Source organism: Rhizobium sp. NLR16a, from assembly GCF_017948245.1.
Taxonomy (GTDB): Bacteria; Pseudomonadota; Alphaproteobacteria; order Rhizobiales; family Rhizobiaceae; genus Rhizobium.
Window position 1 is genome coordinate 2875736 of record NZ_CP072865.1, and the last position, 56225, is coordinate 2931960.

At 60.8% G+C, this 56225-nt stretch carries 53 protein-coding genes and 3 pseudogenes (2 of these 56 running past the window's edge); 15 read left to right on the forward strand and 41 right to left on the reverse strand.

Features of this window, described 5'->3' with window-relative positions; all coding sequences use genetic code 11:
• The 13 genes from J7U39_RS14090 to J7U39_RS14150 all read right to left on the reverse strand — a co-directional run.
• Positions 1–693 carry the 5' portion of a tail fiber domain-containing protein gene (locus J7U39_RS14090; RefSeq protein ID WP_210628742.1) on the reverse strand. Its footprint begins 312 nt before the window's first position, so 693 of the gene's 1005 nt are visible here — the first part of the coding sequence; the start codon lies at positions 691–693; its stop codon lies off the left edge, out of view.
• A complete protein-coding gene (locus J7U39_RS14095; RefSeq protein WP_210628743.1) occupies positions 659–1075 on the reverse strand; it encodes a GNAT family protein in 417 nt (138 codons plus the stop codon). Before J7U39_RS14095 ends, J7U39_RS14090 begins: the two co-directional genes overlap by 35 nt.
• On the reverse strand, positions 1072–2895 hold the full coding sequence (locus J7U39_RS14100; RefSeq protein WP_210628744.1) for a hypothetical protein: 1824 nt from the start codon (positions 2893–2895) through the stop codon (positions 1072–1074). Before J7U39_RS14100 ends, J7U39_RS14095 begins: the two co-directional genes overlap by 4 nt.
• Entirely contained in the window at positions 2892–3596 is a 705-nt protein-coding gene (locus J7U39_RS14105) for a hypothetical protein (RefSeq protein WP_210628745.1), read from the reverse strand. The genes J7U39_RS14100 and J7U39_RS14105 overlap by 4 nt, the downstream gene beginning before the upstream one ends.
• A 35-nt stretch (positions 3597–3631) precedes the next feature.
• On the reverse strand, positions 3632–4195 hold the full coding sequence (locus J7U39_RS14110) for a hypothetical protein (protein WP_210628746.1): 564 nt from the start codon (positions 4193–4195) through the stop codon (positions 3632–3634).
• Positions 4196–4376: 181 nt separating this feature from the next.
• The gene (locus tag J7U39_RS14115; protein WP_210628747.1) at positions 4377–5162 is read right to left on the reverse strand and encodes a hypothetical protein; all 786 of its coding nucleotides are present in this window, start codon (positions 5160–5162) and stop codon (positions 4377–4379) included.
• Positions 5163–5184: 22 nt separating this feature from the next.
• Positions 5185–6159, reverse strand: a complete 975-nt coding sequence (locus J7U39_RS14120) for a phage major capsid protein (RefSeq protein ID WP_210628748.1) — start codon at positions 6157–6159, stop codon at positions 5185–5187.
• A gap of 15 nt (positions 6160–6174) precedes the next feature.
• Positions 6175–7203, reverse strand: a complete 1029-nt coding sequence (locus J7U39_RS14125; protein ID WP_210628749.1) for a hypothetical protein — start codon at positions 7201–7203, stop codon at positions 6175–6177.
• A gap of 40 nt (positions 7204–7243) precedes the next feature.
• Entirely contained in the window at positions 7244–7555 is a 312-nt protein-coding gene (locus tag J7U39_RS14130) for a hypothetical protein (RefSeq protein WP_210628750.1), read from the reverse strand.
• A 16-nt stretch (positions 7556–7571) separates the two neighbouring features.
• Positions 7572–9668, reverse strand: a complete 2097-nt coding sequence (locus tag J7U39_RS14135) for a hypothetical protein (RefSeq protein ID WP_210628751.1) — start codon at positions 9666–9668, stop codon at positions 7572–7574.
• Positions 9668–11239: a terminase gene (locus J7U39_RS14140; RefSeq protein ID WP_210628752.1), complete on the reverse strand. Its 1572-nt coding sequence runs from the start codon at positions 11237–11239 to the stop codon at positions 9668–9670. Before J7U39_RS14140 ends, J7U39_RS14135 begins: the two co-directional genes overlap by 1 nt.
• Positions 11205–11675 (reverse strand): terminase small subunit protein, encoded by a 471-nt coding sequence (locus J7U39_RS14145; protein ID WP_210628753.1) that lies wholly within the window; start codon positions 11673–11675, stop codon positions 11205–11207. The genes J7U39_RS14140 and J7U39_RS14145 overlap by 35 nt, the downstream gene beginning before the upstream one ends.
• A 17-nt stretch (positions 11676–11692) precedes the next feature.
• Positions 11693–11929, reverse strand: coding sequence for a hypothetical protein (locus J7U39_RS14150; RefSeq protein ID WP_210628754.1), 237 nt, complete (start codon positions 11927–11929; stop codon positions 11693–11695).
• Between the two features lie 939 nt (positions 11930–12868).
• Here J7U39_RS14150 and J7U39_RS14155 point away from each other — a divergent pair.
• Complete coding sequence (locus tag J7U39_RS14155) at positions 12869–13726, forward strand: dienelactone hydrolase family protein (RefSeq protein WP_210628755.1); 858 nt, start codon at positions 12869–12871, stop codon at positions 13724–13726.
• 282 nt (positions 13727–14008) lie between these two features.
• Here the strand turns inward: J7U39_RS14155 and J7U39_RS14160 are convergent, their stop codons facing one another.
• The 8 genes from J7U39_RS14160 to J7U39_RS14195 form a co-directional block, all read right to left on the reverse strand.
• Positions 14009–14539, reverse strand: coding sequence for a YidB family protein (locus J7U39_RS14160; RefSeq protein WP_210628756.1), 531 nt, complete (start codon positions 14537–14539; stop codon positions 14009–14011).
• A gap of 140 nt (positions 14540–14679) precedes the next feature.
• Positions 14680–15012: a hypothetical protein gene (locus J7U39_RS14165; RefSeq protein WP_210628757.1), complete on the reverse strand. Its 333-nt coding sequence runs from the start codon at positions 15010–15012 to the stop codon at positions 14680–14682.
• Positions 15013–15145: 133 nt separating this feature from the next.
• Positions 15146–15949, reverse strand: coding sequence for an aminoglycoside 3-N-acetyltransferase (gene aac(3) / locus J7U39_RS14170; RefSeq protein WP_210628758.1), 804 nt, complete (start codon positions 15947–15949; stop codon positions 15146–15148).
• 330 nt (positions 15950–16279) lie between these two features.
• On the reverse strand, positions 16280–17290 hold the full coding sequence (locus J7U39_RS14175) for a YtxH domain-containing protein (protein ID WP_210628759.1): 1011 nt from the start codon (positions 17288–17290) through the stop codon (positions 16280–16282).
• A complete protein-coding gene (locus J7U39_RS14180) occupies positions 17290–17706 on the reverse strand; it encodes a phage holin family protein (protein WP_210628760.1) in 417 nt (138 codons plus the stop codon). Before J7U39_RS14180 ends, J7U39_RS14175 begins: the two co-directional genes overlap by 1 nt.
• Positions 17699–18265 (reverse strand): nutrient deprivation-induced protein, encoded by a 567-nt coding sequence (locus tag J7U39_RS14185; RefSeq protein ID WP_210628761.1) that lies wholly within the window; start codon positions 18263–18265, stop codon positions 17699–17701. Before J7U39_RS14185 ends, J7U39_RS14180 begins: the two co-directional genes overlap by 8 nt.
• Before the next feature lie 97 nt (positions 18266–18362).
• The gene (locus J7U39_RS14190; protein WP_210628762.1) at positions 18363–19502 is read right to left on the reverse strand and encodes a sialidase family protein; all 1140 of its coding nucleotides are present in this window, start codon (positions 19500–19502) and stop codon (positions 18363–18365) included.
• 14 nt (positions 19503–19516) lie between these two features.
• Entirely contained in the window at positions 19517–19819 is a 303-nt protein-coding gene (locus tag J7U39_RS14195) for a hypothetical protein (RefSeq protein WP_210628763.1), read from the reverse strand.
• A 290-nt stretch (positions 19820–20109) separates the two neighbouring features.
• On the opposite strand from J7U39_RS14195, the gene J7U39_RS14200 reads away from it, so the two are divergent.
• From J7U39_RS14200 to J7U39_RS14230, 7 genes are all read left to right on the forward strand, one after another.
• Positions 20110–20439 carry a metalloregulator ArsR/SmtB family transcription factor gene (locus J7U39_RS14200; protein ID WP_210628764.1) on the forward strand — a complete coding sequence of 110 codons (330 nt, stop codon included), beginning with the start codon at positions 20110–20112 and terminating at the stop codon, positions 20437–20439.
• Entirely contained in the window at positions 20436–20900 is a 465-nt protein-coding gene (locus tag J7U39_RS14205; protein WP_085777333.1) for an SRPBCC domain-containing protein, read from the forward strand. The genes J7U39_RS14200 and J7U39_RS14205 overlap by 4 nt, the downstream gene beginning before the upstream one ends.
• A gap of 41 nt (positions 20901–20941) precedes the next feature.
• Positions 20942–21358 (forward strand): GFA family protein, encoded by a 417-nt coding sequence (locus J7U39_RS14210; RefSeq protein ID WP_210628765.1) that lies wholly within the window; start codon positions 20942–20944, stop codon positions 21356–21358.
• Positions 21359–21548: 190 nt separating this feature from the next.
• Positions 21549–21878 carry a metalloregulator ArsR/SmtB family transcription factor gene (locus tag J7U39_RS14215; protein WP_210628766.1) on the forward strand — a complete coding sequence of 110 codons (330 nt, stop codon included), beginning with the start codon at positions 21549–21551 and terminating at the stop codon, positions 21876–21878.
• On the forward strand, positions 21875–22357 hold the full coding sequence (locus J7U39_RS14220; protein ID WP_210628767.1) for an SRPBCC domain-containing protein: 483 nt from the start codon (positions 21875–21877) through the stop codon (positions 22355–22357). Before J7U39_RS14215 ends, J7U39_RS14220 begins: the two co-directional genes overlap by 4 nt.
• Positions 22350–22970, forward strand: coding sequence for a glutathione S-transferase family protein (locus J7U39_RS14225; RefSeq protein WP_210628768.1), 621 nt, complete (start codon positions 22350–22352; stop codon positions 22968–22970). Before J7U39_RS14220 ends, J7U39_RS14225 begins: the two co-directional genes overlap by 8 nt.
• A 201-nt stretch (positions 22971–23171) precedes the next feature.
• Positions 23172–24068 (forward strand): alpha/beta hydrolase, encoded by an 897-nt coding sequence (locus tag J7U39_RS14230; RefSeq protein WP_210628769.1) that lies wholly within the window; start codon positions 23172–23174, stop codon positions 24066–24068.
• On the opposite strand, the pseudogene J7U39_RS14235 reads toward J7U39_RS14230, so the two are convergent.
• The 3 genes and pseudogenes from J7U39_RS14235 to J7U39_RS14245 form a co-directional block, all read right to left on the reverse strand.
• Positions 24038–24376 (reverse strand): annotated as a pseudogene (locus tag J7U39_RS14235) (antibiotic biosynthesis monooxygenase). The gene J7U39_RS14230 and the pseudogene J7U39_RS14235 sit on opposite strands and share 31 nt — an antisense overlap.
• Positions 24377–24546: 170 nt before the next feature.
• Complete coding sequence (locus tag J7U39_RS14240) at positions 24547–24897, reverse strand: ethanolamine utilization protein (RefSeq protein WP_210628770.1); 351 nt, start codon at positions 24895–24897, stop codon at positions 24547–24549.
• Positions 24898–25112: 215 nt separating this feature from the next.
• Positions 25113–25304: a hypothetical protein gene (locus J7U39_RS14245; protein WP_210628771.1), complete on the reverse strand. Its 192-nt coding sequence runs from the start codon at positions 25302–25304 to the stop codon at positions 25113–25115.
• A gap of 217 nt (positions 25305–25521) precedes the next feature.
• Here J7U39_RS14245 and J7U39_RS14250 point away from each other — a divergent pair, with 217 nt between their 5' ends.
• The 3 genes from J7U39_RS14250 to J7U39_RS14260 all read left to right on the forward strand — a co-directional run bounded on the left by J7U39_RS14250 (position 25522) and on the right by J7U39_RS14260 (position 32901).
• On the forward strand, positions 25522–30852 hold the full coding sequence (locus J7U39_RS14250; protein WP_210628772.1) for a DUF4082 domain-containing protein: 5331 nt from the start codon (positions 25522–25524) through the stop codon (positions 30850–30852).
• 129 nt (positions 30853–30981) lie between these two features.
• Entirely contained in the window at positions 30982–31785 is an 804-nt protein-coding gene (locus J7U39_RS14255; RefSeq protein ID WP_210628773.1) for a heparin lyase I family protein, read from the forward strand.
• Positions 31786–32652: 867 nt separating this feature from the next.
• Positions 32653–32901: a hypothetical protein gene (locus J7U39_RS14260; RefSeq protein ID WP_210628774.1), complete on the forward strand. Its 249-nt coding sequence runs from the start codon at positions 32653–32655 to the stop codon at positions 32899–32901.
• Positions 32902–32993: 92 nt separating this feature from the next.
• On the opposite strand, the pseudogene J7U39_RS31805 reads toward J7U39_RS14260, so the two are convergent.
• The 3 genes and pseudogenes from J7U39_RS31805 to J7U39_RS14270 all read right to left on the reverse strand — a co-directional run bounded on the left by J7U39_RS31805 (position 32994) and on the right by J7U39_RS14270 (position 34515).
• Positions 32994–33247, reverse strand: a pseudogene (locus J7U39_RS31805) (succinoglycan biosynthesis protein exoi).
• Positions 33248–33430: 183 nt separating this feature from the next.
• Positions 33431–33802 (reverse strand): hypothetical protein, encoded by a 372-nt coding sequence (locus J7U39_RS14265; protein WP_210628775.1) that lies wholly within the window; start codon positions 33800–33802, stop codon positions 33431–33433.
• Between the two features lie 340 nt (positions 33803–34142).
• Positions 34143–34515, reverse strand: a pseudogene (locus tag J7U39_RS14270) (thermonuclease family protein).
• 489 nt (positions 34516–35004) lie between these two features.
• Between J7U39_RS14270 and J7U39_RS14275 the strand changes: the two are divergent.
• On the forward strand, positions 35005–35967 hold the full coding sequence (locus tag J7U39_RS14275; RefSeq protein ID WP_210628776.1) for a sterol desaturase family protein: 963 nt from the start codon (positions 35005–35007) through the stop codon (positions 35965–35967).
• A gap of 573 nt (positions 35968–36540) precedes the next feature.
• Here the strand turns inward: J7U39_RS14275 and J7U39_RS14280 are convergent.
• From J7U39_RS14280 to J7U39_RS14290, 3 genes are all read right to left on the reverse strand, one after another.
• The gene (locus J7U39_RS14280) at positions 36541–37311 is read right to left on the reverse strand and encodes an SOS response-associated peptidase (RefSeq protein ID WP_210628777.1); all 771 of its coding nucleotides are present in this window, start codon (positions 37309–37311) and stop codon (positions 36541–36543) included.
• Positions 37312–37567: 256 nt separating this feature from the next.
• On the reverse strand, positions 37568–37888 hold the full coding sequence (locus tag J7U39_RS14285) for a hypothetical protein (protein ID WP_210628778.1): 321 nt from the start codon (positions 37886–37888) through the stop codon (positions 37568–37570).
• A gap of 2 nt (positions 37889–37890) precedes the next feature.
• On the reverse strand, positions 37891–38091 hold the full coding sequence (locus tag J7U39_RS14290; protein ID WP_210631676.1) for a hypothetical protein: 201 nt from the start codon (positions 38089–38091) through the stop codon (positions 37891–37893).
• A gap of 343 nt (positions 38092–38434) precedes the next feature.
• Here J7U39_RS14290 and J7U39_RS14295 point away from each other — a divergent pair, with 343 nt between their 5' ends.
• The gene (locus tag J7U39_RS14295) at positions 38435–40783 is read left to right on the forward strand and encodes a PAS domain S-box protein (RefSeq protein WP_210628779.1); all 2349 of its coding nucleotides are present in this window, start codon (positions 38435–38437) and stop codon (positions 40781–40783) included.
• Positions 40784–41051: 268 nt separating this feature from the next.
• On the opposite strand, the gene J7U39_RS14300 is transcribed toward J7U39_RS14295, so the two are convergent.
• The 5 genes from J7U39_RS14300 to J7U39_RS14320 all read right to left on the reverse strand — a co-directional run bounded on the left by J7U39_RS14300 (position 41052) and on the right by J7U39_RS14320 (position 44959).
• The gene (locus J7U39_RS14300; protein ID WP_210628780.1) at positions 41052–41828 is read right to left on the reverse strand and encodes a molybdopterin-binding protein; all 777 of its coding nucleotides are present in this window, start codon (positions 41826–41828) and stop codon (positions 41052–41054) included.
• Positions 41825–42679 carry a cytochrome b/b6 domain-containing protein gene (locus tag J7U39_RS14305; protein ID WP_210628781.1) on the reverse strand — a complete coding sequence of 285 codons (855 nt, stop codon included), beginning with the start codon at positions 42677–42679 and terminating at the stop codon, positions 41825–41827. Before J7U39_RS14305 ends, J7U39_RS14300 begins: the two co-directional genes overlap by 4 nt.
• Before the next feature lie 109 nt (positions 42680–42788).
• On the reverse strand, positions 42789–43415 hold the full coding sequence (locus tag J7U39_RS14310) for a hypothetical protein (RefSeq protein WP_210628782.1): 627 nt from the start codon (positions 43413–43415) through the stop codon (positions 42789–42791).
• A 66-nt stretch (positions 43416–43481) separates the two neighbouring features.
• Positions 43482–44072, reverse strand: coding sequence for a TetR/AcrR family transcriptional regulator (locus tag J7U39_RS14315; RefSeq protein ID WP_210628783.1), 591 nt, complete (start codon positions 44070–44072; stop codon positions 43482–43484).
• 59 nt (positions 44073–44131) lie between these two features.
• Complete coding sequence (locus J7U39_RS14320) at positions 44132–44959, reverse strand: oxidoreductase (RefSeq protein WP_210628784.1); 828 nt, start codon at positions 44957–44959, stop codon at positions 44132–44134.
• Positions 44960–45051: 92 nt separating this feature from the next.
• On the opposite strand from J7U39_RS14320, the gene J7U39_RS14325 reads away from it, so the two are divergent.
• On the forward strand, positions 45052–45963 hold the full coding sequence (locus tag J7U39_RS14325; protein WP_247241671.1) for an AraC family transcriptional regulator: 912 nt from the start codon (positions 45052–45054) through the stop codon (positions 45961–45963).
• Between the two features lie 54 nt (positions 45964–46017).
• Here J7U39_RS14325 and J7U39_RS14330 read toward each other — a convergent pair whose 3' ends face one another.
• From J7U39_RS14330 to J7U39_RS14350, 4 genes are all read right to left on the reverse strand, one after another.
• The gene (locus J7U39_RS14330) at positions 46018–46707 is read right to left on the reverse strand and encodes an aspartate/glutamate racemase family protein (protein ID WP_210628786.1); all 690 of its coding nucleotides are present in this window, start codon (positions 46705–46707) and stop codon (positions 46018–46020) included.
• Positions 46708–47033: 326 nt separating this feature from the next.
• A complete protein-coding gene (locus tag J7U39_RS14335; protein WP_210628787.1) occupies positions 47034–48452 on the reverse strand; it encodes an MFS transporter in 1419 nt (472 codons plus the stop codon).
• Positions 48453–48536: 84 nt separating this feature from the next.
• Positions 48537–49070, reverse strand: a complete 534-nt coding sequence (locus tag J7U39_RS14340) for a TetR/AcrR family transcriptional regulator (RefSeq protein ID WP_210631677.1) — start codon at positions 49068–49070, stop codon at positions 48537–48539.
• 454 nt (positions 49071–49524) lie between these two features.
• Positions 49525–51486 carry an elongation factor G gene (locus J7U39_RS14350; protein WP_210628788.1) on the reverse strand — a complete coding sequence of 654 codons (1962 nt, stop codon included), beginning with the start codon at positions 51484–51486 and terminating at the stop codon, positions 49525–49527.
• Positions 51487–51981: 495 nt separating this feature from the next.
• Here J7U39_RS14350 and zwf point away from each other — a divergent pair, with 495 nt between their 5' ends.
• Positions 51982–53451, forward strand: coding sequence for a glucose-6-phosphate dehydrogenase (gene zwf / locus J7U39_RS14355; RefSeq protein ID WP_210628789.1), 1470 nt, complete (start codon positions 51982–51984; stop codon positions 53449–53451).
• A gap of 161 nt (positions 53452–53612) precedes the next feature.
• Here the strand turns inward: zwf and J7U39_RS14360 are convergent, their stop codons facing one another.
• Together J7U39_RS14360 and J7U39_RS14365 are read right to left on the reverse strand one after the other, a co-directional pair.
• The gene (locus tag J7U39_RS14360; RefSeq protein ID WP_210628790.1) at positions 53613–54503 is read right to left on the reverse strand and encodes an intradiol ring-cleavage dioxygenase; all 891 of its coding nucleotides are present in this window, start codon (positions 54501–54503) and stop codon (positions 53613–53615) included.
• A gap of 7 nt (positions 54504–54510) precedes the next feature.
• A protein-coding gene (locus J7U39_RS14365; protein ID WP_210628791.1) for an FAD-dependent monooxygenase crosses the window boundary here: on the reverse strand, positions 54511–56225 show its 3' portion. The gene runs 40 nt beyond the window's last position; the window shows 1715 of its 1755 coding nt (coding positions 41–1755); the start codon falls outside the window, past its right edge; its stop codon occupies positions 54511–54513.

A 56225-nucleotide genomic window follows, 5' to 3' on the forward strand; every position in this document is an offset into this window, starting at 1 on the left:
GTTGATCAGGCCGGCCTGGTCGACCGTCGGCAGCTGGGTGGCCGGCGTGTTGACGTAGCTCGGCTGGTGCACCTGCGAGCCGGACATCAGCGCCGAGATCTCGTTCAGCGGCTGGTTGCGCTCGGTCAGGATCGAATTCTGCGCATTGGAATACATGTCGCCGAGATATTGGTCGGAGGCGGCCTGCTTGCGGGTGGAGAAATCGCGCATGGCGTTGTCGTAAGCCGCCGAGCCCATCGCGATGCCCTTGTCGGCGAGGCTCTGCTCGAGGCTCGCCTGGTCGCGGTTCCATTGGTCGTCGAAGCCGGAGCGCCAGTGATCGTTGACATATTTGTCGACATTGCCGGCGCTGAGGTCGACATTGGTGCCGAGGATGCCGGAGACCTTGGCGGTCTGGTCGTTGGCGAGCCTGGCAAGGCCGAGCTGCGTCTGCTGAGTCTGGTCGTAGATCGCCTGGTTCTCGGGCGAATAGGTCTGATAGGCGGAATAGGTCGGCAGCCTGTAGGTCTTGCCGTTCTGGTCGGTCATCGTCTGATAGCCGCTGACCCTGTATTCCAGCGAGCCGTCGGGCGTGTACTGGTTGGTGTGGCTGAGGCCCGCATTGGCGATGGCGGTGTCGACGTTGGTGGCCGTCTGCGCCGCGGCGGTCTGGGTCGGATCAGGCGCCTTGGGGGCCTTTGGCGTGGAGACCATGGGGAAAATCCTCCTTCATGATGGCGTAAAGCAGGCCGTCGCAATCGCCGAAATAGCCGCGCTGGCGGCCTTCCGGCTCAGCGCCCACTCTGGCGAGCAGCCTCTGGGCGCTGATGTTGTCGGCGCGGGTGCGGCAGGTGGCGCGGCGGCAGCCGAGCTGATTGAAGACATAGTCGAAGACGGCGCGCATCAGCGTCAGCGACAGCCGGTCGGCGGCGAGCGAGATCTCGATATCGTGCTCGGTCCAGACGTTGAAGACGAAGCCGGCGATGATCCGGCCGCGTTCGACATGGGCAAGCGTGGTGTAGGGCGGGTGGAAGGTGACACCGATCCTGGCGCCGACCCAGGCGGCGATCTCGGCACTGGGTTCGCAGACGATCAAATCGGCGCGCCCCTCTCGTAAAGCAGCGAGCCGCCGACGACAGCGGCTTCCGAGACCGAGCCTGACGAGCCCGAGATCAGCGCCCGGATGGTGGGCGCAAGCGCCGAACCGGCGCCGCCGGCGGAGGCGAATTTGCGCACCAGCGAAAGGCCAGGGAATTTCGAAACACCCCAGATTGCCGTTCCCCATTTCGCCGCTGCATTGTTCTCGACCGACGACAGAAGCGCTGTCGGCACTTTCGTCTGATAGTCGACCGAGATGCCGCCATACATCAGCGTGGACACGCCGATCTCGGCCGTCACCCCGATCAGCTTCGAAAGCTTGGTCGAGAGCCCGTCGCCGAAGCGGCTCCAGGCGCCGACCATCAGCGCGTCGATCGCCGCGCCATTGTCGTTTGCCCCGACTTCGGCCTCGTAAAGCGTGCCGTCGGCGGCGCCGAAGAACAGCCGGTCCTGCCAGCTCGCCCAGCAGGAAGCGGGCATGCCGACGAAGCGGCACCAGGCACCGGTCTCGGTGTTCATCACATATTGATAGGGGCCGAAGGAAGACGGCAGGTTGACGATCGCCATTTGCCGCGCCGGAAAGCTCGAAAGCTGCCATTCCTGCGAGGTCGTACCGGTCGCCGCGACGGTCGCGCGCCATGTCGGGCCGATCCTGGCGGTAATGGCGCCGAGGCTGGCGGCGCCGCGATCGAGCTGCACCGCCTTGGTGATCGGCACGATGCCATCGGTGGTCATGATCGCGAGATCGGCGCCGACCGACAGCAGGCACCGATCGGTGCCGAGTGGCCGGCCGAGCTTGAAGGTGCCGATCAGGCCCCAATTGGCAGCACTGGAAGGATCGGAGCCCTGGAAGACGATCACCTCGCCTTCTGAGGAGATCAGCACCAGGCATTGCTGCAGGCCCGTCGACACCGGGATCGTCCAGACGTTGATCGCAACAAGCGTGCCGCCATATTTCATGTTGCCGCCGACCGGCAGCGCCGTCGCCGCGCCGCTGACGGCGTCGGTGGCGAGATACCAGACATTGGTCGAGTTCTTTTCGATGAACCACAGGCGCGAGCGATAGGCGGTGACGGCGCAAAGCAGCGAGGCGTCCGATATGCCCGTGATCATCGTCGAGGCGACATAGGCCGTGGCGGCCACGCCCTTTTCCAGCTGAGCATTGGTCACCGTTCCGGTGACGGTGACGGTGAGCGTGCCGGCCGCCGGCGTAAAGGTGAGCGACACCCGGTTGCCGGCGCCGGTTCCGTTCAGCGTGCCGGCGAAAGCGCCGGAGAGGGTCACCGAGCCGGTGCCGAAGAAGCTCAGCGTATAGGCGGTGTTGCGCACGGCGACATTCTGGGTGGCGAGTGCCGCCGTGCCGACCAGGAAATTGTTGGTCCAGGAGGTGCCGTTGAAGATCAGCGGCGTGTCGAGGCCGTTGACGAGACGCAGGAATTCCTGGCCGGCCGGGTTGGTATATTGCTGCACCGACCAATGGGCGCTTGCGAGGCCGGAGACGACAGGCGCGCCGGCCGCACCGCCTGCCGTGACGTCGAAGATCTTGTCGCCGGCGGCGGCAAAGAGCCTGTTGCTCACGCCGGAATAGGGAATGACCGTCTGCACGTCGGCGCCAAGGCCGGTGGCGAAGGCGAGGAAGCCGTAGCGGGCGCGGACGCGGTTGGCCTCGGGAAAGAAATTGTCGAGCTGGAAGGCGGCGTCTTCGGGCATATCGGCCATCTCGACATCGGTTCGCCAGCCGCCGATCGGCGCGATCCAGTCTTTGCCTGGCGAAACGCGGCGGGTGCGGCCGTTCGGAGGGACAGGTCTGCGGGTCATGGCGTCACCGTGATCGTGCCGGGCCAATAATTCTCGAATGCCTGTCCCCTCGCCGGCAGCGAAAGGTCGACAGGGCCTGCGGCACGATCGGCGCCGATGGCGGCTTCCTTGGCTCGTTCGAAAGAGGCAAGCTCCTCGCCGTAATCGAGGCCCTTCGCCCGCTTCCAGCGCCAGATCAGCGAGAGTTCGAGCAGCTCTTCGGGAAAGAGCGCCGTGTCGGTGTCGTTAGCCCAGTTGGCGGCAGTGGCCGCGCCGCCGTTCACCGCCACCCAGAAGCCGGAGACATAGGCATATTCGATCGTCTCACCCGCAACATTCGGGTAGACGTCGAGCCTGCCCGCCGCCATGCGCCAGATCTGCGGCACCGGGTTGGCATTGAGGATGGTCTGGCGCTGCCAGGTCTGCGGCTCCACCGGGCCGTTCAGCGCTGAGAGGCGAGAGACGTTCCAGATCCGCGCATTGGCGGCGAAGCGATCCCAGTCGGAAGGGGGCTCGGCCGGCTCGGGGACGGTACCGGTCGCTTGGAATTGCCGCCGCACCATCAGCGCCGACCAGTCATGGGCCCGCATCAGGTCGCGGCCGGCGCGGGTGGAGAGGATGCGCAGCTGCATGATCTGCGGATCCGCCGACGACATGACGGCCGTCGGCGGATCGAGGTCGATCTCCGCGCAGACGTTCTGAATGATGGTCAGCAGCGACATGCGGGCGATCTCCGGTTGAGGTTTCGAATGCTGGTTCAGGCGGCGCGGCTGCGGCCCTTGCCCTCGCCTTCCCTGTCGAGCGCCTCGAAGCGCAAGGCCATTTCCTTCATCTGCTCCTGCAGCCGGCCGACCTCGCCCTTCAACCTTTCGTTTTCGGCGGCAAACGCGGAAGCGGCGCTGGAGTTCTCGGCCGTTGCAAGATAGGCGCGAGCAGCCGCGGTCAGCTCGTTGGCGCCCATGCCGACCTTCTGTTTGGCCGTGTCGGAGAGGGCGGCGAGCTGCTCGACGGTGTAGATGTTGATCGCCTCCAGCTCCTTGATCTGGCTCGGCTTCAGATAGGGCCATTGCGCAAGCGGTGTGCCGGTCAGCTGCTCGCGAGCGGCGGCGCCGTCCTTGAAGCGCTTATAGGCGTCGGCAAAACGCTGTTTGTCATTGTCGGTGACCTCGCGATAGACCTCGGTGTGCTTGTCGCCTGCGATGAAGATGCGGACGAATTCCTTGTCGGCAAAGATCGGCCGGCCCTCCTTCTCGGTCAGAAAGGTCTGCTCGACCGGCTCGAGGCTGAAGGAGGCATAAATTCCGGTGTTGCTGTCGGGCATGGTGCTTGCTCGCTGTTGATGGCGGGGAGATTTGGATGGACGGTGGGAGCGCCCCTCCTCGTCATCCACGGCCTTGTGCCGAGGATCTGCTGCAGATGCTCGGGACAAGCCCGAGCATGACGAAAGAGAGGTCGGAGCAGCAGTCTCAACAGGCGCCGAAGCGCCGATTGACTGACGTGGTTTAGTTCACCTTCGACAGGAACGGCCGCATCAGCGTCGCCTCCAGCACGCCGGTCGCCGTGATGGTGATGCCGGTGCCGTTGGCGGTGGCGTTGGCCGAGAGCGTGATGCTCTGGACGACGCCGTTCGGGCTGTAGGTGATGCCCGCAATCGTCGTGCCACCCGGAATTCCGGTGCCGGCAACGGCCGCGCCGATGAACGGACCGGACCCGGCATTGAGGCCGGAGAGATTCGTCAGCACGGGAGAACCGTTGACCGTCGTTGCCGCAAACGCCTGGTTGGCGGCAGCAAAGTTGACGTTGGCAATCGCTTTGGTGCCGACGGTCGCCGAGGCAGGCGCGCTTGCCTGGCCCGCCGTGGTGGTCGTTTCGGCAACGACGAGGGCCGCCGTTGCACTCGCCACCTGGGCCGGCGCCTGGCCGTTGCGCTGCAGCCAGACATAATAGGTGCCGGGCTGAAGCGTCACGGCGCCAACCGGCCCGCCCGTCAGCGTCGGCGGCTGGGCCGCACCGGAGAAAACGCCGCAGCGCTGGCCGACGACGGCGGCGGCCGTGGTCAGCAGCGCGGCGACATAGTCCCGGCTCCACTGAAACCATTGGCCGGGCTGCAGGGTCGTCTGAGAGGCCAGCACCAGCTGGCAATAGACCCATTCGGATTCACGGTCGCCGCCGGCGATCGCGCCGAGGGCGAAGTTCGGTCCCGGAATGCCGGAGCCGGCGACGATCGGGCCTTCGACGACGAACGGGTTCGCGCCAAGACGATCGGTCTGAGAAGTTGCGATGGTCATGGATGTTGATCCTTTCGTTCGATCAGGCGAACAGCACGCCCTGCAGGAAGGCGTTGTTCATGGTGAGGTTGCCGGCAAAGCCCATCAGCTGCACGAAGGCATCCTGGTTGGTGTTCATGCGTTCATCACCGATCAGCGCCATGTCGCGGTCGCGGTGCGGCCGGTAGAACAGGTATTTGGTGTTGAGGAAGAACATCTGGTTGAGAGGCGCACCGCCGCCGAAGCCGCCGTCGAAGATCACGTCGGCGCCCATATATTGCAGCGACTGGAAGCCGGCCATGCCCTTGTCGGCCGAGGTGATGCGCTGGATCGCCTGCAGCGATTCCCAGTAGAGGCGGAAGAAGTTGTTGTCGGCAACGACGAGATCGGGCGCGTCGGAGCCGCGCACGCAGGACATGTAGAGCCGGTTCATGTAGCTCTGGATGTTGGCATTGGTGGCGGCCGCACCACCATCGGCGGAGGCGGAGAATTTCTGGTTGCGCCAGAAACCCCAGGTGGCGCGCGAGATGCCGCCGACCGTGCCGGAGGTCGGCGAGGTCGAGATCAGGAGCTGCAGGCCGCCGATCTGCCGACCGCCATCGGCCGTGCCGTCGGAATAGCAGTCGAGCGCGATATTGTTCTTCAGCGTCGTCTCGGCATTCTCGATGCGCTGCTCGAGCAGATCGAGGATCGCATCCTCGCCGGAGTTCTGCAGCTGTTCGAGGCCGGACATGGAGACGGCAACCGCGGCCTGCTTCAGGTCGTATTCGGCGGCGGTGATGACGTCGGAGGGCTGGACGTTGAGGATGTCGTAGCCGGAATAGCGCTTGAAGGTGCTGTTTTCCTGATACTGCAGCTCCTGGACGATGGTGCGACCGCCGGAGACGGGCTTCTTGCGGCCGCGGCTGTTGAGACGGGTGAGAAGACCGTTGTTCTTGGTCACGTCGTCGGCGACCGTGCCGCTGCGGTTGCGCAGCGTCGTGGTGACGATTTCAGAGAGGTTGGGCGAAATGGGCATTGATCATTCCTTTGATCAGACTTGACCGCGCGCGGAACGCATGGCGTCGCGAAGCGAGTCTCGGATTGACGTGGGCTGGCCTCTTGCCGCATCGCGGGTCGGGCCCGGAGCGGAAGATCCAGAGATGGATCGCGAGGCCCGGCGGGCTTGATCTGCCGCTGCGGCCCTCTGGGCTTGCTGCTGGTGGACGAAAGCCGGCGCAGTCTGGCTGATCAACTGCTGGCGGATGTCCGGACGCATCCAGCATGCGGCGTCGTAGGCGTCCTGAAGTGTCGATGCTCGCCCCGATTTGATGAGGGCGACCATGTCGTCGAGAACGTCTTCGGCATGGGCATTTGCCGGATCGGAAAGAAAGGCATCGACCTGAGTTTCGGTATCCCTCTTCCTCAAAACATGTTCGACCGTGGCCTCGACATTGATCGGCCCGGTCTGGCCCTGCTCATGGCGTTGCATCGCCTCCCCTGCCCGGCCGTTGACCAGGGCGTGAAGATTGACGCCGGCCACCTTGGCGACGTGAAGCACGGTGTTGACGGGATCGCGGATCAGCGCGTTTTCCCACTCGATCGCCCGGCGCATAACATCGGCATGGGTCATGCCGGCCTGGCGCACGATCGGGGTGAACTCCTCGAGCCCCTTGTAATCCTGGAGGACGCGGAAGCCGCGATCGACCTCCTGCTCGCGTTTGGCGATCGCCGCCTGCACTTCGCCGGGCAGGCTTGAAAACTGCGCTTTGGCCTCCGCCGACCAGCCGGGCGGCACCCGGTTACCGGGGACGGCGGACTGCTGGCGACTGTCAATCTCGCCTGTCTGCTGTGGGCCACGAGCCCCCGGGGCCGCCTGCCCTGTCCGGGCAGCAGCGGCCTGCTCCTGCCCCTTGGGCAGGAAGCGGCCATTTTCGCCGTCGCGCGGCTGGCCCGGCAGATCGCCCGGCCCGCCTTCGACAGTGTCGATCGCCGCCTTCAGGCTGTCGCGGACGCTGACCGGCTTTTCCGAGCCAAAATCTTCGCTGCCGTTGCCGGCCTCGTTCAGGTCTTCCATATCCATCTTGGGATTTCCTATTTCGGGGATTGATGCCCGTTCAGGTTCAGGCGTTGTATTCGGCGTAGACCCGCCGCAATTCGTTGCGGATCGCCTTTCGGTCCGTCTTCGGCTTTTCGATCGGCTGCGGCTTCTCATTGCCGATCTCGACGACGCCGGCCGCCTGATAGGCGGAGCGCAGCTTGGCTTTCGAAGTGTAATGCCGGCCGTCATGCATCGACTGGATCTCGATGTTGTCGCTGACGAAATGCGGCGCGGGCAGGTCCGACCGCGCGAGGTTTTTCACCGGCATGCAATTGTGCGGCCAGGCGTCGAGCGCGTGCCAGCCGCCGCAGACGCGGCAATAACGTTCTCTCATGCTGTTGCTCCCGGGCTTATTGATAGCTCGCGCGCATCTGGTCGATCGCCTGCGCCGCCGCCTCGCCGCGCGCCTGTTCCAGCATGGCGCGATGCTCGATCTCGGCTTGCGCCACGCCAAGGTCGGCTTTCCGCTGTTCGGCACCGGCCTTCACCTCAGCCGTCTTCAGCTTGAGCATCTCGGCGGGCGAAGGCTGCGGCTGCGGTTCCGGTTTCGGCGCGGTCGCAGCCTGGGAAAGCTGGGCGCCCACCTGCTCCAGCGTGCTTTCCAGCTGACGGCCGGCCCGGAAGCCGCGGGCGGCAAAGAGCAGCGTCTCGACCATGACGGGGACGAGCATCGGGTTCTGCTGCGCCATCGCGCCCGCCTGCTGGATGAAGCCGCCGACCATCTGGACGAATTCCATGCGCCGCTGCTTTTCGGCGTCCTCGTCGGGCTCGATCGTCGAATCCGTCTCGATGTCGATCTGGAAGCCGCGAATGCTGTCGTTGCGCAAGAGCTGCACCACCTCGTCGATCGTCGGCTGGCCCATCATCCGTTGCAGCTGCGGCGACAGTTCCGGCGGCGTCATTGCGGGGGGCGCCTGCGCCGGCTGGCCCATCTGCTGCGCCCGCATGGCCGCCTGCCCGGCCGCCATCTGCATCTGCTGCAGCTGCCTCTGCACCTGCTGTTTCTCCGCCATGCTCGGCAGCTTGATGCCGCTGACCAGCATCAGCGTTTCCGGCTGGAACTGGTCGCAGATGATTTCGCCGGCAAGGCGGATAATGTCGCGGGCAAAGCGGGCGAGCTCGGCCTGGCGGTCGCGAATGCGGATCGAGCCCCACTGGCTCTTGATGCGCTGCGCCGTCGCCGTCTCCGAGGCTTGGGTGTCGCCGCGCACGATGTCCGATATGCCGGTGATCTGGTAGACGTCCTCGATCAGCTGCTTGCGCGCCGCCATGCAGGCGACGATCACCTTCTGCACCTCGTCGATCGGCAGCGTCACGACAGCTTTCGAGCCGCCCTTGTCGGTGAAGGCAGCCCATTCCGGGATCGGCACCATCACCATGTCGTTGTCGGGCCGCATCGCCTTCTCGATCGCCGGCGAGATGGCGCCGTCGCCGGAGGGATAGAAGACTTTCAGCCGCAGCTGATCGGTCAGCTTGTTGATGCGCCGGGTCAGAAGATCGATTTCATCGCATTGCTGCTGATAATAAACATAGTCGGGAACCGGGATCAGCGAGCTCGTCGACATCGTGCCATAGGCCGGGCGCGGGCAAGGCCAGAAATGCGTCAGCTCCAGCGGCGGCTCGGAAACTTCGAGCGCGACGGGCGAACCGTCAGCGATCCAGATGGTATAGTTCTCGCTCTTGCACCAGATCTCCCAGACATGGGTCCTGCCTTCGTTTTCGGCGCGCTCGGCCTGGCTTTCGCCCTTGCGGGCACCGGCAGCCTGGGCCGCGCCTGACGCCATCGCCTCACGGCCGAAGCGCTTTTCCATCTCCTCGCCGCTCATCGGCACGCGCCGCGCCACCCAGGTGACATCCTTCCAGCGGCGGGCCGGCGAATGCAGGAAATCCGACCAGTGGACATAGTCGATGCAGACGCGCTCGTCGGCAATCGTTTCGAGGGCTGCGCCCAATCCGCCGGGCAAGCCGTTTTCCGCCGCCGGGTCCGAGGGCGCCACACCCATGTCCAGCGGCTCGAAATCGGCCTCATAGCGCAGCCACACCGTGCCGCGGGCGCAGAGCAGGAAATCGTCGCGCACCGCCCGCATGATCGAATCGAGATCGGCCTCGTCGCCTGTATAGGCGAGATTGCGTTCGACGATTTCCGAAGCGATGCGGGCGACGGGTTCGGCATCCTTGAAGCGGCGCTCGACGACCGGCTGCGGCACGCGGGCATAGACGGCCGGCTGCAGCACCGCGGTATTGGCCCAGAGCATCGGGAAGCGGCGCTTGGCGGCGCTCGTCTGGTCCGCCTGCTGGTCGAGATAGATCTTCTCGATCTTGACGCAGCGGTCGTGCCAGGACTTGAAATAGCGCTGGGCGCGTTCGAGCTCCTGCTGCCAATGGGCGCCGACCTTTGCCGGATCCCAGTGCTGCCCGCCTTCCAAAACCGTCGTCTCGTCTTCCATCAAACACGCTCGCTCTGTCCCGGAGTGGAATCGGCAAATTCGTTGAATGTCATGGTCTGGAATGTCGGCAGCGGCTTACGCTCGGGCTTCAGCGGTTCGGGCGCCAGGCCAGTGAAGATGATCGCCAGGCCGCCGAAAGCGTCGGCGCCGTGCGAAGCCCAGTTGTGCAGTGGCACGTCGCGGAAGACGCCGAGATCTTCGTCCCAGTCCTTGCGGTAGTTGCGCAGGCATTTGATGCCTTGGGCGCAGCCGGCCTGGTCGAATTCGACTTTTGCCAGGATGCGCCGGGTGCCGTTGATGCGGTCGTGGACATAGGCGCGCTCGACCTTGCGCACCGTGCCGAGGCCGCGCGCCCTGACCTCTTTCAGCATGATCTCGATGCGGGTCATGCCGCCGCGCGTCCATTCCCTGACCTTGATGTCATGCGGCATGTTGTGGACGCCGTAAACATAGTCCTGTTCGGCGGCGCGCCGCTCCAGCTCGTCGAGCATGCCGTCCATGCCGGTGCCGGTATGCTCGAAATAGCCGATCATCCTGACGCGGCCGGGCAGTACCTGGAACAGCCAAACGCTGTTGGTGTCGTCCATGCCGATGTCGGAGATGGTGTGGACGGGATAACCTTCCACATGCGGGAAGACACCGATACGCTCCTCGGCGTCGGCGATCGCCATCTGGTCGGCATAATAGGCGCCTTCGACGCTCGCCTCGAAAGCTTCATCAGGCGTCGAGGGATATTCGCGCTTCATATCGCCGAGCTGGATCTCGGCCTTCTTGACGTACCAGGCCTTCTGCCCCGCCGTCAGCGTGATCCCCTGCTCGGCAAGCTGACGAAAATATTTGACGAAAACGTCGCTGATGATGACACCCTCAGGGGCGATCGAATATTGCGGTTCCTTCCACCATGGAAAGAAGTGGAACTTGAAGTCGAGCTCGGTCAGCTCAAGCGCCTGGCGCTGCTTGACCTGGGCATCCTCGCAGAGTGAATAGAAATGCCCCTCCTGACCTTCCGCCGTGCTTTCGACGAAGACCATCTGGCCGGCCTGCACCGTGTTCAGGGCGCCGGTCCTGACTTCCCGCGCCTTGTCGGGATATTTGGCGCAGAGCTTTCCATATTCGGAAATATGCAGATATTGCAGCGTGCCCGAGCGCAGCGACGTGCCGACGCGGATGCTCGAATTATTGGAGAGCAGCAGTTCGCTCTGGTTGGTCCTGACGACAGGTACGGCGTTGCGGATGCCTTCGGGCAGATTGTCATAGGGATATTTGATCTTGTCCCGAAAGATCGTCTGCACGTCGCCGAGCGTATGGGCGATGGTGCCGGCCCTGATATCCCGGTTGAAGACGCAGGCGTCGAGCATGAAGATCTGGATGAAGGTGGTCAGCCCCAGCTGGCGGGCCTTCAGGAGCACGTTGAGATAATGCATCTCCTCGAAAAGGCTCGTCTGCATCATGTTCATTTCGAACCTGACGCGGCGGCCCGCCTTGTCGGTGATCCAGTAGAGATTGTTCAGCCGCCAGCGCCAGTCGGAAAACTGGTCAACCGCCGCCTGGAAGTCCGCGCGTCCTGCCATTGACCGCCTCCAGCAATTGCGAGACCTCGCTCGTTGCGCCCTGTTCAGGCTCCATCTTGGCGCCGTATTTCTTCGGTCTGAGCTTCTCGGCCACCCACTGACGGGTGGCGATGCGCAGCTGCGAACGCCGGATCGCCTCGCCGTTCTCCTGCCAGCCGGTGATCTCGCCGGCCGCATTCTTCTTTTCGATCCAGTCGTCGCTGCTGTTGTCGGCGATTTCGACCATCTCGTCGACAAAGCTGTCGGCCATGATCTCGCGGGCCAGCGCATAGCGCGCCCGGAACGCCGCCTTGTCCTCGTCCGCCAGCCAGGAGAGCACCGTCGATTTCGCCGGCATGTCCTCGTCCCGGCAGATGGAGCGCAGGCTTTCCCGGTCGGCGATGCGCGCGCAGATTTTCTCCGCCAGCGCCTGGCTGAACTTGCTCGGTCTGCCCATCGATCCGTGTCTGACGCTCAGAACAAGGCGATAATGTTGGAGGCCGTGGTCCCGGTCAGCGCCACGATCGCCGCATGAACCGGCAGGATCGTCCCGGCCGGCACGCTCTTGAAGACGACCGGATCCACATCCCGCCGCGGCGCAATCGCCACATCACCGGCCGTGCCGATATAAAGCGCCCGGGCGCCGACAATCGCGGTATCGTTCGGCGTCACCACCGCGGCCCGCGAGGCCGGAGCAATCGAGGGATCCATTGTAAGTCTCCTTATGAGAGGTGGATGTCCTGCCAACACGGCCGCGTCGGGCGCTGCTACGCTCGATATGGCCAAGCGCGCTCCCCCACCCTCCGTCTCCCAGGACTTGACCTGAGATCCATGCCCGCCGCTGGTGGAGCCCAGCCGTGGATACCAGGGTCAAGCCCGATCCTCCGGTCAAGCCCGAGGAGGACGGAGCAAGGAGTGAGCGCTGTGCCAAGCTGCGTGGTCGATGACGCCGGCCGGAAAGCCCTGCCGAATGACGCACGCCATCGAAGCGTCGCCGGCCTTCACCGCCGGCATCACCTCTGAATTCAAATCTCGCAGCTTGGATTTACGGTAGGATTAAATGATCCGCTGGGGGGTGATCAAGGACTTTGTAGCGCAGAAATTGCCTTCGACGCCGGCTCGGAATTGGCGGAGAAAAATTGGTCAAACGTTGGGCCGAACGTCCCTCCACCCTCCGTCATCCCAGGGCTTGACCAGGCCTGACCCTGGGATCCATGGCCGCGACTGGTGGAGACCAGCGTGGATCCTCGGGTCAAGCCCGAGGAGGACGGAGCAAGAGGTGAGCGCTGTGCAAAACCCACGGTGATATTCGATGCCGCTGGCCGGAAAGCCCTGGCGAATGACACATGCAATCGAAGCGTCGCCGGCCTTCACCGTCGGATCACCTTTGCATTCAAATCCCGCAGCTTGGATTTGCGGTAGGACTAAACGATCCGCCGGGGGGTGATCAAGGACTTTCAAGCGTAGAAATTCACTTCGACGCCGGTTCCGAATTCGTCAAGCGTTTGGCGAAAACGTCCCTCCACCCTCCGTAGGTGGTGCAGGCCACTTTCGAAAATCACGCCTCCCCCACCAATTGATAGCAGCAGACCGCCCCCGCTTTGCCAAGCGTCAGCTTCGGCGTACAAATAGCAGCCTGTCGATCACCCGATGGAGGCGTCGGTGAAAACTGCAGGACTTCTTCTTTGCCTCGTCACTTTTCTCGGCGTTCCCTTCTGTGCGGCCCCGGCCGATGCCGAGGAAGTGGTGTGGTTCGAAAGCGCGCCGGTGAAGCTCAGCCCGTTTCGCATCCGCAAGGCCCTCGAACAGGGAGAAATTCTCTCCCAATCGCCGGGCACGCCGCTGCTCGGCTATTTGTCCCGCCCTGACGGCGACGGCCCCTTCCCGGCGGTGGTCCTTCTGCATGGTTGCGATCACCTGCGTTTGAGCGTCAAGGAGCTTTGGCCGAAACGGCTGGTCAAATGGGGCTATGTCGTGCTTGTCGTCGACAGCTTCACCACCCGCAAGCTCGACGATGACTGTCGAATCGCTCTTCCCGAGCAGGTCTTCGATGCCTATGGCGCTCTGGATTTCTTGTCGAAATCGAGCTCCGTCGATATCAGCCGCGTCGCCTTGATGGGCTTTTCGACGGGCGCCACCGCGACGCTCGACGCAACAAAAACCGAGGGAAACGAGCAGCTTATGGAGCACAAGTTCAAGACGGCAGTCGCCTATTATCCCGCCTGCGACGCAAATCGGGGCGCTCCGTCAGCACCGACCTTGATCCTGATTGGCGAACGGGACAATTGGAGCCGGGCCGACCGATGCCAGAAGAGCCTTGCCCGCCTTGGCGACGATGGCCCATCCGTTGAGCTCAACGTCTACAAAGGCGCTTATCACGATTTCGACGCCCCGGAGTTCACAATGGGCAAGAGGGTGCTGGGTCATATCGAAAAATACGACCCCGACGCCGCGGCGAAGTCCATGCGCAGCGTCTACGCCTTTCTTCGCAAGTACCTCTCCGAGTAGAGGTTGACTGGCGATCTGCCTCTGCTCATCCGCTAGCCCGAGTTTGGCGCCAACGCACACCCCCAATCTCTGTCATTCCAGGCCTTGAGCCTGGAATCCACGGCCGCCGCCGGTCGATGTCCGCGTGGTGGATTCTCGGGTCAAGCCCGAGGAGGACGGAGCGTGGGTTGAGTTCCATGGGAAATCCGGCGACGTCTCCGGAATGAGGACAGGGCGCCTCCCGATCGTTCCAGCAAACATGCGCCAGCTGTCTGCCGGCCGGGCGCCCCTCCACATCGCTGCCTAAATGTCGCTCGGCCGCCCTGACGTCGCCTGGCTCGCCGAGGACATGAACGCCTCCTCGGCGCTCGGCACTTTCCCCTCCGGCGTCAGATCGTCGACGGCCTTGGGAAGATCGCGGCTCAACCGGCCGAGGATCTCCTGATGCGAGAGGCCGGTATTCCTGGCGATCTCGTCCAGGACATCCGGGCCGAGGGCTGTGGCAAGTTCGCCGTCATTGATGTCGGCATTCTGCCCGCGGCGCACCCAGGATTCCATCTTGTCGCCCTGGCCGTTCTGCTGAAAGGTTTTCAGGAGGTCGCCGAGGCCGCCGCTGACGATGCTGCCGGAGGTCAAGCCGCCGAGAAGACCACCGAGACCCGCGGAGCCGGCCAGTCCGCCGAGGATGCCGCCGAGGCCGCCTGATGGCTGGCCTCCGGCGCCGGCCTGCTGCGGGTTCTGGAAGCCCCGCAGGAGCTCCCGGATCTTGTCCCTGTTCTGGTAACCGGCAACGGCAAGAACGGCGAGAAGCGCCTTCATTTGACCGCTCATCATGATGAAATCCTCCTGTGGTGCTCCGTGGGTTCACGCCAGCCGGAGCGCTGAATGGGCGCAATGTTCACTATCGTGGAAAGCTCCCGCCGGCGGGCGCAAGGCCCCGTGCCGGCGGCATTCACGACTGTCTCAAGGCCGGCTCAGAGTTCCGGGCAGCCGCGCTGGTTGGCGAAGATCATCCGGTCCGGCCCGCGGCGCGTCATCCCCTCGACGACGATGCTGCGAGACGAGATGCGGACGATGTGGGCCCGGCGCAGGCCTTCGCTGCGGGCGATGTCAAGCGCATCGTCGGGATCGCAGCGGCGCGGGCCCCGACGGTCGTAGCGGTCGTAATCGCGATTCCGGTCATAGACGCCGACGCCGCCGGGACCGATGCGCAGTTCCATATCCTGGGCGGCGGCAATCGTCGGTGCGATCGTCAGGCCGGTCATCGAGGCCAAGCCAATCAACACGAACTGAAGAGACTTATGCATGGATTCCTCCCATGGCCTTTATTGCTTATCGCCATACCAACATCGCCGTCGGGATTTTGTTCCGTAAGGTTGGAGGAGCGGGCCCAGGGGAGAAGCAAGAGCCTGCACGGCAGCGCGGAGCCGCTCATCGTGATCAGGCTTGATGCTCCAGCCAGGCGACAGCGAAGCTGCAGATTGAAGCCGCATCGACCAGCACCGATGGCGCGTCTCCAACCAGGCCCTGCGCGCCCTGCCCGCCGGCAAGAAAGGCACTGACGATCCCGGCGAAGTAATCGCTTTCGAAGCCGGCCACGACGGGATCGCCGGTGTCGAATTCCTCGAGCATGCGCCACACCACGCCGGCCGGCGTGGCAAAGGGCACCTCATAGCGGCGCAGGCGCTTGTTCGGGATCTCAGCCAGGTGCTCGGCATGGTGGAGAAGTGTCATCGTGTCGAGCGGGGCTCCGGCCATGAGGACCTTGCCGCCGGCCGCCACGAGTTTGGCGAGCGGCGAGCCCTCGCCATAGCCGTAATCGAGCGGATGATCGGCAGTGAGCCAGTCGGCCCTGGCGCCGATCGCCGCGACCGAGGCGCCGGGATTGCCGCTGCGCCGCGCCCCTGGCGTCGTTCGAAGGAATTCCGGGAATATGCCGTTATCGCGGATCGCCCGGGAGGTCGTGGGGTCGAAAGGCGCGATATGGTCGCGCCATTCGAAAGGAACGCGGCCGTTCTCGTCGAGCAGTTCGTCATAGGCGCCGTTCCAGTCCGTATAGGCGGCGATGGTGCCCGACGGGCCGACGACATCGCTCAGCGCATCGATGAACATGTCGGTGCCGTTCAGCAATCGCCCCAGCCTGCTCATGGCGGCATGAACCATCACCATGTCGCCGGCGTGAAGTCCGAGCTTCTCCAGATCCTGGCTGAGCGAGAGACGGGTGTGAAAGTGCGGAGCGGTCATCGGCCAACGATCATCAGGACGTGGCCCGGTGTCAATGCTCCCGGGCGGACTTCAGGACACCCTTGCTCGCGACGCCCTGCTGCCGCTCACGCGCCTCCTGCCTCCGCGCCGCGGTGAAAGCGCGGAACTCCAACCGTAGCCGGGACGATCGCAATCGGTCGCTGCTGGCTATTTTCGAGAGGAAGCAGCATCTCTTCCGCCAGACTGTCGCAGCCATGCAGATCCACAACGAGGACTCCATTTCGTGAACCACCGCTTTCAACGACATGAAGCTGATGGTCATCGATGACGGTCCGTGGAGCCTTCCTGGGGCCGACCGGTATGGATCCTCTACCGCCGATCGGTTCCGCCGAGGCCATCCTTGCGATCTATGAAAGCTTCGGCTTCATCCACCACGCGTTCCTTGATGGCATCATGAGCATCGGACGCAACGTCCACGGCCTTGTGATAGACTTCCGACGCTACCTCTTTGCCTTGCGCGACGACGTCCTGGGCCTGATGGCTGAGGCTATCTCTCGTGCTATCTGCGGCTTCGCCGACCAACTCATCCTCGGTATCGGTATGGGGCAGCGCCGCGCCGATCGCTGCACCGACCGCGAAAGCCAGGGCACCGCCGACGAGCGGCTGGTCGCGGAAATGGGTGAGGATCGCCTCGTTGAGTTTGCTCGTTTGCTCTTGAAGACTGGTCGCCGCCGAAGAGGACCGGCTCGACAGCGAGCTCGCCGCGTCAGACGCACGGGCGCTGAGGTCGCTCGCGGCGCTTTTCGCCTGCTCCCATTTCTCCGCCGCCCAGCCGGTTGCCGCGTCGAGCATTGCACCAGTCTCGTCGGTTATCTGATTGATCTGTTTTCCGCTAGCGTCGGCGAAGCCGCGATAGGTCTTGCCCGCCTCGTCCATGAAATGGCCGGCACGACCTCCTGTTTCGTCTGTCAACGCTTTCAACCTCTTGCCGGATTCATCGGCAAAATGGCTGTAACGGGCTCCGTTTTCCATTGCCGGCGGACCAATCCGGCGAACCCGTCCAGTCGCCGGGTAAAGCGGGTATTCAGGATCCTTGCTCCAGGTCGCCGTGTCGCCTGATGAAGGACTGCCTTTTGCCATGAGCCAGGCGAGGCTCACGCCCATCAGCGCGACCGGCAAAGGGTTCGCCTTGAGGGCGTGGCCAAGATTGCTGACATACTCTGCGCCGCCGCTTCCCTTGGCATATGCGATGACCTCATCGATGAGCTGGCCCGGCGACATCCGTTCCTGAATCGCGTCAATCCGATCTCCTATGCGGCGGCGGTCTTGGTCGATCTCCCACTGAAGCTCGGCCGATGATTTTTCCGTTGAATTTTCCATCAGATTTTGTCCTTCACAACATCAACGTCGCGGCGAAGCGAAGTCGCAGTACGATCCAGTTTCATGTTGTTGGCGCGAAGCGCGGCGAGGCCCCGGGAGACCAAGCCCCAAGCGATCCCGGCAATGATGATGCCGACGATTAGAGAGGCGAGCGCACCTGCAGTGGTTTGGGTAAAACCCTGTGTCACGAGGAAGGCCGCGAGACCGCCGACAAGCGCACTCAGCAGGACGCCGACTGCCCCGATCGCCAGGACCAATCCGAATAGGAGAATTTCCACGCCGCTGAGCGCCCGCGAAAGTTTTTCCGAAGCTTCCGTCTTGGCAAGATCGATTTCCTTGCGGAGCAGGCCGGTGACATCACCCACGAGGCCACTGACGAGCTCGGAAAGGGGTGTGTTCTCTGAAGATTTAGCCATTGTTCCCGCCTCCGGTCGTTGCGGTGCCGGGGCGCAGGCCAATCGATGGCTCACGCGGCGCGGCAACTGTTTGCCTTTTCGCGGAGGCTGTCAGGAAGCGGCTTGCCGCCAGGCCTGCAAGTGCGGCGATCCCGAGAAAGGCGAGCGGTTGCTTGCGCCCGAAATCCTCGGTCATGGTGGCGATTTCGCCGATGTCCTTGCCTTCCATCCGCCGAGCGACAGTCTGCACGCTCCGCCCGATTTGCCTGGCGTATCGCCCGACCTCGGCCTGACCGGAGCTTTCCATTTCGGCGCCGGCTTTCTCAAGTGCCGTTGCAACGCCGCGGACCTGGCGAGCAGCGAAGCTGGTGCGTTCGGAAATGACGTCCTTGGCTTTCTCGACGGCCGTGTCGGCGCCTTCCTTGATCGCTTCCTTGGCGGTGGAAATGTCTTCGCTCACCTTCGCTTCCAGATCGGAAACGGACGTGCGCATTCCCGGCGAAGAACCAAAAGCTGGGGATGAGGACGGTGTCTGCGCCGTTGCGCTTCTTCCTGCCGGATCTGTGAAATCGTTTTGCATGTCTAACCTCCCATGTCGTGGCGGCGACTGCCGCAGCCCCGAACCACGGGTGCCCCGCTTTGTTCCGCGAATGCCAAACGTTCCGCTTCGGCATGGCTCAGATCTGCGACTGCAATGAAGCCGCGCCGTCCTCGGCTCCTTCTTGATCTTTGGCAGGCGTGACAATGGACGCTGCGACGTAACGCTCCTCCCTGTCGCCATCGTTGAAGTAGTAGACGGCGAGCAGGGATCCCTCCCCGCGTTTTACCATTCTGGGATAACCGAGATCAGCCGTGCCGCCGTCGCTGCGGATGACCTTCTCGGCGCCCCATGTCTCGCCGTCATCGAAACTCATGCGCATCCGGATACCAAATGGCGGATCACGATAGCCGTAGACGAGCAGCAGCATGCCTTCGATGCGTCCGAGCGCTGGCGGGTTGCCATTGCTGCCGGTGTCGCCGACAATGCAGCCTTTCCGTGTCCAGGTCTTCCCTTCGTCGTCGGAGGTGAAGGCTTCTATCCAACCCTTGCCACCGCCCCTCCCCATGCAGCGCGTCAAGGTCAGTATGGCGCCACCGGAAAGTGCCGCGGATGCCGGCATGATCGAATAGCCCTCAGGTTCCGGGCCGACAAATCCTTGCAGGACGAAGCTGCGCCCGCCGTCCGCAGTGCGCGCGCAGAACACCCTGCCTTCCGAACCGTCCTCTTTGGAGGTGCTGAGCATGAAGAGCGCATGTTCCCTGCCAAGAGGCACGATATCGGTGCGCGCCGAGATCGGAAGGTGCAAACCGGTGAAACGATACGGACCCTGCCATGTCAGGCATCGATCCCGGCTGACATAGAACCAGCTGACCGCGTCGCCCTCTACATCGGTTCTGGCGCACATGACGATCGTCTCGGGATCGAGAAAGTCTATGGGTTCATCCAGACGGCCGAGGTCATCACCAACCGACAGATGCGGACGGATCTTGAGATCGGCGTTCAGGTGCTCATCGGCCGAAAGCGAGAGCCCACCGGGCACCCGGCCGCAGAACGGCTCGTCCATCCATGTCAGTCCGCCGTCCAGGCTGCGTGCCTGCCAGGGGACGAATGGATAATCACGGTCCAGTTCGTGCAATTCCCCCTTCGCTCCGAGTTTGCCGCGCGCGAAGACGACAACGATTTCCTCACCCCAGGACCAGAAACCATAATTTGCCGGCCAGGCTGCGAACTCGCCCTGTCTCCTGTAGATTTCAATATGGCGGAATTGCATGTCCATGGAGGCTTCCGCTGTCATAGGGTCTCGACTGGAAGTGCGCGCACGAGCAGTTCATCCTGGCCGAGCAGCCGTTCGAGTTCGCGACGGTATTGGCGCCACCACGCCCGATCGAGACTGCCCACCATGACTTCGATCACGATGACGGTATCTTCTTCAGTGCCCTCGTCATTGGACCAAAGCCCTTTTGCGGGGGAATTGAGATAGGCCGTCACACCGCCATGGCGCTCCGTCATCTCGCGCTGAATTGTCGCGATAATGTCTCCGATGTCGACCGTCGCTTGCGGCGCTGCCGGAATAAACAACTGAATCAAATGCATGTGGAATTCTCCTCGTCTCGCAAACTTCGCAGGTCTGACGAGGTTCCAGCCCGGCTCTAAATCTGGTGCGATGTCATGGTGTCGGCTCCGCGCCGAAATCGCCGATATCCGTCGGACAACAAGGAAAGCGGCAGCAGGCGGTGGTCGCCGTCGTGCAAGGTGCTCCGGCCGCGGTGGCGAGCCCAGACGCAATGTGCAGTCACAGGGCTGATCAAGCATCCCTTTTCAGATCCCGAAGACAGATACCAATTAGTCTTGACTCATCAATTAGTCACGGCTATTGTGTTTGCATGATCGAGACCACCCCAATTACGAGCGTCATGCGCGCCCTTGCCGATCCCACTCGGCGGGCCGTGTTCGAGCAGATCGTCCTCTCCAAGGAGATCACCGTCGTCGAACTGACACGGGCGAGCACCGTCACTCAGGGCGCCGTCTCGCAGCACCTCAAGGCGCTGAAGCAGGCGGGCCTCGTCGCCGAGCGCCCCGAGGGCCGCAATGTCTATTACCGCGCCGAGCCCGAAGGCCTTGCGCCGCTTGTGGACTGGATGAGCCATTACGGCACCTTCTGGCGCGAGCGTTTTGCCGATCTCAGAACCTTGCTGAAGGAAATCGATCCATGACCGACACCGCATTGAAGCCCGACACGCAGGAGATTGTCGTCGACGAAGTGTTCCCGCACGCGCCGGAAACAATCTGGAAAACGCTGACGTCAGCCGAGTTGATGGGCCGCTGGCTGATGATGCCGGCGGGCTTCGAGCCGGTCGAAGGCAAGCGCTTCACCTACCAGACGACGCCGGCCGGCGCCTGGGACGGCACCATTCACTGTGAGGTGCTGGAGGTGAAGCCGAATGAGCGTCTCTCCTATGCCTGGAAAGGCGGACATGCCGAGAATGCCGGCTACGGCTCGCCGCTCGATACCGTCGTCACCTTCCTTCTCTCCAGGACGGAAAACGGCACACGGCTGCGTCTCGTTCATTCCGGCTTCCTGCTTCCGAGGAATGAAACCGCCTTCCAGAAGATGGGCGAAGGCTGGAAGAAGGTCGTGAAGAATATCGGCGCCCTCGCCGGCAGCGAGGACTGATCCGGCACCAGCCACATCACAAATTTGTTCAGGAGAAAGCAATGAGCAAGCCTTATACCGGCGGCTGCGCCTGCGGCGCCATCCATTACGAGATCTCGGCCGAGCCGATTGCGATGAACGACTGCCAGTGCCGCGACTGCCAGCGGACGAGCGGCACCGGCCACGGATCCTATCTGACCTTCCCAAGCCGGCAGGCTGTGAAGCTTGAAGGAGAGGCCAGCCACTGGCAGATGGTCGCCGACAACGGCAATGTCAAAACCCGCGGCTTCTGCCCGGCCTGCGGCGCGCCTGTTTATCTGACCTTCTCCTACATGCCCGATTTCTTCACCATCCACGCCGCCAGCCTCGACGAGCCGGAGCGATATCAGCCGCAAATGGCAACCTACACCGTGCGCGGCCTCGCCTGGGATCGGGTCGACCCTGATGTGGCGAAATTCGAAAAGATGCCGCCGATGTGAGGCTGGCGTAGCGCCTCAAAATGGTGCTCTCGGGTGCTTGGTCGCGAGCGGGGAAGGGGCCGCTCACGACATCGTCGCTTGCCCAACAGGGGTCGAGTTTCTTCCTGTCATTGCCGATCCAGCATAAATTGCCTTTGACATTCCGTCGCACAGAATATAACCATTTGGCTATATAGCTAATTGGTGATGCATGGACGACAGGCTTGATGCGATTTTTTCCGCCCTCTCCGACCCCACACGGAGAGCAATTCTGGCGCGGCTTGCCAACGGCAAGGCGACGGTGGCCGAGCTTGCCGATCCGTTCGAACTGTCTCAGCCCGCCATCTCGAAGCACCTCAAGGTCCTGGAACAGGCCGGGTTGATCCGCTCCGGCCGGGAAGCGAATTCGCGTCCCCGCATTCTCGAGCCGGCAGCCTTGAAGACAATTGCAGATTGGATCGCCGATTACAGGCGCTTCTGGGATGAAAGCTTTGATCGTCTCGATGACTATCTGTCCAAGGTACAAGGAAACGAAAAATGACCAATCCAGAGACCGCAACAGACAACAGCCATGACCTGGTTCTCGTGCGAAAGTTCGATGCGCCCTGCGATCTCGTTTTCAGGGCATGGACCGACCCGAAAGCCTTGGCGCAATGGTGTGGGCCTCACGGTTTCAAGGCAGTGGGCGACAGGCTGGAAGCCTGGCCCGGCGGCAAACACCGCGCCTGTCTGATTGCCCCGGATGGAGAGGAGCATTGGGTCGGCGGAAAATATCTGGAGGTCGAGCCGCCGCACAGGCTTGTGTTCACACATGCCTGGGAGACCGGAACCGGCGAAACCAGCCCCGAAACCATCGTCACCATCACCTTCAGGGAAAGCGATGGAGGCACGGAAATGACTTTTCGGCAGAGCGGATTTGCAAGCGCATCCTCACTTGAGGGTCATGAATCCGGTTGGTCGCAAAGTTTCGAGCGATTGAACTCTTTTCTGGGAACCGCCGAAGGGCAAAATCATGGGTAAGGCGACGATGAAGCTCTACTATTGCGAGACGCTCAATCCGCGGAAGGCCTGCGCCGCCGCGCGTTTTCTTCAAGCCGACGTCGAGTTCGTCAGGGTTGACCTGGCCAGCGGAGAGCAGCGCACCGCGGAATTCCTGGCGCTGAACCCGAACGGAAAGGTCCCGGTGCTGCAGGATGATGCCGGAACCTTATGGGAAGCGAACGCCATCATGTGCCGGTTGTCTGACGCAGTCGCGTCGGATTTCTGGCCGCATGACCATCGGCAGACCGACGTGCTGCGCTGGTTGAGCTGGGATGCCAGCCATTTCACCCGGCACGGGGCAACGCTGTGGTTTGAAAGCTTGATCAAGCCGTTGTTCGGCGGGAAGCCTGACCTCGCCCTGATCGAGGATGCGAAGACGAACTTTCGGCTCCATGGCCGGGTGCTCGACGATCATCTGGCCGCCAACAGCGTCGCCGTCGGGAAGACACTGACCGTGGCGGATTTCGCACTGGCAGCTGCACTTCCTTATGCAACCGCTGCCGACATCCCGCTCGCCGAATTCCGGCATATGCAAAAATGGTACGGACGGCTTGAAGAACTGGATGCGTGGCAAAACCCTTTTCCAGCCTGAGAAGCGCGAGCGAAGGGTTATTGCGAGCCTGAGAGGCGTTACCGCAGAGGTAATATTGAAGATTATCTTCGTATTTCGACATCTTCTCTTCAACAACGCTTTGTGCATATATTGACCCTTCGCCGAGAACGTCACGCCGCAACCGGCCGCGGTCGCCGCAAGGCGTCCTGGGAATTGCCAAACCGGCGGGTGGATTCTGTCGTGAGCACCACAAGATACTTGCTGATCTTGCCGCTGATGGCGGTCGTGGCCTACATGGCGATCGTGGCTCTGGTCTATTTTTCGCAGCGAAGCCTGCTTTATCCCGGAGCCGGCGCCGCATCTGGTGCCGAGGATGCGCGTTGGGGCGAGTCGGTCAACATTAGAACGCCCGACGGGGAGAAGCTTCAGGGACTGTACAGCCAGGGCGACAGCGACAAGCCCTGCGTGCTCCTCTTTTTCGGCAACGGCGACCGCGTCGACAATTACGCGTTTCTCGCACAGGCGCTGGCTGCACGCAGGATTGGATTGCTGGCGATTTCCTATCGCGGCTATCCCGGCTCGACCGGCTCACCCAGCGAGCAGGGCCTGCTGACGGACGGCATCGCCGCGTTCGACTGGCTTTCAGCACATGCCGGAAGCGAGATTGTTGTGCTCGGCCGGTCACTTGGCACCGGCGTTGCTGTGAACACGGCCGCGAACAGGCCGGCCGGGGGCGTCATCCTCGTGTCTCCGTACCTGTCGGTTCTGTCGGTTGCGCAGGCGCGCTATCCGTACCTCCCGGCTGAAATTCTTCTCAAGGATCCGTTTCGATCGGACCTCAACATAGGCAAGGTCAGACAACCGAAGTTGTTCCTCCACGGCCGGCTTGATGACAGCATCCCGCTGTCTTCAGGGCAGGCGCTGTACGAGATCGCACCCGAGCCCAAGCGGATGCTGATCTATGACCGCGCGGGTCACAACGATATCTTCAGCGATGGCCTGGTCGGTGACGTCATCCGTTTCGTGGAAGCGCTGAAAGGAAACGGTCCTGGATCCCGTCACGAACGGGAGCCGGTTCTCGGCGAGACCCGGTCTGAGGGCGAAGATCATCGCGGTGGTTCGGCTTCGAATCCATAAGCTCTTTCAACGAGCGCCACACGGATTTCATAACGCGTATACCAGTCTGCCCGGCCCCGGCGTTGCGCTTCGACGTGATCGACGACCGCTTTCCAGGCCCGGATGCTTTCTTCGTCCCTCCAATAAGAGTTGATGATGCCGAACCCATCAGCACGGCGGGCGCTTTCGAAACCCAGAAATCCGGGCTGCTGCTTTGCCAGTTCCACCATCGCAGCGCCGACGTCACCGTAGCCGTCCTCGACCTCCGTTCGTTACGACGAGAAGCAGACGACGTAATAGGGCGGTGCAGGTAAGGTCGCGATAGACATGCCAAAACCTCGTTGCGACGAGTGGACATCTTTGCAACCATCCGTCGTGCGGTCAATTCGCAACCCAATACCGGCACAGGCTACGTCAGCCCCCTTCGCCGTCCCCGACCCCAAGCTGCCGTGGAAATCAATCGAGGCGGCCGCGGAAAAGCATCTCGTTGCCGTGGGACTTACGCATGCGCCGGACGCCAGTGGGGATAGGTGACATAGGCGGTGACGGCGCCCTCCTCATGCGAGCGGATCGTCACGGTCTCGCCCTTCGGCATGTAGACGATCTCGCCCGGCCCGGCGCTGACCGTTCCCGCCTCTGCCGAAATCGAAAGCCGCCCTTCCAGAACGATCATCACGTCGTCGACCGCCATGGTTTCGGTCAGGCTCTGGCCAGGGGCGTAGCGTCCGTAACCGATGGTGATCGGCCCGCCATGCCGCTCATCGACGAGATTGCCGACGAGAATGTCTGCCTCCTGCCCCGGGGAACGCTCCAGCGAAGCGTCGGCGATCGCGAATTTCTGCATCTTCATTGTCTACCTCCATGCCGCCGGCTTAGGTAACGCGGAAATCTCCCGCGCCAAGTCCTCAGCGTGGCGCGATATCCCGCCATTGGAATGATCTGCGACACTCGGAAGGCCTCGCCAGCAAACGAAGGCGCGCTGAAACGAAGTGCTCTGACGCCGGTCCAGCGGCGCGATACGCTGCGCCGGCGGCGAGTTGAGTGGGAATGCACCCCCGCTCTCCGTCATTCCAGGCCTTGAGCCTGGAATCCATGGCCTTGGCCCATCACGCGCCGCGGATCCTGGGCGAACGACAACGAAAGGCGCCGCCCTGCCCTGCGTATCGGATCGACATGGCGCTTGCCGGCCACGCCGCAGAGCCACGAAAGCCTCGACTTCATCGGCGCATGGAGCGGCAGAAGCCGCGTCGTCAGCATCCATTTGCCAGCCTGCAACTGAGCTCCAGCGCATCCAAGGCGTGTGATGATTGACAGAGTTCTACCAAGAAAGAGCTAATTGGAAAGTCCAAAGGATCGGAGCATAGTCCGCCCAGTGGGGTTCAGCGCGCGTGGGAAAAGCGGGACACAGGACTCCTGCGGCCACGCCTCGACGACTTAGCAGGCAACATTGACAGGTTGATGCGGAGGTAGCGTGATGGCGCAGGGCGTCGTTTCTCTCAGCGGGACTCTGACTCAGAATCAGACTTTGGCGGCAAATGTCACCGATGTTGACGGGTTACCGTCAGGGACGGTCATTACCTATCAGTGGCAGCAGAGCAGCGATAACGGTGCCACCTGGAGCAACATAACAGGTGCAGCCACAGCCGCCCTGACCTTGCAGCAGGCTCAGGTCGGAAAGCGGGTGCGGGCAACCGCTGCTTACACCGATGCTTTGGGCAACCAGGAACTGGTTGCCAGCACCACCAATACCGCTGTCGCCAACGTGAGCGACATAGGCGTAGTCGCGATCACCGGTACACCCGTACAAGGCCAGGCCCTGGCCGCCGCGATCTCGGATCTGGATGGGCTCGCCAACGTGGCGATCACCTATCGTTGGCAGCAACTGATCGGAACCACCTGGAGCAACATCGCGAACGCCAACGGTTCAACGTGGACGCTTCAGGCAGCGCAGGTCGGCAGGCAGGTCCGCGTCCAGGTAACCTATACCGATCAGTCGGGAGGAACCGAAAACAATCGAACCAGCCTGGCCACATCCCCGATCGTCGCGAGCAATCCTGCCGGCAACGACATTGGCATCGTCTCCATCATCGGGGCCGCAACTCAAAATCGGACGATCGCGGCTGGTGTTACCGATGTTGACGGGCTCCCGGCCGGGACCATCGTCGCCTACCAATGGCAGCAAAGCAGCAATGGCGGCGGCACGTGGAGCAACATTGCCGGCGCCACTGCGAAAACACTCAGCCTGCAGCAAGCACTGGTTGGGGAGCAGGTTCGAGCGACCGCCACGTACACCGATGCCCTTGGCAACAACGAGACGGTCGCCAGCGGTCCGACGACGGCAGTCGCCAACTTGAACGACGCAGGCGTGGCGACGATCACCGGTACGCCCGTTCAAGGACAAGCCCTGACTGCGGCCGTTACCGACCTCGATGGGCTCGCCAACGTGTCGATCACCTATCGCTGGCAGCAGTTGATCGGGACGACCTGGACCGACATCGCCGGAGCCACCGGTCCGAACTGGACACTCCAGGCGGCGCAGGTGGGCAGGCAAGTTCGTGTCAGGACCACTTACACCGATCAGCTGGGTGGTGTCGAAGCCAACCGGGCGAGCACGCCGACCGCAGCCATTGTCAGTGCCAACAACCACCCGGGTGTGCTTGGCATCAGCGGCACCGCGACGCAAGGTCAGGTGTTGACGGCCGCTGTCACCGACGCGGACGGTGTGCCGGGATCCGTGACCTATCAGTGGCAGCAGAGCAGCAACGGCACCACCTGGAGCAATATCGGTGGAGCGACTGCCAAGACGCTGACCCTGCAGCAGGCCCAGGTCGGCAATTTCGTGCGGGCAACGGCCAGTTACATCGACAACCTGGGCAACAGCGAGAATGTCACCAGCCCAGCGACGCCCTCGGCAGTCGCCAATGTCAATGATCCCGGCGTGATCTCGATCACTGGCATAGCGAGCCAGGGCCAGACCTTGACCGCCAGCCTCAGTGACATCGATGGCCTGCCGGCAAGCGTCAGCTATCTGTGGCAGAGCAGCGACAACGGCACGACGTGGAGTGACGTCGCGGGCGGGCAAAGCCTGACACTGGGCAGCAGTCTCGTCGGCAAGCGCGTGCGGGTCAATGCCACTTATACCGACCTGCTTGGCACTGGCGAGACCGTCGTGAGCGCGGCGACTGCCCCGATTACCTCCGTAAGTTCCAGCCCCGTCAGCCTCTTCACCACCCAGACACCGGCCCAACCCAACTTCACCGACGGGCCTGGAGTGGACTGGGAAGTCGGGATGCGCTTCGTCAGCAGCAATACCGGTTCGATCCAGGCGGTCCGCTATTACAAGGCCCCCAGCGAGACCGGCACGCATGTCGGCCGCATCTGGTCGGCTACCGGGCAGCAACTGGCAAGCGTCACCTTCACCAACGAGACCGCCTCAGGCTGGCAGCAGCAGACTTTGGCAAGCCCGCTGGTCATCAATGCGGGCACCACCTATGTCGTCTCGGTCAATGCCAACAGCTACTATTCGCTGACCTCGAACGGCTTTGCCAACCCGATCAGCAATGGCGGATTGACCGCCCCGGTCGGCGCCGGCGTCTACAACGATACCATCGGCACGTTTCCGACCCTGGTCTACCAGAATGAAAACTACTTCCGCGATGTCGTGTTTTCTGCCGCGGCGGCGAATCCCGACAACCACCCGGGTGTGCTTGGCATCAGCGGCACCGCGACGCAAGGTCAGGTGTTGACGGCCGCTGTCACCGACGCGGACGGTGTGCCGGGATCCGTGACCTATCAGTGGCAGCAGAGCAGCAACGGCACCACCTGGAGCAATATCGGTGGAGCGACTGCCAAGACGCTGACCCTGCAGCAGGCCCAGGTCGGCAATTTCGTGCGGGCAACGGCCAGTTACATCGACAACCTGGGCAACAGCGAGAATGTCACCAGCCCAGCGACGCCCTCGGCAGTCGCCAATGTCAATGATCCCGGCGTGATCTCGATCACTGGCATAGCGAGCCAGGGCCAGACCTTGACCGCCAGCCTCAGTGACATCGATGGCCTGCCGGCAAGCGTCAGCTATCTGTGGCAGAGCAGCGACAACGGCACGACGTGGAGTGACGTCGCGGGCGGGCAAAGCCTGACACTGGGCAGCAGTCTCGTCGGCAAGCGCGTGCGGGTCAATGCCACTTATACCGACCTGCTTGGCACTGGCGAGACCGTCGTGAGCGCGGCGACTGCCCCGATTACCTCCGTAAGTTCCAGCCCCGTCAGCCTCTTCACCACCCAGACACCGGCCCAACCCAACTTCACCGACGGGCCTGGAGTGGACTGGGAAGTCGGGATGCGCTTCGTCAGCAGCAATACCGGTTCGATCCAGGCGGTCCGCTATTACAAGGCCCCCAGCGAGACCGGCACGCATGTCGGCCGCATCTGGTCGGCTACCGGGCAGCAACTGGCAAGCGTCACCTTCACCAACGAGACCGCCTCAGGCTGGCAGCAGCAGACTTTGGCAAGCCCGCTGGTCATCAATGCGGGCACCACCTATGTCGTCTCGGTCAATGCCAACAGCTACTATTCGCTGACCTCGAACGGCTTCGCCAACCCGATCAGCAATGGCGGATTGACCGCCCCGGTCGGCGCCGGCGTCTACAACGATACCATCGGCACGTTTCCGACCCTGGTCTACCAGAATGAAAACTACTTCCGCGATGTCGTGTTTTCTGCTGGATCAAGCGTTGCCTTGCGGGACAACAACACCATCTTCGTCAGTGAAACAGCGGGCGCTGCAACAATCACCGTCGTTCGCACAGGCAGCACGAGCGGGCCGCTGACACTGGAGTACACGACCAACGAGATCGGCGGAGCCGGAGCGGCACAGGCTGGAGCGGACTATACGCCGCCGACCTTCAATGGCCGAGCCAATACCGGGCAAGTTGTTTTCGCGGACGGCGAGAGCAGCAAGACGTTTGCAATCCCGATCGTCAATGACCCCGATGCCGAAGGGACCGAGACATTTTCCGTCGGCATCCAGAATCCCGGGCCTGGTGGCTCGCTGGCAGCGCCGCGGACTGTTCTGGTCTCGATCGTCGACGACGACTCCGCACCCACCATCTCCGTGAGCAATCCGGTCATCACCTTGTCGGAGGCGGCGGTCGCCGCCACGATCACGGTTCAGCGCAGTGGAAACATCGATGCCGCGGCCACCGTTGCATATGCTACGAGCAATGGCAGCGCGATCGCGGGCTCCGATTATACGACAACAACGGGCGTGCTCACATTTGCCGCCGGGCAGGCGATCCAGACCATTTCTGTTCCGCTGCTCAACAACACGACGGCCGAGAGCAACGAAAGCTTCACTGTAACCTTGAGCAACCCGACAGGCGCTGTCCTGGGGAGCCAAACGACCGCGACCGTCAACATCCTGGACGACGACAGCAACCTCGGCAATCTGGTCCGCCAGACCGTGGTGTCCGGCTTGACCGAGCCAACGACCCTGGATTGGACGCCCGATGGCCGCTATATGGTTGTCGCGCAACAGAATGGCGTTGTGCGGGTGGTGGACAACGGCACGTTGAGATCGACGCCGCTTGTCGATTTGTCCAGCCAGGTCAACTATACGCCCGGAGATCGGGGGATGCTGGGGCTGGCAATTCATCCGAACTTCGCGGCAAATCCATACGTCTATCTGCTCTACACTTACGACCCGCCGGAAACTGCGAATGGAACCGGCCTGGCGGGACCTGATACCAAAGGGAACCGTCCTTCGCGTCTCGTTCGGCTTACGGTCAACCCCAACACGATGATCGCCGATCCGGCCAGCATGGTCGTGCTGGCCGGTACCAATAGCACCTGGGCATACACCAGCCGTCCGGATCTCGACAGTACCGGCGCTGTGAACATACCGCCATCGGGCATCGTTAACGGCACCACCATTACCGCCCCTGCAAGCCAGATCGAGGTGGGAACGCAGGACAACGATCCAGATCGCGCCGGAATCCAGAACCAGAATATTCGGGACTATCTGGCGACGGACAGTGACTCCCATTCCAATGGAGCTCTCCATTTCGGGCCTGACGGCATGCTGTACTTCAGCAACGGAGACGGCACGTCTTACAATTTCATGGACCCTCGCACGGTTCGCGCTCAAGACGTTCACAATCTGTCCGGCAAAGTCCTGAGGATAGATCCGATGACCGGCGCGGGCGTTCCGGGGAACCCCTTCTATGACCCCGCAGATCCCAACAGCAATCAGTCCAAGGTCTTCTATTCCGGCGTGCGCAACGCCTATCGCTTCACCTTCGATCCGGTGACCAACCTGCCCGTGCTCGGAGATGTCGGCTGGAACAGTTGGGAGGAAATAAATACCGGTCCCGCCGGATCGAATTTCGGTTGGCCGTATCTGGAAGGTCCCGGCCGAACGGGCGGCTACCAGGATCTCCCTCAGGCGATCAGCTTCTACAACAATGGGAACCGAAACAGTCCTTCCGATCAGGCTGCTGTTTTTCCGCTGCTATCGAGAAGCCACGGCGCGCCTGACGGCGCCTCCGCGATCACGGTCGGGGATTTCTACAACAACGATACCCTGATGTTTGCGGATCTTGTCAATGGAAATGTGTACACCGCAACAATGAACGCAAGCAGGCAGATCACGAACGTACAGGTCTTCGACACCGGCGTCCCCTACCTGGTAGACATCGCGAAGGGACCGGACGGCTGGCTTTACGGTGCTGATTTGGGCACCGGCACCATCCGTCGCTGGGCAGACCCCAATGTGCCGACCGGCGGGAACCTGTTGGCACCGACTTGAGCCGTAGCACATCGGCAGCCCCCTTATGCAGTATTGAACGCGTAACAGGCGATGCCGAGACAATGAGGGAGGCTGGCGATGCCGCCGAGAGCTAATCGGTCAAGCTCAGGGTTCAAGAATATTGGGATATTGAACTTCCTCCGCAAAATCCTGGTAGCAGTACTTCTGCCAGTTCTTTCAGCAAATCTTTCATTCGGTGCGGAAAGGACATTTAAACTTCCTGGCTTCACCCACCCGTTTAGAGTTACGACGGAGCGCAATCAGCCGGGCGGCTTTACAATGGTGAAAGACCCGCTGGATCAGTACAACGCGGCCAAGGTGTTCAAATTTTCGATCAACCCAGGTCCGTGCGTACGGGACGACTGCGAGCAACAGTCGGCTCGCGCGACGGTTCAGCAGGGACGCAAGGCCAAGCAACCCAAGGAGGCATGGTATGGTTGGGACATGTATTTCGTGCCCGACTTTCCGATTGGTTCGAAGCAGGTCAGAGGTCACGAGATATTCGTCGAATTCAAGGATCAGGACCAATGCCAACTCGTGGCCCTGACCACCAATCCCCATAGCAACGACCAATTCCTTTCATGGAGTATGGAAAAGCCAAGCGGGAAGCAGATGACCCAGTTCGGCGGTGACTGTATTGACCTTTTTGACATGCGCGTCGCGCCCATCAGCGAACTGGCGGGCGCTTGGCACCGTTTCGAACTCCTTGTTCGATGGACCAGGGAAGGCGACGGACGCTTCATGATGTTTCTGGATGGGAAGCAGGTCGTGGACTATCACGGCGTTACCTGTTTTTCATGCGATAAGCTAAATTACTTTCTTTTCGGCAACTACCTGTGTTGCACGACTGGCACCAAATTGGTGGTGCCCGCGACGGTCTACTATCGCTACGTCAGCATGGCGAAGTCGCGTGAGGCTCTCGTTTGGAAGTAGTTCAGCAGGATCGACGGCGATGGGGCGGCTCCGCGAACAACGAAGTTTGCGGAGCCGAAGTGCACGGAGGGAGGTGGGCGGCGCCATAAGGCCGCGGGTGTTAGAACCCCTCACCTTGATACGATCCGAGGATGAGCTCGACTGAACATCACTCGGCGATTTCTTTCGAATTCTCCTGGAAGTGGGCTCGGGCAGTCTCGTCAAGATCGATCAGCTTGTCGATCGCTTCCTCAATCAGCGGCGAGATGATCGGGCGTAGAGCGGCTCCGGTAGGATGCCGACAAAAAAGCCCCGCCGTAACGGGGCAAGTCTTGACAACACGGATCGCACAGGAGGAACACCCGTGCTTTCCTGTTGCTTCAACGAAAGAGGGACTGGCTATGTTCCGATACGGTGTTGGACACAGTAGAACGCAGCTTCATCTTCTCATTGAGCACTTGAAGAAGGCGTTATTTGTCTCGCCAGGGAGGTTCTGACTGGATACAGCAACATTGCTAAACCTCCCTGGCGTCCTCTTGACAAGGATGAATAAAATCTAGCTCGACTCTTACCAAGAAAAAGACGGACTTAAGTCGGGCATTGGGCGCCGTGGTTTTGTAGTGCGGTTCAAGCATGACGCAAAAAAAGCCCCGCAGCTCAGCGGGGATTAGCAGATTGGGGTTTTTTTTGGCTTTGCGCACCTAGGCGCTGCACAACTATTCTCAACGATGTTTTCTTTACTGCAATAAGTACGACTTTATCACTTTGACTTAGGGTCGAATGCATAAATGTGCGAAACCGCACTGACGGTTGGTCTTAGAAGGCTGATGCACTACGGTTTTCTTATCGCGCTCCGAGCGAACTGTTGCGACGCTTAGGGAGGATGATATGGCGGACTTCAATCTCTTACTTCAGCTGGAAGACGTGAACGTGATTTCGGATGCTGTTCGTACTTGGTTCCGGCACAATCACGCCGCGCCGACGGAACAATCAATGCAGCTTCTTTGCAGCTCGGCAGTCGACCTATTTAATGAAGGACATAAGACGCGCGAGGAGCTGGTCACGCTGCTGATCATGAAGTTTGATAGCAGTCATTCGCTGCAGGTCAACGCGCCGACGTCCACATCTCATCATTGACCAGTGATATCGGCCATGAATGCCGAGCGCCGGCAGGTGACCGACAGGGTCGCCACGCAAGCGGCCTTTCCAATTCAGGCCATCTCCGCTCATTACGATTTCGCTTTCCGCCAGCCGGCGGCCCAAGCTTAAATTCCGAGCAGAACCATCGTTCTCCATACGTGGGGCTGATCTTCGTCTGCTCGTCGTATCGCTGCCCCGGCACATGGAAGATGCGCTCGCCAGTCTCGATGGAGATGTTGCCCTTGATCCTGCACGATAGACCGGAGCCGCCAGAAGCGCCCCAGGAGGCCAGCATGTCGCTTGCGGTCCAGCCGCCGGCTGCACCAAACGCGACCGCGCCGATGACCAAACCCGGCGCCCTGAACAGCACCGATTTCTTCTGCGGAACGCGATACTCCTGACGCATGCCGCATCCCCGTCATTCGCGCGAGGATTGTAGCCGCGCTAGAGCATGGCGAATATCTATCCAAAAGGCTTATCTGGACCTGCTTGGGCTGAGCGGCCCTGAAGGTTCCAGTGCGCCGGACTACTTGGCGACATGCCAAACTCCGCCGACGCCATCGCCGGTCATATCGCCAGGCTTCTTGTCTCCGGCGAAGGTGTAAAGCGGCTTTCCTTGGTAAGCCCACATCTCCTTGCCGTCGGCCGCCTTGACAAGTGACCATTCGCCTTCGGCCTTGGCCTTGGCGGCGGCGTGGAAGGCCGGCCATTTCTTCAAGCAGGCCTCGTCGCAGTTTGATTTGCCCATGGCGTCTTTGTCGAACGTATAGAGTGTCATACCTTTGGCGTTTGCCAGGATCTTACCCATCTTCGTGTCGACCATTTTGGCCGGTTCCGCTGCAAAAGCCGAAAAGACAGTCGCAGCCAACAGGCCCATGGAGACGATCAGCGTTTTCATGAATACCTCCAGTTCGGGAGTGCCAGCGGGATCTGGCAGGGTCCGATGTGAGCAAGAAACGCTCCGGCGAGGTGGCGGTTCCGTGATCTAACTGACGGCGATGCAGATTCGGATTTGTCTTGTGTGGATGAGCGACGGGGCTGTAGCCTGGCTGCGGCATTGGCTCAAGATTAACTGATGAACCCCGCGTTTAAAAAAAGCCCCGCGCGGCTCGCGGGGCCAGTGAGCGTGCATGGCAAGGCGGTTGAGGGCGCCTAGCGCACGCTCAGGACTAACGTAGGGCCGCGATGAAGGTTCCCGAGGCTCATCCTTTTGGCGGGCGTCAAATCAGCAGCCGACGTCAGTCGCACCAATCATTTCGCTGCTTCGGGCTCCACGTCCTGGCGAAACCTTCCGAAGCAGCTTCTTGCCGATTTCTTCACCATTCGTACGGTAGATGTTGATGAGCGGCCGATGCGATGGCGTCTTGTCGACCGAGCCGCTGAACACCACCCTCAGACCCTTTTCAGCCAGAAGCTCTTTTAACCTGCCCTTGGCGATCAGGGCCAGCTTCCATTCCTTCATGCATTCGGCATGGCTCCCGATCTCCGGCCTCTCGATGCCGGAGACGAACGGAACTCCTTCCCCAGCAGTCTCATGTTCTGCCCATCCCATTTCACGGTGTCGCAGTCGACCGCCGTCAGAGAGGCGCAGATGATCAGCCCAGCAATCATCTCGAGGAGCTCCGTTTCCTCAATTCATTCCATGTGGTCGCCATCTGGGGCGAATTGGTCAGCGCCGGCTTGCCGCTGTCGCTCATCCAACCTCCTGGAAAGTCGATGCCGGATCAATGGACCATTTCGGCCAAAACTCCAATGCCAAAAAACCCCGCCTTCGGTAGGGCGGGGCCAGTTATGGGTTGCGCTGGGCCGCACATCGAAGTGTCGAGAGGCTGCTGTGGAACAAATCTCACCACGGCCTAAGGTCCTACGACAGCGCTGCCTATTATTGTTCCCGTCCTAAGTTCTTTTCATGAGCCTGTCGGCCGACCATGTAATTCCAGCAGTTTTTCGGAGTGCTCCTCGACCCTCCTGCATGCCTCCCGGCACTGCACTTCCACCGCCGGTAATACATCAAAAGGACGCCCCGATCGTCCTTTGAGCAATGTGGCAAAAGCGCATCGTCAGGACCAAGCTGTAAGGGTTCGTGTTTGGAGCAGTGCCATGGTGCTGGTCGAATACTGCCTGCACAAGCTTGGAAGCTTTTTTTACAACACTTATTATCTGAATGGTAAGGCAATGGCGCTCAGTTTCGCCATTTCCATCGGCCTGGTTCTGACGGTTTTCGCGGTGGAGCTCACCTATGTGGGGTTCGGCAGTTCCGGGTTCCGTCGGGTTTTCTTCGAACGCAGCAAATCCACAATCACCGACATCGTCTATTTCGTCCTTCAGGCGACGGGAATGATTACGTTATTCGCGGCCCTCGCATCATTTGGTCTGTCCTATGCCATCACCCACGCGGCTCAGGATGCCCCCCACCTGGGCCTTGCCCGGAGGCTGCCTGGCTTGGCACATGTTCTCTTGTTCCTAGTGCTGTCAGACTTCTTGAGCTATTGGCAGCATCGGTTGATGCACCGGCTGCCCGTACTATGGCGGCTGCACGAATTTCACCACGCAGCCGAAGAGTTCAACGCGCTGACTTCGTCGCGGGAGCATCCGCTGGAGAAGGCCATAAACATGGCCATTATGGTCGTTCCGGCGCTGCTTATCGGCCTGCCAACGGCCGAATTCGCCTTCGTGACCATCACCTTTGGCGCCATTGGTCTGGTCAAGCACAGTGCCATTCCGTGGCATGGCTGGTTTGGCAAATACGTGATCCAGTCACCACGCGACCACTTCATCCATCACTCCCGAGTGCCGGAACATCACGACAAGAATTTCGCCAATTATTTCCCGATCTGGGATCATTTGTTCGGCACCTATTACGAGGGCGATGCAGACGGTGCAAAGCTCGGTCTGGACCGCGACTACTTCAACCAAACCGATCCGTTCCGCGAAACCATCGCCACGGAAATTCGTTTCTTCCAACGCGCGTGGCAAGCTGCCAAGGCCAAGTGCGGCATAAGCCCCATAAGGGGAAAACCTGCCTCGCCGCGGGGGCTGTCGGGCCACAAACAGCGCCGGTAGCGCGAAGCTGGCATCGCTCTGTTGTGATAAGCGACAGCTTTCTGGAATCAACGAACTAGAGCTTTTCCGGGTTAGATTGAAGCATTCTGTTGGCTCAAACGGAGTCGGATGGTCGACCGGCCGGCGCGCGTCGTAGCCCAGTTCTACGGCCAAGCCGGCCGGTCGATCAGCCGGCCCGTTTCAGCCAACCCTCCCGCAGATTTGCCTGGCAAATCTGCAAGACCTTGGAATCGCCGGACGCACTTGTCGCTTCGCCCACGGCGAAGCGGTGCGGCCGGTGGGCCGGGCATGCTTCCGCCAGGATCAAAGGCGATCGGCTCGGACGTACCTGGGGTATGCCCGTCGCCAATCGCCTTCGCCCTGACGAAAACCTGCTCCGGCAGAATGCTTCAATCTAACCCGGAAAAGCTCTAGCTCCGATTGACAGAAATGACAGCGCGTTTCGACCGTCCTCGATTGGGAAAAGCCGAAGCTTTCCCACTTCGCGCAGCCGGCGACACTGCAATAGTTCTCGATGATCAGTTAGCGCCCGGCGCTGCTGAATGCCCTTATGCCCTTCTCCACGAATAGTGATCATAGCAAACTCGTTTGCACCGGCTCCCCGGCGTTGCTGACGATGGTCGAACCGTAGGCCTCGCGCGAGATCACCCTGATTGCGTCGTTCGGCAGCGGGCGGGCGAGCGCCTTTGCCTCTTCCCACGGGGCGCGCATCCACACGTCGACTTCTTCTTGTGTCAGCAGCAGCACAGGCATCGCCCTTTGATGGATTGGCCGTACAACATCGTTCGGCTCGGTTGTGAGGAACGCGTAAAGGTCGTCGGTCGTCAATCCGTCCTTGACTTTGCGGACGCTTTGCCACTGCGGAACGTGGACGCCCGCGAAAAACATCAGCGGCTTGCCTTCGTCACGAGCGAACCAAGCGTTCGGGGTGCTTCCCCCGTCCTGTTTGCTGGCGGGGTCGGGTTCGGCAAAGCTGGTCACCGGCACTATGCAACGGCTCTGGACACCGAACCATTTCTTCCAGTGGGGAACATTCAGGTTCCGGATGTTGGTAACGCCCTTGTCGGGCTCCATACGGATGAGCATGTCCATGTCGACGGGCTTGCCCTTCTGGCGCAACTTCTCTGCCCGAGCCTCGGCCGCCTGCTTTATTACGAAAAATGGCGAGGGAAGACCCCACCTCGCATGGACAAGCTGCTTGCGGCCATCTGCTGTGTTGCGGACGATCGGGGCCATCTGGTCCGGGTTCATCTGGTAGGCCGGCATCAAGTTGACCAGACTCTCGACGTCTTGGGTCCACTTATTGACCCAATCCTTCGCGTCCATCCGGTATAAATTGCACACATCTCCCTCCCTCGGCGTCCATACGCCATTGTTGTCCACTTCGTTCGCGTCGATGAACTGGCCGTTCCAACAATCCCGGAATTGCTCCGCAGCTTCGCGGCTGCCGAAGCAAAAGACAAGATAGCTATCCTACTCGATCGACGCGCTATAGCTCTTCGATCTGCTGTCCAGTACGAGCGCCGAGGTGATGACCGTGCCTCGATCTCGAACAGAATAGCGGTGTTCGGTGCCTGGCTTATCTCGGCGCGATGCCATCCTACAAAACTCCGTCTTCCCAAATTGGCTTTTTGACCGACGTCACTTTGACCAGTCGGCGCACTGGAAGCTTGCCGATTTCAGACCCCCAAATCTGGACGACCTTCAGGTTCATGTATTCCCTTCGGTCGCAGAGCTGACAGCGGAACCGGCCGGCCAGGCGATCGAGGCTCACGTCCTTCGTCAGCTTCAGCAGGTCACGCGGGAAAAACCGGTAAGTCCTTCGACAGAGCTGGCACGTCACCTCGAGCAATTGATTAGCGTCAGCCGCGTCGCGCAGGCTCCACCCGCGCAACTTCTTGGAATAGTTCATTTCCGGCATTGTCAGTCTCGGCCGTATCTCGGCCGCCACCCGCGCGTGATGCCTCGGCCCATCGCGCCTTCGGTCAGCACTAGCTGCCAGCGAAGGTAACGGATGTCTGCCAGGAGCGTTCCTATCGCCGCTTGCGCATCGCCTTTGTGATAGGCAAGCACCTCGGCAATCTCATCATCAACAATGGCTTCGCCGATCGGCTGCTCGCGCATATCCGTGCTCCATACTTTAGTTTTCAGATTGGCGGCCGCCTCGCCCGATGTTCTTATTATGTTCACGCGCGCGATGGAGTCAATAATCCTCTGTTTCTTTTCGAGGGCGGCTGACGTCTTGGCGGCGTGGAGGGCCGTTCCGTCCTCTAGGGAAGCTGAGGGGTCACAAGGCAGCCGAGATGTTTTCCCCGCCAGCACTTGAAAGGCATCGTCCAGCTTCCTGTCGTCCACGAGATAAAATGCGTCCCGCTTTGGCAGTGAAAGAGCCAAGCGACCGCCAGCTTGTGTGATACGGTGCAGCTTATCGACTTCGTGGGCGAGGTTCTACACGAGGAGCTTTGCGGTGGCTGACGTACGGGAATTAGAGCTACTCCTCGCGGACGGCAGGGCTGAGAACGCAGTCTTGCGGGAGAGCGAGGCTAAGTTTCGTGCCGTTTTTGAAACCATGATAGAAGCCTGCTGCATTTTCGAGATGATCTATGACGACCTTGGCAGGCCCGTAGACTGGAAGATTCTGGAAGCAAATGCTGCCTACGAAAAACAGAGCGGATTGAAGGATGTCGCAGGCAAGTTGGCCAGTGAGGTCATGCCTGGAACGGAGGCATATTGGATTGAGACATTTGGCCGGGTGGTTGAAACCGGAGAGGCCGAGCAGATTGAAAGGTGGCACCAACCCACCAGACGATGGATCCATAGTTCTACAGCACGCGTCGGCGGCTCTGGAAGCAGGCGCTTGGTCAGCGTTTTCTATGACATCACCGAACGCAAACGCGCCGAGATCGCCCTGCGCGAAAGCGGGGAGCGGCAGGCATTCCTGCTCGAACTCAGCGATACGCTTCGACCCCTGGCGGACCCGGCAGCGATCCGGCTCGCTGCCGCAACGGTCCTTGGTCGATATCTCGGCGCAAGCCGCGTCGCCTATGGAGAAGACACTGAGGATGGCGAGAGCTTCGTCGTGTCCCCGAACTACGTCGATGGCGCGCCCGACATGGCCGGGACGTTCCGCTACGCTGACTACGGGTCAGACATCCTGGCGGATCTGCGCGCCGGGCATAACCGCATCCAGCCCGACCTGGCTCAGGACGAAAGGTTGAGCGAAGCGGAGAGAGGAGCTTTCGCCGAGGCGGGCATCGGTGCGTCCCTTGATGTACCGTTGGTAAAGGCGGGAAGACTCGTCGCCTGGCTGGGGGTCAACTACGCCACGCCGCATGCGTTCACGCCGTACGAGATCCAATTGACTGAGGAAACAGCGGAGCGAACATGGGCGGCCGTCGAGCGCGCCCGCGCCGAAGCGGCGCTGCGCGAGAGCGAAGAGCGGTTTCAGCAGTTCGCCAACGCCTCCGCAGCAGCGCTGTGGATCCGAGACGCCGAGACGCTCGACATGGAATTCGTCAGCCCGGCCATCGCGACAATCTATGGCGCCGAACCCGACACTTTCATCGGCGACATCAGGCGGTGGGCCGCGATGATCGTACCTGAGGATCGGGCGACCGCCATGAACCACATCAATCAGGCGCGCCACGGCGAGCCAGCCGTCGATGAATTCCGCATCCGGCGGAACGATGGTTCATTCCGTTGGATCAGGGACACAGGCTTCCCGCTCTATGACGAGAAGCGCAAGGTGGAGCGCGTTGGCGGCATCGCTGAGGACGTCACCGAGACGAAGATGGCCGTCCAGCACCAGGGCGTGCTGCTTGCCGAACTGCGGCATCGCGTCAGAAACATCATGGCGATGATCCGATCCACCGTGGTGCGGTCTGCCGACGGCGCTGTCGACGTCCAGGGCTACCAGACGTCGCTCGCTGGTCGGCTGTTGGCTTTGGCCCGGGTTCAGACATTGCTCACGCGTCAAGCCAATGCCGGCGGATCGCTGCGCGGTATCCTCGAGAGCGAAATCGGAGCGCAGGCGCATTCCGAAAACCAGTATGAACTGACCGGGCCCGATCTTATGCTCTCCCCCAAGGCCGTCGAAGTCTTGACCTTGGCGTTCCACGAACTTTCCACCAATGCTTTGAAATACGGCGCCTTGTCGGTCCATGGCGGCAAGGTATCGGTCACGTGGACACCCTTCGAGAAGCGGGAAAAGCCGTGGCTCGCCATCGACTGGGTGGAGGAAGGCGCGCCATCGCGGCCGCCACCGACCCGCCGCGGTTTCGGCTCCGAATTGATCGAGGCGAAAATACCCTACGAACTTCGTGGCACAGGCAAAATGTCGATTGAGCCAGGCGGTGCTCACTGCCACATTGAGTTTCCGCTCAGAGAAGCTGAAAGCATACTGGAGACTGACGCCCCGGCGCCAACGCGACTATACGGAGGAACTCTCGACATGACCGGAGCGCCGGACCTCACTGGAAAGACCGTTCTCGTGGTCGAGGACGACTATTACATCGCATCTGACACGGCGGCAGCATTGCGAGGAGCCGGTGCGGAGGTCTTTGGCCCGTGCCCGACCGAGGAGGACGCGCTGCGGTTTCTCGATGAAGAGACGCCAACTGCAGTTGTGCTCGACTTGAATCTTGGCGGAGGTGGCCCGCGGTTCGAGATCGCACATAAACTTCTTGAGCGCGGGACGCCATTCGTTTTCCTGACGGGGTACAATCCGGATGTGATCCCCGATGAACTGGCTGATGTCGCCAGGCTCCAAAAGCCGTTCACGCTGAGTGATGTCGTCGAGGCGGTCAGCAAACTGTAGGACGAAACCTGTGTCAGCACATGTCTCCTTTTGGCGCGCATTTCTGCCATCTCTGTAACTGCGGGATTAGTCTGCCACCGCTCCACACAAAGTGAGGAAGAACCCGGTTAACTCAACGGCATGATGAAGCGTTGCAGCGCAACCCGTGTTTCGCATTTGGTGTGGCTGATCTCGACCTGTCATGAAGAAGCGGTCGCTGAAATCGGCATGACTTTCTGAACTTCGCGTCTGCTCATGAACTGTCACCCTGCGGTTCACCTTGATCGCATTAGATGCCGGCGTACCACTCGTACCCGCGGTCTTCCCAATAACCGCCCTTTCCGCCCCACAGACCGGCGAAGCTGTCGACCAGTTCGATGCGCATGATGTATTTTGCCTGTTTGTAACCGAGCTGCCGTTCGACCCTGAGGCGCAAGGGAGCGCCGTGGCCGACGCTGAGGTCCTGGCCGTTCATCTGGTAAGCGAGGATGGTTTGAGGATGAACCGCATCGATGAGATCGATGCTCTCGTAGTAGCGGCCACTCCCGTCGAGCGTCTTTTCGAGCTCGTCGGCACAATGTAGCACGACATAACGCGCCGTTGGCTTGAGCCCGGTCAGACGCAGCAGGCTGGCAAGCGGAACGCCCGTCCATTTGCCGATGGCGCTCCAGCCCTCCACACAGTCATGGCGGGTGATCTGCGTGCGGGCCGGAAGCGCCTTGAGATCGGCGAGCGAAAACTCTCCAGGCCGATCGACAAGACCGTCGATCTTCAACCGCCAGGCTGCAAATTTGCCGTCCGCCAGTTCAACGTATTCGTCGCTGTCGGGAGCACTCGTTCCATTCACCCGGAACGACGGGGAAATGTCCTTTTCATCAAACTCGCGCGCCAGGGCATCGCGCCCCTGAAGCAGTCTCTGCACCGTCATGGTAAGGTGCTCGGCTGAACGAAGGACGTTGGCGACGTCTGCGTTCTGCTCAAGCAGGTCACATCCTGAAAGGGTCAGCGCGCTGGCGCCAAGTGTGCCGCCAATCAGAAAGCGGCGTCGGGTGAGAAGCTTACTCATGACTTAGGGCCTTTTTCCTCGATCGCATAGCGTCCGGTGATCATCGAGCGGATGTTGTTCCAGGTCCCGGAAAGCACGACCATCGCCACATGGACGATAACGAAGATGACAAGCGCCGATGCTGTGATGAAGTGGATCGTGCGCGCGGACTGGCGCCCGCCGAAGATATCGACCAGAGCGGGAATTGCGGCGTCGATCCCGGGCGACATGGTCAGACCCGTGAGGACCATCAGCGGCAGCAGAATGACAATGACAGCTAGATAAGTGAGCTTTTGAAGCGCATTGTAATGTTTGGCCTCCTCCCCTTCGGGGAAGCGAAGACGGACATGGTCCAGAACCTCCCGGGCGAGATGGCGCGGCGAGAGTTGACGGGCCTTCGGCGCCAGGTCTCGCCTGAAATGTCCGTTCAGCAAGCTGAAGCTTAGGTAGAGAATACCGTTGATGACGAACAGCCAGGCAAAGAAGAAGTGCCAGCGACGTCCCGACGCGAGATCCTGGAAGGATGGGATTGTTGCCCAGGACGGGAAAGCTCGCGCGGTCGGCTCCCCATCAACATTGGAAACGCCGAGGACGCCGGTCGTGGGAATCTGTAGCCCCGCGACACGCACGAACCCGTTTGGCATGCCGCCTTCATCATTGGAGCCGATTGTCAGCACCGCGGGATCGCCGTTCGCGCCGTAATGACCCCAGTAGAGCTCGGGGTGGGCATTGAAGATCTGCAGTCCGCTCAAGAGAAGGAAGCTCAGGCAGAGAACGTTCAGCCAGTGCGTAAGCCGGGTCACAACGGAGTGGCGGCGGATGAAGATCGTCCGAGGATATTGAACATTGTCATTGGAGGCGTCTTCGCTCATCTCAGCGTCTTTCGTCTGTGACATCTCACGGCTGCAGATCAAGCTGCATCGATCTGTAGTCGCTGGCCGAAGCATTGGGGCGGCTGCTCCGGCCAGTGACGACGTGGCTTTACATGGGGGGAACCACGCCATTCTTGCCGACCACAACCTGATGTGCGATGGGGCCGGCTGCAGATTTCTCGGCGGTGATGAAGACCACGGCGCCAGGAACGAGATCATCCTTGGTTGCAGCAGCAATGGTCACGACAGGTGTCCCATCCGGAATGGCGATCTTCTTTTCCTTGCCGTGATAGGTGACAATGACGGTCCGACCATCGACGCCTTTGACGGCATCGGCGACCGTCGCATTGGTCATGCTGCTGTCGGGCTTCAGATCCCAACCGTAGCTGCCTTCGCCAAGACCCTTCATCGCCGGTGGGAAGATCAGGACTTCGAGCGCGCCATCGCCACCGCTGGCCTTTGGCAAGGATGCGATGCCGACAAAATCACCCGGCTTGATGTCGGCGACTTTGGCATCTGCGACGCTTGCCACTTTCCAGTCGTCGGCCAGGGCGACATCGACGGTCTCGCCTTCGCGCGTTTTCACCTTGAGCGTGGATCCCGCATAGGTGACGATGCTGCCGCGGACATGGAACGGCGCGGCTTTCTGATCTTCGGCATAGACGGGTGCCGCAAGGGTTGTCACAGAAAAAATGCTGGTCAGCCCAAGGGCCAAGGCGGGGAACACGTTCTTCATTCGATTCTTCCTACTAGTTGGTAGTTTTGAGGGCGCGATTTGCCTGAGTAGCCTGGCCACGCAGGATTAGTGAGAAACGGTTGGGGTCATTCGGTCCAGCGCGGGCGTCAGTATTGTGCTGAATACCTCCGGCTTCCCGTAGGCTCTCGCAGAGAGCATTGCGCCGTATACCGTCGCCAGAAATGCTTCGGCTTCGACGTGAGGCTCACTGGTGAGGTCCAGGGAGCCTTCCCTGGCGCCACGCTCCATGACCGACGTCAGCCACGAGGAGATAAAGCGAAAGAATGCCGTAACCTCTGTTGCGACTTCCGGCGGAAGGGATGGCAGTTCACTGGCAAGCAGGGCGCACACACAATAAGGCCTGCTCGCATCCTCGATGCATTTCGCCCAGTGTTTCGCATAGATTTTAAGGATGTCCAATGCGTCGGGAACGTTCTGTTCAAGGGCCGCCACGCTCGCCTGGCCATCTTCCCGATAACGCTTGACCAGCTCACGCACCAGGTCGACCTTGCTGGGGAAGTGATGGTGAATGCTGGCCTTGCGGATGCCGACGACCTCCGAGATATCGGCGTAGCTGAAGCCATTGTAGCCGCCGCTCATGATGAGGTTTCGGGCGGTGGCCAGGATATCGTCGGAGGTGGTCGAAAGATTGCTCATGCGAACTGTCTACCTTCTAGTAGGCAGAACGTCAATGGAAAAAGTTCTACATTCTGCCGTCATCCGTCTGTCGAAACTGTGACGGCTTTCCACGCTTCGATCTCCTCCTGCAAACGATCGATCCGCGCTGTGACGTGGCGGAGGGAATCGCTGCCAAGGAGAAGTTGCGGTGGAGGATTGTCAGAACCGACGAGTCTCAGAACGGCAGCAGCCAGCTTTTGCGGATCACCGAGCTGCTTGCCGCTCACGGCCTGTCGGGCCTCGCGGATCGGATCAAACAGGCTGTCGTAATCTGCGATAGACCTCTTTGTGCGGATCATGGAACGCCCCGCCCAATCTGTCCGAAATGAGCCCGGGCAAAGGGTTGTCACATGAATGCCGAACGGCGCCATTTCCGAACGCATGACCTCGGAAATACCCTGAAGCGCGAACTTGCTGCCGCAGTAGTAAGCGATGCCAGGCATGGTGATCATGCCGCCCATCGACGTGACGTTGACGATAAAGCCGCGGCGGCGCTCACGGAACCTCGGAAGAAAAGCCTTGGCCACCGCGACGGCGCCAAACACGTTCACGTCGAACTGGCGGCGCATCTCATCGATCGGCGATTCCTCGAGTACGCCCTCGTGCCCGTATCCTGCATTGTTGATCAGCACATCGACTGGGCGGTGTTCTTCCTCCGCTTGCTGAATCACGTCCGGGATGCGGTCGAAATTGGTGACGTCGCAAAGGACCGGGTGAAGTGCGGGGAGCGTGGTTGACAACACTTCACGCGAGGCCTCGGAGCGGACGGTCCCGATGACCGTGTGGCCGGCTTCGATGGCGGCAGTGGCGATGGCCAGCCCGATGCCCGAATTCGCTCCTGTAATGAAGAAGGTCTTGCTCGACATTTTCGAAACTCCTTGATCAATCGTGCACGTGCCAGATAATATCAGGGACAGGTAGATCGATTGCGAATTCTCTGAGATTGTTGTCAAATCCTATGAACGGCACAAAACGGCATTCCACACATGAAGGACTCGTCGCACTGGCCGGACAACTTGCCCCGCGTATCGGGTACAATCAAACTGCGGTCAGTTCTGTCCGTATCCTGCGTACTGAGGCGGTGCTGAACGACATTCCAGTCCTCTACAAGCCTGGGGCCGTGTTCGTATTGCAGGGGAGCAAGCAGGGTATTCTGGAAGGGGAAGTCTACCTCTACGACGAGGACCATTATCTTGCCGTCTCGGTGCCGGTCCCATTCCGGATGACGTCCAAGGCCAGTCCACAGCGGCCACTGCTGGCGGTCTATCTGGAGTTCGATATGCAGTTGGCGGCTGAGATCGCCATGCAGGTCGAAAAACTTGCCGGTCCCGCAGACGCCAAGCCGAGAGGGCTCCTCTCGAGCAGAATGGATAGCGGTATCGAAGACGTCCTGCTGCGCTTGCTGACGGCTCTCGGCAGCCCGGTCGAGGTCGCCGTGCTTGGAGACTCCATCCTGCGTGAACTGCAGTACCGGGTCATGGTCGGCCCCCAAGGCGGCGCGGTCATCGCGGCTCTACAGCGAAAAGGGACGTCCGGAAAACTGGTTGAGAGCGTGGCGTGGCTGCGGCAGAACTACGCCGGCGAAGTTGCCGTCGCGGATCTGGCCAGAGAGGTGGGCATGAGCGTTCCTTCCTACCACGTTCATTTCAAGAACCTGACAGGCTCAAGTCCGATGCAATACGTGAAGGCGATGCGCCTGCATGAGGCGAGACTTTTGATCGCCCGCCAGAGCGGGACGATCGCGGAGGTGGCAGCTTCAGTTGGCTATGTCAGCCCGGCGCATTTCAGTCGCGATTTCAAACGGCATTTCGGGCGTACCGTATCGGAAGAGGTGAAGTGGGTCCAGCAGCACCTTGGAGAACAGGTCTGACCATTGCCCGGGACTCTTTCGCAAGCCGGTCGAATAGTCAAAATGGGCGGCACGTCATTGCAAAGCAGCTCGAAGGGTGGCTTCGCAATGAACCAGGGTTGTATCGAAGACGCGGACGCCCACATTATCCTGGTTCAGCAGCATCCCTACCTCCGTGCACCCAAGGATAAGACAGTCGCAGCCTCGATCGATCAGTCGCTGCGCAATCAGTTCATACGTCGAGCGACTTTCCTCGCGAACAACATCGCGGCACAGCTCGTCATAGATGATGCGATGGGTTTCCGCTCGATCGTCGGCCTCAGGAATTGTTGGCGACAGTCCTCGAGCGGCCAGGCGATCGGTATAGAAGTTCTGTTCCATCGTGAAGGCGGTCGCCATCAGCCCCGGCCTGCGAAAACCGCTGTCAAGGATAGCTGTCGCAGTTGCGTCCGCGATGTGTACGAACGGTATCGACACCCCGCCCAAGATCTTGTCCGCCACCTTGTGCATGGTATTCGTCGCCATGATGAGGAGGTCGGCACCTCCGCGCTCCAGAGCAATGGCTTTTTCATTCAGGATATTTGCCGCCGCATCCCAATCGGAGGATGCCTGTAGCTTTTCGATCTTTTCGAAGTCAACAGATCGTATGAGAAGCTCCGGCGAATGCAGTCCGCCGAGCCTCTCACGCGTAAGCCTGCAAAGTTCACGATAATAAATCTGCGTCGAGGCCGCGGACATTCCGCCAAGTATGCCGATCGTCTTCATAGGCTTTTTCCATATTCACGTGTTTCGTCTGTTGCCGCCAAACCGGCGCTTGACCAGAAATCAGGCCCGCTCCTGCCGCCAAGCTCGGCACCAACACCATGTCGTCAGGAAGACCCAACGACAGAGGCCGCTATTTCCAAGGCGTGTATATTCCTTGATTGTCTCCCATTTTTGCAGCGCGAATGAATATGAATCATGGCGTGGTACCTCAAAGTTTCCGTTTCGCTTTGTAGAGAAATGATGGTCTGCCGGTGACCGACCGAGACTGTATGAATGGTCACGCCGTCAGCGGACGAGCCAATGATTAAACCCAGCAATATTCGTGTTCATCGCCGGACCGCTTTGTTCGATGAAAGGCCGGCGGAAAACCATCCGGCGACGAGAAGACAGATTGCTATCGCGATTGCTGCGACGCTGTACGCCCGGCCGATGGAATCGACGTCCGTTGCAGACCCCAAAATCGAGAAGAACAACCCGCCGACGACTGCCGCCGCGAATGCACCGCCAATCTGAAGCATCGAGTTGACGAGGCCGGAGGCCAATCCGGACTCTGTTCTGCCGACCCGTTGCACGACACTTTTCAAAAGGTTTGGAAGCGCGATCCCCTGCCCCATCCCGATGAGAAAGAGCGCAGGAAAGAGGAATTGCGCATGATCACTTGAGATCAGGGCCGCTGTTGCAAACAAGCCGCCAGCTTGCAGCCCCATGCCAACGGCAGCGGAATATCTTCCGAAGACGCTGAGGATGCGCTCGCTTGCGAAAGGGCCAAGGACAAAACCGACTGCCGCGGGAAGGATCGCCAGCCCGGCCTCGAAAGGTGTGCGACCAAGGCCGCTCTGCTCGTATACCGAGAATACCAGCCAGAATGCTGCGAGCGAATAGAAAAATAGGGCAGCTATCAGCCCGCGCTTCAATCCCGGAACTTCAAGCAGGCTCGGTGCAAGGATGGGATCTCCTCCCGCCGCCTCCAGGTTTCGCTCATGGCGCCAGAATAGCAGAAAAAGCAGCGGGGAAGCGGCAAGCATCAGAAGCAACCAGATCGGCCACCCCTGCTCCCGGCCCTCGATCAGCGGCGCGATCAGTGCAAAAAGCGCCAGCGCAATCAGCAATGCTCCGCCCAGATCCAGTTTGCTTGGGTGCTCCGATCGGGTTTCGCGCAACATGATAGAGGCGGAGGGCGCGGCGATCGCGATCACCGGAAGGTTGATCAGAAAGATGGCCCTCCATCCAAGACCGAAGATATTCAGTGCAATCAGCGCTCCACCGAGAAACAGACCAGCCATCGATGCGACACCGAATGTCAGGGCGTAAAAGCTGAGCGCCTTTGATTTTTCGTGGTCTGGGAAAATTGCATTTATTGACGCCAGAGCCTGCGGTGCCATGATTGCCGCAGCAAAGCCTTGAAGGACCCGGCCGACGATCAGCACCGATGGAGACCAGGCAAATCCGCATAAGGCGGATGCGGCGGCAAACGCTACCATTCCAGAGAGAAAGACATTCCGGCGACCATAGAGATCTCCAAGCCTGCCACCGGTGATCAGCATGACCGCATAGGTGGTGGCGTAGCCTGAGATAATCAGCTGCATTGTCGATGCAGAAGCCCGGAAGTCGTCCCGGATCGAGGGCAGCGCCACGTTGACGATGAAGAAATCGAGTGGCGGCAAAAAAGCCCCGGCCAACAGGATGACCAGCGCGACCCATCTGCGCGGATCGAGCTTGTCTTCGGGGTTGCAGGAACGTTCCACATTTATCTCCTTGAAGTCCGTAAACGTCCGCCGAAAAGCGGTCGCAACGACAGTATTTAGGAACCATTCAGTTCCAAATTGAAGTCAGTCAAGCGCCTTTAGGGCAAAGTCGATCATGGCCCTCGTCTCCTCGCGATCCGCTCCTACCTTGCCCAGGACCCGCATGCCCTGGATCTGGCAGACGAGGAACCTCGCAAGTGTCCGCTCGTCCAACGCGGGATCAATTTCGCCTGCAGCTTGAGCCCTGATAATCGTGGCTGCATAAAGGTCCTGCAGTCGTCGAAACAGGCGGGAAATTCGAGCTGAAACTTCTTCATCTGCTGGAAGCATCTCGACAGCTGCCAAGACAACAAAACATCCGCGCAATCCCTCTTTGCCGGAAGAAAAGTGAACCTGCTGCGAAAATGCTGCGCGAATTGCGCCTTTTGGCGATGGGTTGGAATGCAGCGTTTCGCCCACCGTGCGAACGGCATCCTCGATATAGGCGTCAAGAGCACTGAGATAGACGCCCCGCTTGTCTACAAAAGCTTTATAGAAACTGCCTCTGGACAGATCCATGCCTTCGAGCAGGTCGGGAAGAGACGCATCGTGATATCCACGTTCCCAGAATACGCCCATCGCCTTGCGAACTGCATCATCGAGTTCAAATTCGCGAGGGCGACCAACGGAGGGGGATGTCTGAGTGCGTTTGTCCATGCGGGCTATATGGAACCATTTGGTTCCGAATGCAAGGGATATTTTCGGAACTTCAGGGGGGACACGGCTGGATGAAACTGGAAACAATGGTCTGAGCAGCCGAGGCCAGCGATCCTGAAGAAACAAGTCCCTGCTCCCCGGAAATCAATCAGTCGAGGCGACATCGATGCCGTCAGCAACGCCATCGAGCTGCCCTGGGAGCAACGGACAGGCCGAGGGCCAGATCGACCGCCTCAAGCCCTTCAAGCGCGCAATGTATGGTCGGGCAGGTGCCGAGGGCCGAATGCTACCACCCTCCACACAAAGTGAGGAACAACCCGGTTAACGCAACGACATGAGCCCGTTCTGCGAACGAGCATGAAGTGGCGCCAAGGTTTCAGTGTGCGGCGCCTGGTTCCTCGTGTGCCCTCACGATGGCGTCCGCTTCCTTGCCGTATAGCTCCTCGAAGTGGTCGAAGGTCTTGGAAAAGTAACCAATGCCCTGCGTCGCCGAGCGCAGCGCCCGCGCCAGATCGTCGAGTGCGCCGCCTGGAACAAGTGCCCGGAAGATGTCCCATCCCTTGGAGGTTTCATCCCGGTCGAAGCCGAGAACCTGACCCTTGAGAGCGGAGACGATCTGGACGAGGCTGCCGGAATAGATCGACGGGATGTGAATTTCGCTGCGGAAGACCGGTTGCATCAAAACCGCCGATCCTTCGGAAAGCGCCTGCCGCACTCCCATTTTCGACGCAGTCCTGAAGGCGTGTTCCGAACTGTCGACGGCATGGTGCTGACCATCGAACAGCGTGACGCCGACATCGATGACCTGGAAGCCGAGCGGCCCTTTCTCCATCGCTTCGCGCGCGCCGGCTTCGACGGCAGGGATATAGTTGCGCGGAACGACGCCACCCTTGACGGTTTCGCTGAAGGTGAAGCCTCGGCCGCGCTCGTTGGGGCGAATGCTCAGCTTCACATCCGCGAATTGGCCGGCGCCGCCGGTCTGTTTGCGATGCCGGTAGTGAACCTCGGAGGGCTTCGCGATCGTCTCGCGGTAGATCGGACTGGGCGTTCGATCGGTTACCTCGATGTGGAAGACCTCGGACAGGGTTCGGCAGAGATCCCGCAGATGGACCGGGCCCTGGGCGCGGACGAGCTGGGCGCCCGTGCCTTCCTCCTGCAAAACGACAAGACCGCGATCCGTCTCGGAAAGTTTTGCCAGCGTTTCGGAGAGCTTGTTTTCATCGCGGTCGCTGCCCGGGACCAGGATCCTTTCAAGCATCGGCGTCGGTGGCTCGGTCCATTCGGGCGGGGCGATCGTCGCGTCTGATGTCAATAGCGACGGGACCGGCAAGTGGTCGGATTTGACCGTCGCGAAGACATCCCCCGGTGCAGGCGTGATCGCCGAGCTGGACCGTCCGTTTGCAGGATCCTGCACGGCGCCGAGGCTGGAGCCGCCCAGTGATGCGCCTTGCCGCAGTCCCTCGCCAAACGCACGCACCAGCACCGTCTTGCCGATATTCTGACGATGATAGGCATGGAAGCTCACGGCGGTCAGCTTGTTTTCATCGACATTGACCGCACGTGCCAGGCGCTGTCGAAGCACCCCTACCGGCGGCGCCTCGTGGCGCAGCGCCTTCATCAGCCTCATCATGCCGTTGCCGTGGCTTGCGGCACCGATCAGGACCGGAATGACCCTGTTTTCGCTCAGAACCCGGGATGAAATGGCATAGAGGGCGTCGCTGGGCGGCTCGCGATCTTCGACCAGTTCCTCGAGAAGCCAGTCATCGAATTCGGACAGGTGTTCCAGCAGCTCGCTGCGCGCTTCGTGCTCGCGCTCGGCAGCGCTTTCGGGGATTGCGATCAGCGCCGAAGTCTGGCCTTCGCGGTAGCGCCACGCCCGTTCCGAAATCAGATCGCAACTGCCGATGACCCTGTCTCCCTCGCGGATCGGGATCTGGCGAAGCAAAAGCGTGTGGTTGGCGTAGTCTTGAAGCGCGGCGATCACGTCCCTCAGCCGCCCTCTCGGTTCGTCCATCCGGTTGACGAAAAGGATGCACGGCGTCCCCGAGGCTTCGACGATCCGCAGATAGGGCGCGGCGAGCACAGCCTCCTCCGGTGCCGATGAAACGCACAGGATGCAGGCGTCGCTGGCAAGAAGCGCGTGTTGCACATGCGCCAAGGCTTCGTTCGGTCCTGGCGCATCAAGCGCGCACCACGCCTCGTTTCCAAAGGTGAATTCCGTGAGGTTCAGTCCATAAGGGGAGCTGGATTTTCTCGGCGTTCCCTCCAGCGAGCCGAGCTTTTCCACGACTGTCGATTTTCCCGTCTGCGAGGGTCCAAGCACGGTAAAGCAGCGCATCGGCATTCCTCCAACTGCCATAAACACAATTCTCAGCCGTCATAGGATGCCCTGAACCGCGGCAAGGCGCCAGAGGTGTTCAGTCTCACAACGCTTTGACCTATAGACGTAGGAGCTGTTCTCGAATTGTCAGCGACTACAAAACTCGGTCTTTGACAAACGGCATTCAAAGGCAACTGTATCGAAGCGACGACTGCTGTCAGCTTTGGTTTTGCTGTCAATAACCGCCCTGCGCCTCTGAGCTGGGTCATCTTACTGACTATGGAGCCAGGACATTGTTATCAATAAAGTCGACAAGGAACGACGGACCTCGCTAAGACGAGGCACTTCGAGAGGGTATCGCCGCCCCCTTGCTCCGCTACACGATCCATGCCTCTATTTAACCTTAGAGGGGTGAGCTTCAACGTCATGGCATCACGCACGAAGATAGCCGCTTCGCGGCAGCGCGGAACTGGGGTCGACCTCCATCCCCAAGCGACAACGGAAGGCTTGAGGATGAGTGTTGCGCGCAAGAATTCAACTCGGGTTGGCCCCGGCTACCCACAGGTCGTTGTGCTCGTCGGCGCGACGGGCGATCTCTCAAGGCGCAAACTACTGACCGGGCTGTTCCACCTCACCAATGCGGGCTTCATCCCAGGATGTCGCATTATCGGCGTCTCGCTCGACGACATCGATGCCGATGCCTTCCGCACCATCGCCCGTGACTCACTGGACAAATTCTTGACTCGCAAGTTCTCGCCGTCCGAATGGGAAGCATTTGCCGCATCGCTCGACTATGTTCCGCTCGCTGCCGGCGCCAATGCTCTCAAGGAAGCGGTCGATAGAGCCGAGAAAGCACTGGGCGCCGAGACGCGACGCGTGCATTATTTATCCGTGCCACCAAGCGCCGCCCTTCCGGCCGTGCAACTTCTCGCCCAGGCCGAGCTGACTGAACGCTCCCGTATCATCATGGAAAAGCCCTTCGGCACGGACCTTGCCAGTGCCGTTGAACTGAACAACAAGCTGCACGAGGTGTTCGACGAGAAGCAGATATTCCGCATTGACCATTTCCTCGGCAAGGAGCCGGCGCAAAACATCCTGGCCTTCCGATTTGCCAATGGCCTGTTCGAACCAATCTGGAACCGCAACTTCATCGACCATGTCCAGATCGACGTTCCGGAGACGCTCGGCCTTTCCACCCGCGCCGCCTTTTACGAGACCACCGGCGCCTATCGTGACATGGTGGTGACCCACCTCTTCCAAATCCTCGCCTTCATGGCGATGGAGCCGCCCACTGCCCTTGAGCCTGCGCCAATCTCGGAAGAGAAGAACAAGGTGTTCCGCTCCATGTTGCCGATTGAGCCGCGCGACGTGGTGCGCGGTCAATACATCGGCTACCGTAAGGAGCCTGGCGTCGATCCCGAAAGCGACACGGACACCTTCATCGCCCTGAAATGCGCCATCGACAACTGGCGCTGGGCTGGCGTGCCCTTCTACCTGCGTACCGGCAAGCGCATGGCAGAGGGGCAGCGCATTATTTCGATCGCATTCCGCGAGCCCCCGAAATCGATGTTCCCTCCGGGCTCTGGCGTGGGGGCACAGGGCCCTGACCACCTTACCTTCGACCTTGCTGATGCCTCCAAGGTCTCGCTGTCCTTCTATGGCAAGCGCCCTGGACCGGGCTTCCGGCTCGACAAGCTCTCGCTGCAATTTGCCATGAGCGAAACCGGCCTGATTGGCGAAGTTCTGGAGGCCTATGAGCGTCTGATCCTCGACGCCATGCGCGGCGACCACACGCTGTTCACTACGGCCGAGGGTATTGAGCGGCTCTGGGAGGTTTCCCAATCTCTCCTCGATAACCCGCCGCCCGTACGCCTCTACGACCAGGGCGGCTGGGGGCCGAAGTCGATCCACCAACTCATTGCCCCGCACGCCTGGCGCCTACCGTTCGAGCGCGCCTGGAGGGATGCGGCAAAGCGTGATTGAGGGTCAACCGTTGGATCGGTGCCGGCGACCAGAATGGCGCCGACCAATTGCCAAAGATCCCAATGCCAGATTGCGCGCAGGTGGCCGAAGCGGTTCAACCGCTCCAAACATTGCCGGGAGCTCGTCTGCGCCTGCAGCGCCGCGAAAGCTCGGAGGCTGGACTATTTTCGCTTTCGTACCGGCGCCAGCACGAAATCGTGCTCGACCTGCCAGAATGATCCTGCGAAACCGAGCTCCCTTGCCCTTGTGGGATCGTCCATCAGCTTGAATTCGGCCAGCAAACTCTCCTTGACGCCGAAGACCGCATCGGAATGGATGTAGCGATCGTCGGGATCGAAAATATGGGTCGTCAGCGTCTCAAACCCGTCTGCCTTGATAATATAGTGCAGATGGGCAGGTCGGTAGGGGTGACGGCCGAGCGCACCGAGCAGTTGCCCAACGGGACCATCGTTTGGGATCGGATAGTATTTCGGCTTCACCGCGCGGAACCAATAGAGCCCGTCCTTGCCGGTGCGGAATACACCGCGCAAATTGAAATCGGGCTGGATTCCCTTCTGCTGGACGTCATAGAACCCTTCGTCGTTCGCCTGCCAGACGTCGAGCACCGCGTTTTCGATCGGGCGGCCTTCAGTATCGAAGATTCGGCCGCTGATCACCATGTCCTCACCCTTCTGGTCGAGGCAGATATTGGCGCCCATCGGCAGTTCCGGCGCATCCGCGACATGGAAGGGGCCGAGAACCGTGCTTTCGGACGCGCCCGATGGTTTACGGTTGTTGATTGCGTCGACCAACATCGATACGCCGAGCACGTCCGACAGCAGAATGAATTCCTGCCGCCAGTCGGTGCAGGTGTGACCAGTGCGGGTGAGAAAGAGGATCGCTTCCATCCATTCGTCCTGGGTCGGCTCCAGCTCTTTCACCGCCTCATGCAGCTTGCGGGTCACCACCTCCATCACCTGCTTCAGCCGCGCATCGCGTGCATTGGTGTTGCGGCCGGTGACGACCTCGACAGAGTTTTCCTCAGTGAAATAGCCTTTTTCTTCGATGCTCATCGTCGCCTCACCGATCCAGAATTGCTCTCAATACACGACGCAGCTCGTTTTCCGGATCGGCGACTGAGGCATGCGAACGCCAGCCGACATGATGGTCCGGACGCACGAGCAGAACGCCGGCATCGCGGATTTCGCGGGCGCGCGCCCAGTCTCCCGTCAGGTCCTGCCATTCCTGCCTCGGGCCGATCTTATGAGCCGTGATCGGCAGGCCGAACTCCTTCGACAAAGCCCTCGCCGCCGCAATCCAGCCGTCGCCACCGATACCGGTCAACAGGGTGAAGACGCCATGACCGGTGAGATCGAGGCTCGAAACTTTCCTGCCGCTGTCGTTGAACAGCCAGGCATGCGGCAGCCGCGCGCCCGGCCACGTCGTCGGTTGGAAATGCAGCTCGGCATCCTTCTCGTAGGCTGGCTCCGGCTGCCCGTCCTTGATGACGGCATTCGAAGCGTAGCGATGGTTCATCTCCACGCCATGCGCGTCGAACTCGTAGACCTTATAGGCGATCGCCTCGCGGATTGCCGTGCGCTGGCGTTCGGCATCGGCGGTATCATCGCAGCGCGCATCCATGTTCTGCTGCATTTTCACCGGATCGACGGAATCGAGCAGACCCAGCGACTTGAAGATCGGGCCGAATTCCTCGATCGACTTGTTGGCGCGGGTAACGATCTGCTTGGCGACTGGCGCACGTTCGGCCTGGTAGCTCTCGAGCAGGGCCATGCCCGCCTGACCCTTAAGGACCAATGCGAGCTTCCAGGCGAGGTTGAAGCCATCCTGGATCGAGGTGTTGGAGCCGAGGCCGTTCGAAGGCGGATGGCGATGGACGGCATCACCCATGCAGAACACCCGACCGTTCGACACGCTCGTCGCGTACATGTTGTTCACAGTCCAGGTCGAGACGGATTTGATCTTCGGCTTGAGATCGGCAACGCCGACCAGTTCGCGCACGACCTTGGTGGCGAAAGCATCGTCGACCTGAGGCGCGGGCTGATTGATGTCGTAGCCCCATACGATCAGCCATTCGTTCCATGGCCGCACCATGCGCACAAGGCCCATGCCGATGCCGCCGACATCGGCGCCGGGCTGCAGCACCCAGTAAAGCACCGACGGGCGATGGGCGACATAGCGCGAGAGATCAGCCTCGAACAGAATGTTCATCGAGCCGGCAACACCCATCTTGCCTTCGAAGGTCAGATTGGCATGCTCCGCCACCTTGGAGTTGCCGCCATCGGCGCCGATCAGGAATTTCGAGCGGATAACCAGCTCCCTGCCGGTCAAGCGGTCGAGACAGGTGGTCGTGACCCCTTCGGCATCCTGAACATGGCTCACATACTCAGTCGACATGCGGGCCTGGGCGCCGCGCGAGCAGGCTGTCTTGAACAGCAGCGGCTCCATGTAAGTCTGCGGCAGGTCGTTCATGTGGGCGGGCGATGAAAGAAGGTGCTCGGCACGCGACAGCGGGTGGTTGCCCCAGCTCTGCATGCGGCCGATTTCCTCGCCGGCAACCGCCGTGCAGAAGACATTCTGCCCCATCAAATCCTGTTCGACCGCGAAGAGATAGGCCTCCTCCTCGACGTCGCGACCGAGATCGCGCAGAACCTCCATCGTCCGCTGGTTGGTGATGTGCGCGCGCGGCGTGCTTGCCAGCCAGCGATAACGGTTGATCACCATCGGCTCGAGGCCGTAGGTCGCAAGCAGCGCCGCGGTCGCCGAGCCGGCGGGTC

Excerpts from the sequence above, each read along its gene's own strand:
- J7U39_RS14100 (WP_210628744.1), bottom strand. The coding sequence starts at position 2,895 with ATGACCCGCAGACCTGTCCCTCCGAACGGCCGCACCCGCCGCGTTTCG.
- J7U39_RS14105 (WP_210628745.1), bottom strand. The coding sequence starts at position 3,596 with ATGTCGCTGCTGACCATCATTCAGAACGTCTGCGCGGAGATCGACCTC.
- J7U39_RS14110 (WP_210628746.1), bottom strand. The coding sequence starts at position 4,195 with ATGCCCGACAGCAACACCGGAATTTATGCCTCCTTCAGCCTCGAGCCG.
- J7U39_RS14115 (WP_210628747.1), bottom strand. The coding sequence starts at position 5,162 with ATGACCATCGCAACTTCTCAGACCGATCGTCTTGGCGCGAACCCGTTC.
- J7U39_RS14120 (WP_210628748.1), bottom strand. The coding sequence starts at position 6,159 with ATGCCCATTTCGCCCAACCTCTCTGAAATCGTCACCACGACGCTGCGC.
- J7U39_RS14125 (WP_210628749.1), bottom strand. The coding sequence starts at position 7,203 with ATGGATATGGAAGACCTGAACGAGGCCGGCAACGGCAGCGAAGATTTT.
- J7U39_RS14130 (WP_210628750.1), bottom strand. The coding sequence starts at position 7,555 with ATGAGAGAACGTTATTGCCGCGTCTGCGGCGGCTGGCACGCGCTCGAC.
- J7U39_RS14135 (WP_210628751.1), bottom strand. The coding sequence starts at position 9,668 with ATGGAAGACGAGACGACGGTTTTGGAAGGCGGGCAGCACTGGGATCCG.
- J7U39_RS14140 (WP_210628752.1), bottom strand. The coding sequence starts at position 11,239 with ATGGCAGGACGCGCGGACTTCCAGGCGGCGGTTGACCAGTTTTCCGAC.
- J7U39_RS14145 (WP_210628753.1), bottom strand. The coding sequence starts at position 11,675 with ATGGGCAGACCGAGCAAGTTCAGCCAGGCGCTGGCGGAGAAAATCTGC.
- J7U39_RS14150 (WP_210628754.1), bottom strand. The coding sequence starts at position 11,929 with ATGGATCCCTCGATTGCTCCGGCCTCGCGGGCCGCGGTGGTGACGCCG.
- J7U39_RS14155 (WP_210628755.1), top strand. The coding sequence starts at position 12,869 with ATGGAGGCGTCGGTGAAAACTGCAGGACTTCTTCTTTGCCTCGTCACT.
- J7U39_RS14160 (WP_210628756.1), bottom strand. The coding sequence starts at position 14,539 with ATGATGAGCGGTCAAATGAAGGCGCTTCTCGCCGTTCTTGCCGTTGCC.
- J7U39_RS14165 (WP_210628757.1), bottom strand. The coding sequence starts at position 15,012 with ATGCATAAGTCTCTTCAGTTCGTGTTGATTGGCTTGGCCTCGATGACC.
- J7U39_RS14175 (WP_210628759.1), bottom strand. The coding sequence starts at position 17,290 with ATGGAAAATTCAACGGAAAAATCATCGGCCGAGCTTCAGTGGGAGATC.
- J7U39_RS14180 (WP_210628760.1), bottom strand. The coding sequence starts at position 17,706 with ATGGCTAAATCTTCAGAGAACACACCCCTTTCCGAGCTCGTCAGTGGC.
- J7U39_RS14185 (WP_210628761.1), bottom strand. The coding sequence starts at position 18,265 with ATGCAAAACGATTTCACAGATCCGGCAGGAAGAAGCGCAACGGCGCAG.
- J7U39_RS14190 (WP_210628762.1), bottom strand. The coding sequence starts at position 19,502 with ATGGACATGCAATTCCGCCATATTGAAATCTACAGGAGACAGGGCGAG.
- J7U39_RS14195 (WP_210628763.1), bottom strand. The coding sequence starts at position 19,819 with ATGCATTTGATTCAGTTGTTTATTCCGGCAGCGCCGCAAGCGACGGTC.
- J7U39_RS14200 (WP_210628764.1), top strand. The coding sequence starts at position 20,110 with ATGATCGAGACCACCCCAATTACGAGCGTCATGCGCGCCCTTGCCGAT.
- J7U39_RS14205 (WP_085777333.1), top strand. The coding sequence starts at position 20,436 with ATGACCGACACCGCATTGAAGCCCGACACGCAGGAGATTGTCGTCGAC.
- J7U39_RS14210 (WP_210628765.1), top strand. The coding sequence starts at position 20,942 with ATGAGCAAGCCTTATACCGGCGGCTGCGCCTGCGGCGCCATCCATTAC.
- J7U39_RS14215 (WP_210628766.1), top strand. The coding sequence starts at position 21,549 with ATGGACGACAGGCTTGATGCGATTTTTTCCGCCCTCTCCGACCCCACA.
- J7U39_RS14220 (WP_210628767.1), top strand. The coding sequence starts at position 21,875 with ATGACCAATCCAGAGACCGCAACAGACAACAGCCATGACCTGGTTCTC.
- J7U39_RS14225 (WP_210628768.1), top strand. The coding sequence starts at position 22,350 with ATGGGTAAGGCGACGATGAAGCTCTACTATTGCGAGACGCTCAATCCG.
- J7U39_RS14240 (WP_210628770.1), bottom strand. The coding sequence starts at position 24,897 with ATGAAGATGCAGAAATTCGCGATCGCCGACGCTTCGCTGGAGCGTTCC.
- J7U39_RS14245 (WP_210628771.1), bottom strand. The coding sequence starts at position 25,304 with ATGCTGACGACGCGGCTTCTGCCGCTCCATGCGCCGATGAAGTCGAGG.
- J7U39_RS14250 (WP_210628772.1), top strand. The coding sequence starts at position 25,522 with ATGGCGCAGGGCGTCGTTTCTCTCAGCGGGACTCTGACTCAGAATCAG.
- J7U39_RS14260 (WP_210628774.1), top strand. The coding sequence starts at position 32,653 with ATGGCGGACTTCAATCTCTTACTTCAGCTGGAAGACGTGAACGTGATT.
- J7U39_RS14265 (WP_210628775.1), bottom strand. The coding sequence starts at position 33,802 with ATGAAAACGCTGATCGTCTCCATGGGCCTGTTGGCTGCGACTGTCTTT.
- J7U39_RS14275 (WP_210628776.1), top strand. The coding sequence starts at position 35,005 with ATGGTGCTGGTCGAATACTGCCTGCACAAGCTTGGAAGCTTTTTTTAC.
- J7U39_RS14285 (WP_210628778.1), bottom strand. The coding sequence starts at position 37,888 with ATGCCGGAAATGAACTATTCCAAGAAGTTGCGCGGGTGGAGCCTGCGC.
- J7U39_RS14290 (WP_210631676.1), bottom strand. The coding sequence starts at position 38,091 with ATGCGCGAGCAGCCGATCGGCGAAGCCATTGTTGATGATGAGATTGCC.
- J7U39_RS14300 (WP_210628780.1), bottom strand. The coding sequence starts at position 41,828 with ATGAGTAAGCTTCTCACCCGACGCCGCTTTCTGATTGGCGGCACACTT.
- J7U39_RS14305 (WP_210628781.1), bottom strand. The coding sequence starts at position 42,679 with ATGAGCGAAGACGCCTCCAATGACAATGTTCAATATCCTCGGACGATC.
- J7U39_RS14310 (WP_210628782.1), bottom strand. The coding sequence starts at position 43,415 with ATGAAGAACGTGTTCCCCGCCTTGGCCCTTGGGCTGACCAGCATTTTT.
- J7U39_RS14315 (WP_210628783.1), bottom strand. The coding sequence starts at position 44,072 with ATGAGCAATCTTTCGACCACCTCCGACGATATCCTGGCCACCGCCCGA.
- J7U39_RS14320 (WP_210628784.1), bottom strand. The coding sequence starts at position 44,959 with ATGTCGAGCAAGACCTTCTTCATTACAGGAGCGAATTCGGGCATCGGG.
- J7U39_RS14325 (WP_247241671.1), top strand. The coding sequence starts at position 45,052 with ATGAACGGCACAAAACGGCATTCCACACATGAAGGACTCGTCGCACTG.
- J7U39_RS14330 (WP_210628786.1), bottom strand. The coding sequence starts at position 46,707 with ATGAAGACGATCGGCATACTTGGCGGAATGTCCGCGGCCTCGACGCAG.
- J7U39_RS14340 (WP_210631677.1), bottom strand. The coding sequence starts at position 49,070 with ATGGGCGTATTCTGGGAACGTGGATATCACGATGCGTCTCTTCCCGAC.
- J7U39_RS14350 (WP_210628788.1), bottom strand. The coding sequence starts at position 51,486 with ATGCGCTGCTTTACCGTGCTTGGACCCTCGCAGACGGGAAAATCGACA.
- zwf (WP_210628789.1), top strand. The coding sequence starts at position 51,982 with ATGAGTGTTGCGCGCAAGAATTCAACTCGGGTTGGCCCCGGCTACCCA.
- J7U39_RS14360 (WP_210628790.1), bottom strand. The coding sequence starts at position 54,503 with ATGAGCATCGAAGAAAAAGGCTATTTCACTGAGGAAAACTCTGTCGAG.